This window comes from Ruegeria sp. CDSA079, assembly GCF_059612245.1.
In genome coordinates this window covers 56138-111256 of the sequence record NZ_JBXWQF010000012.1, presented here as the reverse complement: position 1 = coordinate 111256, position 55119 = coordinate 56138, and the positions used below count along the sequence as shown (strand labels likewise).

At 57.9% G+C, this 55119-nt stretch carries 61 protein-coding genes and 3 pseudogenes (2 of these 64 only partly in view); 38 read left to right on the top strand and 26 right to left on the bottom strand.

The features are described from left to right. Positions 1-312: the 3' portion of a redoxin domain-containing protein gene (locus AC2FJZ_RS14245; protein WP_496778367.1), read on the top strand. It extends 216 nt beyond the left edge of the window; the window shows 312 of its 528 coding nt (coding positions 217-528); its start codon lies off the left edge, out of view; the stop codon is at positions 310-312. Between the two features lie 3 nt (positions 313-315). Here AC2FJZ_RS14245 and AC2FJZ_RS14240 read toward each other — a convergent pair whose 3' ends face one another. Continuing rightward, the gene (locus AC2FJZ_RS14240) at positions 316-1209 is read right to left on the bottom strand and encodes a LysR family transcriptional regulator (protein WP_496778365.1); all 894 of its coding nucleotides are present in this window, start codon (positions 1207-1209) and stop codon (positions 316-318) included. 84 nt (positions 1210-1293) lie between these two features. On the opposite strand from AC2FJZ_RS14240, the gene AC2FJZ_RS14235 reads away from it, so the two are divergent. Continuing rightward, on the top strand, positions 1294-2202 hold the full coding sequence (locus AC2FJZ_RS14235) for a Rossmann-fold NAD(P)-binding domain-containing protein (protein ID WP_496778363.1): 909 nt from the start codon (positions 1294-1296) through the stop codon (positions 2200-2202). On the opposite strand, the gene AC2FJZ_RS14230 is transcribed toward AC2FJZ_RS14235, so the two are convergent. From AC2FJZ_RS14230 to AC2FJZ_RS14205, 6 genes are all read right to left on the bottom strand, one after another. Further along, positions 2194-3222, bottom strand: coding sequence for an endonuclease/exonuclease/phosphatase family protein (locus AC2FJZ_RS14230; protein WP_496778361.1), 1029 nt, complete (start codon positions 3220-3222; stop codon positions 2194-2196). The genes AC2FJZ_RS14235 and AC2FJZ_RS14230 overlap by 9 nt on opposite strands. Next, positions 3219-4049: a hypothetical protein gene (locus AC2FJZ_RS14225; RefSeq protein ID WP_496778359.1), complete on the bottom strand. Its 831-nt coding sequence runs from the start codon at positions 4047-4049 to the stop codon at positions 3219-3221. The genes AC2FJZ_RS14230 and AC2FJZ_RS14225 overlap by 4 nt, the downstream gene beginning before the upstream one ends. A gap of 333 nt (positions 4050-4382) precedes the next feature. Further along, positions 4383-4988, bottom strand: a complete 606-nt coding sequence (leuD, locus tag AC2FJZ_RS14220; protein WP_496778357.1) for a 3-isopropylmalate dehydratase small subunit — start codon at positions 4986-4988, stop codon at positions 4383-4385. A 42-nt stretch (positions 4989-5030) separates the two neighbouring features. Then, positions 5031-5576, bottom strand: coding sequence for an HdeD family acid-resistance protein (locus AC2FJZ_RS14215; protein WP_050605606.1), 546 nt, complete (start codon positions 5574-5576; stop codon positions 5031-5033). A gap of 37 nt (positions 5577-5613) precedes the next feature. Further along, the gene (leuC, locus tag AC2FJZ_RS14210; RefSeq protein WP_050605605.1) at positions 5614-7017 is read right to left on the bottom strand and encodes a 3-isopropylmalate dehydratase large subunit; all 1404 of its coding nucleotides are present in this window, start codon (positions 7015-7017) and stop codon (positions 5614-5616) included. A 43-nt stretch (positions 7018-7060) separates the two neighbouring features. Then, the gene (locus AC2FJZ_RS14205) at positions 7061-7168 is read right to left on the bottom strand and encodes an isopropylmalate isomerase (protein WP_157054256.1); all 108 of its coding nucleotides are present in this window, start codon (positions 7166-7168) and stop codon (positions 7061-7063) included. A 229-nt stretch (positions 7169-7397) separates the two neighbouring features. On the opposite strand from AC2FJZ_RS14205, the gene rsfS reads away from it, so the two are divergent. From rsfS to AC2FJZ_RS14190, 3 genes are read left to right on the top strand one after another with little or no spacing between them, the layout of a single operon-like run. Beyond that, positions 7398-7760: a ribosome silencing factor gene (gene rsfS, locus AC2FJZ_RS14200; protein ID WP_050605604.1), complete on the top strand. Its 363-nt coding sequence runs from the start codon at positions 7398-7400 to the stop codon at positions 7758-7760. A gap of 44 nt (positions 7761-7804) precedes the next feature. Continuing rightward, a complete protein-coding gene (gene rlmH, locus AC2FJZ_RS14195; RefSeq protein ID WP_496778354.1) occupies positions 7805-8275 on the top strand; it encodes a 23S rRNA (pseudouridine(1915)-N(3))-methyltransferase RlmH in 471 nt (156 codons plus the stop codon). A 1-nt stretch (position 8276) separates the two neighbouring features. Beyond that, a complete protein-coding gene (locus tag AC2FJZ_RS14190) occupies positions 8277-8762 on the top strand; it encodes a flavodoxin family protein (protein ID WP_496778352.1) in 486 nt (161 codons plus the stop codon). Between the two features lie 3 nt (positions 8763-8765). Here the strand turns inward: AC2FJZ_RS14190 and AC2FJZ_RS14185 are convergent, their stop codons facing one another. Then, positions 8766-9113 carry a hypothetical protein gene (locus tag AC2FJZ_RS14185; protein WP_496778385.1) on the bottom strand — a complete coding sequence of 116 codons (348 nt, stop codon included), beginning with the start codon at positions 9111-9113 and terminating at the stop codon, positions 8766-8768. Positions 9114-9148: 35 nt separating this feature from the next. After that, the gene (locus tag AC2FJZ_RS14180; RefSeq protein ID WP_496778350.1) at positions 9149-9859 is read right to left on the bottom strand and encodes a DUF599 domain-containing protein; all 711 of its coding nucleotides are present in this window, start codon (positions 9857-9859) and stop codon (positions 9149-9151) included. A gap of 81 nt (positions 9860-9940) precedes the next feature. On the opposite strand from AC2FJZ_RS14180, the gene AC2FJZ_RS14175 reads away from it, so the two are divergent. The 7 genes from AC2FJZ_RS14175 to AC2FJZ_RS14145 all read left to right on the top strand — a co-directional run bounded on the left by AC2FJZ_RS14175 (position 9941) and on the right by AC2FJZ_RS14145 (position 17297). After that, entirely contained in the window at positions 9941-11380 is a 1440-nt protein-coding gene (locus AC2FJZ_RS14175; protein ID WP_496778348.1) for an FAD-linked oxidase C-terminal domain-containing protein, read from the top strand. Positions 11381-11443: 63 nt separating this feature from the next. Then, positions 11444-12562, top strand: coding sequence for an FAD-binding protein (locus AC2FJZ_RS14170; RefSeq protein ID WP_496778346.1), 1119 nt, complete (start codon positions 11444-11446; stop codon positions 12560-12562). Positions 12563-12566: 4 nt separating this feature from the next. After that, positions 12567-13880, top strand: a complete 1314-nt coding sequence (glcF, locus tag AC2FJZ_RS14165) for a glycolate oxidase subunit GlcF (RefSeq protein ID WP_496778344.1) — start codon at positions 12567-12569, stop codon at positions 13878-13880. Between the two features lie 119 nt (positions 13881-13999). Next, positions 14000-14791, top strand: a complete 792-nt coding sequence (locus AC2FJZ_RS14160; RefSeq protein WP_496778342.1) for a trypsin-like serine peptidase — start codon at positions 14000-14002, stop codon at positions 14789-14791. After that, the gene (locus AC2FJZ_RS14155) at positions 14788-15603 is read left to right on the top strand and encodes a trypsin-like serine peptidase (protein ID WP_496778340.1); all 816 of its coding nucleotides are present in this window, start codon (positions 14788-14790) and stop codon (positions 15601-15603) included. Before AC2FJZ_RS14160 ends, AC2FJZ_RS14155 begins: the two co-directional genes overlap by 4 nt. A gap of 123 nt (positions 15604-15726) precedes the next feature. Beyond that, the gene (locus AC2FJZ_RS14150) at positions 15727-16194 is read left to right on the top strand and encodes an Hsp20 family protein (protein WP_496672377.1); all 468 of its coding nucleotides are present in this window, start codon (positions 15727-15729) and stop codon (positions 16192-16194) included. A 176-nt stretch (positions 16195-16370) separates the two neighbouring features. Beyond that, the gene (locus AC2FJZ_RS14145; RefSeq protein ID WP_496672380.1) at positions 16371-17297 is read left to right on the top strand and encodes a DMT family transporter; all 927 of its coding nucleotides are present in this window, start codon (positions 16371-16373) and stop codon (positions 17295-17297) included. Between the two features lie 80 nt (positions 17298-17377). On the opposite strand, the gene AC2FJZ_RS14140 is transcribed toward AC2FJZ_RS14145, so the two are convergent. Next, positions 17378-19561, bottom strand: a complete 2184-nt coding sequence (locus AC2FJZ_RS14140) for an esterase-like activity of phytase family protein (RefSeq protein ID WP_496778338.1) — start codon at positions 19559-19561, stop codon at positions 17378-17380. 128 nt (positions 19562-19689) lie between these two features. After that, complete coding sequence (locus tag AC2FJZ_RS14135; RefSeq protein WP_496778336.1) at positions 19690-21165, bottom strand: NAD-dependent succinate-semialdehyde dehydrogenase; 1476 nt, start codon at positions 21163-21165, stop codon at positions 19690-19692. Positions 21166-21402: 237 nt separating this feature from the next. Here AC2FJZ_RS14135 and AC2FJZ_RS14130 point away from each other — a divergent pair, with 237 nt between their 5' ends. From AC2FJZ_RS14130 to AC2FJZ_RS14100, 7 genes are all read left to right on the top strand, one after another. Next, positions 21403-22482: a hypothetical protein gene (locus tag AC2FJZ_RS14130; RefSeq protein WP_496778335.1), complete on the top strand. Its 1080-nt coding sequence runs from the start codon at positions 21403-21405 to the stop codon at positions 22480-22482. Positions 22483-22760: 278 nt separating this feature from the next. After that, positions 22761-23879, top strand: coding sequence for a hypothetical protein (locus AC2FJZ_RS14125; protein WP_496778333.1), 1119 nt, complete (start codon positions 22761-22763; stop codon positions 23877-23879). A gap of 57 nt (positions 23880-23936) precedes the next feature. Then, positions 23937-25868, top strand: a complete 1932-nt coding sequence (locus AC2FJZ_RS14120) for an AAA family ATPase (protein ID WP_496778331.1) — start codon at positions 23937-23939, stop codon at positions 25866-25868. Next, entirely contained in the window at positions 25865-26659 is a 795-nt protein-coding gene (locus AC2FJZ_RS14115; RefSeq protein WP_496778329.1) for a hypothetical protein, read from the top strand. The genes AC2FJZ_RS14120 and AC2FJZ_RS14115 overlap by 4 nt, the downstream gene beginning before the upstream one ends. Beyond that, positions 26656-27993, top strand: coding sequence for a DUF6638 family protein (locus AC2FJZ_RS14110; protein WP_496778328.1), 1338 nt, complete (start codon positions 26656-26658; stop codon positions 27991-27993). Before AC2FJZ_RS14115 ends, AC2FJZ_RS14110 begins: the two co-directional genes overlap by 4 nt. 1 nt (position 27994) lies before the next feature. Next, a complete protein-coding gene (locus AC2FJZ_RS14105; protein WP_050605588.1) occupies positions 27995-28261 on the top strand; it encodes a hypothetical protein in 267 nt (88 codons plus the stop codon). A 10-nt stretch (positions 28262-28271) separates the two neighbouring features. Then, positions 28272-28916, top strand: a complete 645-nt coding sequence (locus AC2FJZ_RS14100) for a DUF1523 family protein (RefSeq protein WP_496778326.1) — start codon at positions 28272-28274, stop codon at positions 28914-28916. Between the two features lie 48 nt (positions 28917-28964). Here the strand turns inward: AC2FJZ_RS14100 and AC2FJZ_RS14095 are convergent. The 8 genes and pseudogenes from AC2FJZ_RS14095 to AC2FJZ_RS14060 form a co-directional block, all read right to left on the bottom strand. Beyond that, positions 28965-30059 (bottom strand): annotated as a pseudogene (locus AC2FJZ_RS14095) (flagellar basal body P-ring protein FlgI). After that, on the bottom strand, positions 30056-30385 hold the full coding sequence (locus tag AC2FJZ_RS14090; protein WP_496778324.1) for a flagellin: 330 nt from the start codon (positions 30383-30385) through the stop codon (positions 30056-30058). Before AC2FJZ_RS14090 ends, AC2FJZ_RS14095 begins: the two are co-directional and overlap by 4 nt. Before the next feature lie 41 nt (positions 30386-30426). Then, a pseudogene (fliI, locus tag AC2FJZ_RS14085) lies at positions 30427-30897 on the bottom strand (flagellum-specific ATP synthase FliI); the annotation flags it as partial. Then, positions 30894-31433 (bottom strand): annotated as a pseudogene (locus tag AC2FJZ_RS14080) (FHIPEP family type III secretion protein); the annotation flags it as partial. The pseudogenes fliI and AC2FJZ_RS14080, both read right to left, overlap by 4 nt. Positions 31434-31442: 9 nt before the next feature. Continuing rightward, positions 31443-32141, bottom strand: a complete 699-nt coding sequence (locus AC2FJZ_RS14075) for a transglycosylase SLT domain-containing protein (protein ID WP_496778322.1) — start codon at positions 32139-32141, stop codon at positions 31443-31445. Between the two features lie 73 nt (positions 32142-32214). After that, positions 32215-32643 (bottom strand): Lrp/AsnC family transcriptional regulator, encoded by a 429-nt coding sequence (locus tag AC2FJZ_RS14070; RefSeq protein WP_050605585.1) that lies wholly within the window; start codon positions 32641-32643, stop codon positions 32215-32217. A 52-nt stretch (positions 32644-32695) separates the two neighbouring features. Further along, entirely contained in the window at positions 32696-34015 is a 1320-nt protein-coding gene (locus AC2FJZ_RS14065; protein WP_496672401.1) for an MFS transporter, read from the bottom strand. 3 nt (positions 34016-34018) lie between these two features. After that, a complete protein-coding gene (locus AC2FJZ_RS14060; RefSeq protein WP_496672402.1) occupies positions 34019-34276 on the bottom strand; it encodes a metal-sensing transcriptional repressor in 258 nt (85 codons plus the stop codon). Positions 34277-34409: 133 nt separating this feature from the next. Between AC2FJZ_RS14060 and AC2FJZ_RS14055 the strand changes: the two genes are divergently transcribed. The 7 genes from AC2FJZ_RS14055 (at position 34410) to AC2FJZ_RS14025 (ending at position 39186) form a co-directional block, all read left to right on the top strand. Continuing rightward, positions 34410-35024, top strand: coding sequence for a ribonuclease D (locus AC2FJZ_RS14055; protein ID WP_050605582.1), 615 nt, complete (start codon positions 34410-34412; stop codon positions 35022-35024). Then, positions 35021-35989 carry a KpsF/GutQ family sugar-phosphate isomerase gene (locus AC2FJZ_RS14050; RefSeq protein ID WP_496778320.1) on the top strand — a complete coding sequence of 323 codons (969 nt, stop codon included), beginning with the start codon at positions 35021-35023 and terminating at the stop codon, positions 35987-35989. Before AC2FJZ_RS14055 ends, AC2FJZ_RS14050 begins: the two co-directional genes overlap by 4 nt. A gap of 11 nt (positions 35990-36000) precedes the next feature. After that, positions 36001-36600: an LPS export ABC transporter periplasmic protein LptC gene (locus AC2FJZ_RS14045; protein ID WP_496778318.1), complete on the top strand. Its 600-nt coding sequence runs from the start codon at positions 36001-36003 to the stop codon at positions 36598-36600. A 3-nt stretch (positions 36601-36603) separates the two neighbouring features. Further along, positions 36604-37089, top strand: coding sequence for an LptA/OstA family protein (locus tag AC2FJZ_RS14040; protein ID WP_050605579.1), 486 nt, complete (start codon positions 36604-36606; stop codon positions 37087-37089). Then, positions 37089-37847 carry an LPS export ABC transporter ATP-binding protein gene (gene lptB / locus AC2FJZ_RS14035; protein ID WP_496672410.1) on the top strand — a complete coding sequence of 253 codons (759 nt, stop codon included), beginning with the start codon at positions 37089-37091 and terminating at the stop codon, positions 37845-37847. Before AC2FJZ_RS14040 ends, lptB begins: the two co-directional genes overlap by 1 nt. Before the next feature lie 252 nt (positions 37848-38099). Beyond that, the gene (hpf, locus tag AC2FJZ_RS14030) at positions 38100-38663 is read left to right on the top strand and encodes a ribosome hibernation-promoting factor, HPF/YfiA family (RefSeq protein WP_050605577.1); all 564 of its coding nucleotides are present in this window, start codon (positions 38100-38102) and stop codon (positions 38661-38663) included. 58 nt (positions 38664-38721) lie between these two features. Continuing rightward, positions 38722-39186 carry a PTS sugar transporter subunit IIA gene (locus tag AC2FJZ_RS14025; RefSeq protein WP_050605576.1) on the top strand — a complete coding sequence of 155 codons (465 nt, stop codon included), beginning with the start codon at positions 38722-38724 and terminating at the stop codon, positions 39184-39186. 57 nt (positions 39187-39243) lie between these two features. Here AC2FJZ_RS14025 and dalA read toward each other — a convergent pair whose 3' ends face one another. Continuing rightward, a complete protein-coding gene (dalA, locus tag AC2FJZ_RS14020) occupies positions 39244-39759 on the bottom strand; it encodes a divisome-associated lipoprotein DalA (protein WP_496672413.1) in 516 nt (171 codons plus the stop codon). A gap of 169 nt (positions 39760-39928) precedes the next feature. Here dalA and AC2FJZ_RS14015 point away from each other — a divergent pair, with 169 nt between their 5' ends. Together AC2FJZ_RS14015 and AC2FJZ_RS14010 are read left to right on the top strand one after the other, a co-directional pair. Next, complete coding sequence (locus tag AC2FJZ_RS14015; protein ID WP_050605575.1) at positions 39929-40528, top strand: L,D-transpeptidase; 600 nt, start codon at positions 39929-39931, stop codon at positions 40526-40528. Between the two features lie 139 nt (positions 40529-40667). Further along, on the top strand, positions 40668-40850 hold the full coding sequence (locus AC2FJZ_RS14010; RefSeq protein WP_010442520.1) for a hypothetical protein: 183 nt from the start codon (positions 40668-40670) through the stop codon (positions 40848-40850). A gap of 138 nt (positions 40851-40988) precedes the next feature. Here AC2FJZ_RS14010 and hemH read toward each other — a convergent pair whose 3' ends face one another. Further along, positions 40989-42038: a ferrochelatase gene (hemH, locus tag AC2FJZ_RS14005; protein ID WP_496778316.1), complete on the bottom strand. Its 1050-nt coding sequence runs from the start codon at positions 42036-42038 to the stop codon at positions 40989-40991. A gap of 57 nt (positions 42039-42095) precedes the next feature. Then, positions 42096-42926: a class I SAM-dependent methyltransferase gene (locus AC2FJZ_RS14000; protein WP_496672417.1), complete on the bottom strand. Its 831-nt coding sequence runs from the start codon at positions 42924-42926 to the stop codon at positions 42096-42098. Between AC2FJZ_RS14000 and AC2FJZ_RS13995 the strand changes: the two genes are divergently transcribed. The 4 genes from AC2FJZ_RS13995 to AC2FJZ_RS13980 are packed head-to-tail and all read left to right on the top strand — an operon-like array spanning position 42907 to position 45253. Continuing rightward, positions 42907-43671, top strand: coding sequence for a double zinc ribbon domain-containing protein (locus AC2FJZ_RS13995; RefSeq protein ID WP_496778314.1), 765 nt, complete (start codon positions 42907-42909; stop codon positions 43669-43671). The genes AC2FJZ_RS14000 and AC2FJZ_RS13995 overlap by 20 nt on opposite strands. Before the next feature lie 38 nt (positions 43672-43709). Next, entirely contained in the window at positions 43710-43967 is a 258-nt protein-coding gene (grxC, locus tag AC2FJZ_RS13990) for a glutaredoxin 3 (RefSeq protein ID WP_050605571.1), read from the top strand. Further along, positions 43967-44797, top strand: a complete 831-nt coding sequence (locus AC2FJZ_RS13985) for a carbon-nitrogen hydrolase family protein (protein ID WP_496778312.1) — start codon at positions 43967-43969, stop codon at positions 44795-44797. The genes grxC and AC2FJZ_RS13985 overlap by 1 nt, the downstream gene beginning before the upstream one ends. 15 nt (positions 44798-44812) lie before the next feature. After that, complete coding sequence (locus tag AC2FJZ_RS13980; protein WP_480783159.1) at positions 44813-45253, top strand: MarR family winged helix-turn-helix transcriptional regulator; 441 nt, start codon at positions 44813-44815, stop codon at positions 45251-45253. A gap of 60 nt (positions 45254-45313) precedes the next feature. Here the strand turns inward: AC2FJZ_RS13980 and AC2FJZ_RS13975 are convergent, their stop codons facing one another. After that, the gene (locus AC2FJZ_RS13975) at positions 45314-45631 is read right to left on the bottom strand and encodes a hypothetical protein (RefSeq protein ID WP_496778310.1); all 318 of its coding nucleotides are present in this window, start codon (positions 45629-45631) and stop codon (positions 45314-45316) included. Positions 45632-45955: 324 nt separating this feature from the next. Further along, on the bottom strand, positions 45956-46702 hold the full coding sequence (gene ubiG / locus AC2FJZ_RS13970; RefSeq protein WP_496778308.1) for a bifunctional 2-polyprenyl-6-hydroxyphenol methylase/3-demethylubiquinol 3-O-methyltransferase UbiG: 747 nt from the start codon (positions 46700-46702) through the stop codon (positions 45956-45958). Between the two features lie 48 nt (positions 46703-46750). Between ubiG and pip the strand changes: the two genes are divergently transcribed. From pip to infB, 6 genes are all read left to right on the top strand, one after another. Beyond that, a complete protein-coding gene (gene pip / locus AC2FJZ_RS13965) occupies positions 46751-47728 on the top strand; it encodes a prolyl aminopeptidase (protein ID WP_496778306.1) in 978 nt (325 codons plus the stop codon). Beyond that, positions 47725-48546: an ABC transporter substrate-binding protein gene (locus tag AC2FJZ_RS13960; protein ID WP_496778304.1), complete on the top strand. Its 822-nt coding sequence runs from the start codon at positions 47725-47727 to the stop codon at positions 48544-48546. The genes pip and AC2FJZ_RS13960 overlap by 4 nt, the downstream gene beginning before the upstream one ends. Positions 48547-48704: 158 nt before the next feature. Further along, positions 48705-49295, top strand: coding sequence for a ribosome maturation factor RimP (gene rimP, locus AC2FJZ_RS13955; protein WP_050605565.1), 591 nt, complete (start codon positions 48705-48707; stop codon positions 49293-49295). Next, positions 49295-50914, top strand: coding sequence for a transcription termination factor NusA (nusA, locus tag AC2FJZ_RS13950; RefSeq protein ID WP_496778302.1), 1620 nt, complete (start codon positions 49295-49297; stop codon positions 50912-50914). The genes rimP and nusA overlap by 1 nt, the downstream gene beginning before the upstream one ends. 27 nt (positions 50915-50941) lie before the next feature. Then, complete coding sequence (locus tag AC2FJZ_RS13945; RefSeq protein ID WP_496778300.1) at positions 50942-51565, top strand: RNA-binding protein; 624 nt, start codon at positions 50942-50944, stop codon at positions 51563-51565. A gap of 8 nt (positions 51566-51573) precedes the next feature. Beyond that, complete coding sequence (infB, locus tag AC2FJZ_RS13940; RefSeq protein WP_050605562.1) at positions 51574-54057, top strand: translation initiation factor IF-2; 2484 nt, start codon at positions 51574-51576, stop codon at positions 54055-54057. Between the two features lie 252 nt (positions 54058-54309). On the opposite strand, the gene AC2FJZ_RS13935 is transcribed toward infB, so the two are convergent. Together AC2FJZ_RS13935 and AC2FJZ_RS13930 are read right to left on the bottom strand one after the other, a co-directional pair. After that, the gene (locus AC2FJZ_RS13935; RefSeq protein ID WP_496778298.1) at positions 54310-54786 is read right to left on the bottom strand and encodes a nucleoside deaminase; all 477 of its coding nucleotides are present in this window, start codon (positions 54784-54786) and stop codon (positions 54310-54312) included. Positions 54787-55061: 275 nt separating this feature from the next. Beyond that, positions 55062-55119 carry the 3' portion of an alpha/beta hydrolase gene (locus AC2FJZ_RS13930; protein ID WP_496778296.1) on the bottom strand. The gene runs 770 nt beyond the window's last position, so the window shows 58 of its 828 coding nt (coding positions 771-828); its start codon lies beyond the right edge, outside the window; the stop codon is at positions 55062-55064.

The following is a 55119-nucleotide window of genomic DNA, read 5'->3' as shown; positions in this document are numbered from 1 at the left end:
ACCGCCGAACGTGCCGCCGAAACCGCTGAGAAAGCCGGGGCGACCCGACTTCGTGTGGGTCACAGCCTGCCGTTGGCAGAAGCGCGTGAGGATTGGGGGCTGAACATCTCGACCAAGCGTGAAGGCAGTGCAGAACCCGATCTTTTCGCAGAGCCCGGTCATTTCTATATCGCGCCCGACCAAACGCTTTATTACGCGTGGCAGCAGACCACGCCGTTTGGACGCCCGTCCATGTCGGATATTGCCGGTGGCCTGAAGTTCACGCTGGGCAACAACTACCCTGCGCGCGGGACCTATACAGGGCCGCTTTGAGTTTCAAAGACTGGCTTTGAGACCCTCAACCAGAAGATCCCAGACCCTGCGAATGCGCGGGGTCTGGCGCATGGCCTGTGGAGCGGCCAACCAGACCGGTAGAACCGGAATGTCCACATCAAGTGGCAGAATCTCAACCACCGGATCAGCCGCGGCCACCTGTATCTGGCTGAACCCGATGCCGCAACCAGCTCGGATCAGTTCCCAATAGGCGCTTTGCAGATCGCAGCGGGTGGTGAAACTGTCACGGCTGGCGGGCCATCCCTTTTCGCGCATGGCTTTGATGATGTCTTGGTTGGCATCAAAGCCAACCAGGTCATGTGCGAAGAGTTCCTCGGGGGTTTTGGGGCGTCCTTTTCGGTCCAGATAGGATTTGGCCGCACAAAAACACAGGGGCACCTCTCCCAGATGGCGGGAAATGATGTCCATCTGGGCCGGGCGATACATGCGCACCGCAATGTCCGCCTCGCGGTACAGAAGGTTCTCGGTTGTGTCGGTGGCGACCAACTCAAGCTGAATGGACGGTTCTTTCCTGCGGATGTCCGCAAGGATTGGGGGCAGCAGGTGATGCGACGCAAAGACGGATGCGGTGATCCGGACAGAGCCTTCCAATTGCTGGGATTGCCCGGCAGCGGCCAGGCTGAACGCAGTCATGGCGCTGTGCATTTGTTGCGCCATGGGCAAAAGCTGCGCGCCCGCCGCGCTGAGTTTCAGCCCGCGTGCGTGTCGATCGAACAGGGATACGCCCAACGCGTCTTCAAGGCTTTGGACCTGTCGTCCCAATGTGGGCTGGCTGCGATCCAGGTGTCGGGCCGCTGCAGACAGTGAACCTGTTTCGGCTACGGCCAGAAAGCTTTGGATCAGGGACCAGTCCGCGTGTGTCAGTGCTTTATCCATTCAGAAATGAATACATATTCTGCGCCCAGCGGCAATTCATTATGTAAAATGAATGGGTAGATTGCCTCTGAACAGGAGGTCGCCATGACACAAACAGCATTGATACTGGGTGCATCGGGCCGTTTCGGGCGCAATGCCAGGCTGGCTTTTCAGGCCGCAGGATGGGAGGTGCGGGTGTTCAGCCGTGGCTCTGACACACTTGCGCAAGCGGCACGTGGGGTGGACGTCATCGTGAACGGGTGGAATCCGGCCTATCCAAACTGGGCCAAAGATGTACCAAGCTTGACGCGACTCGTGATTGATGCCGCGACACGCGCGCGGGCAACCGTGCTGCTTCCGGGCAATGTCTATGTGTTCGGAAACGACACTCCAAGCCCGTGGTCAGGTGAAACGCCGCATCTGGCCACCAATCCGCTTGGGCGTATCCGGATTGAGATGGAAGAGGCGTATCGTGCCTCAAGTGTTCGCACCATCATCCTGCGTGCAGGGGATTTCATTGATACAAAGGCGTCAGGCAACTGGTTCGATCAGGTCATGATCAAACGCCTGGAGCGCAAACAGTTGACCTATCCCGGCAACCCTGAGGCACTGCATGCCTGGGCCTATTTGCCCGATCTGGCCCGCGCTGCCGTCGCGCTGGCCGAGATGCGCAGAGAGTTGCCCAGGTTTTGTGATGTTCCGTTTGAAGGATACACCCTGACCGGAACGCAGATCGCACAATCGCTGTCGCGCGTTATCGGGCGGCCTATTGCCGTGAAGCCGATGCAATGGTGGCCGTTGCAATTGGCCCGCCCGTTCTGGTCCATGGCCCCGCATCTGATCGAGATGCGATACCTGTGGCAGATGCCGCATCAATTGGATGGAGCCCATTTGGCAGACCTGCTTGGTCCGATGGTTCAGACCGATTTGGATGATGCCATGCGCACTGCGATCCCAACTGAAACTGTTGCATCTCTGTCTGCGATCGCAAATGCGGGCGATGCTTTAGGGTAACGTGATATCAACCCAGACCAGACGGTGTCTGCTGGCGCGCTGGGCGCTGTCAAACAGCGCACTGCTTTCGTCGGGCCACACAACCCCAGAGCCAACAACGCGCAGATCCCTGGACGGCAAGAGATAATCAACGCGCATCTCTCCTGTAGCTTTCCATTCGACGGTTGCGGAGGAACCTGACGGGTCTGTCGGGCGCGGATCCTGCACATTGGGATGAGAGAGCAGAGCGTGGATGGCCTGCTTGTGCCCCTCACCGCGCGAAGGGTCGAGATTGGCGTCCCCGGCGATAGCGAAAGGCCCTGCGGGCGCTGGCCCCAGATCACCGTTCAGAAGGACGGACCAGAACCGGATCTCATCCCGGTTGCGCAGACCATTGCGGTCCTCGGGCCCGTCGAAAACTGGCGGGGCGGCGTGAAAAGTCATCAGGTTGATCCGCCCCCATGGGGTTTTGACCGGCACCACCCAATGCGCGGTCGAGGACAAACGCTGAACTGATTGCGCATCCTTGGACGGAAAGGGTTGCCCATCTACCCGGGGCGGATCAGCCCCCGGAAGATCCTGCCAAAGCAGATCGGAAAAATTCTGAACTTCTTCGCTGACGATTTCATAGCGGGACAGAACCGCCAGCCCGCCTTGGCCCGTGAACTGGCCCCAACCCTGCGCGTCGCCGGGGCCTTGAGTTCGGCCATCTCCGTCCAAATCCAGCGATGTTTCGAGACCCGCATTGGGTTGCGCAGAGAAATGATAGCCATAATCCAAACCTGCGGCGAGCAGTTTGTTGGCCAGATCGTTGAGAGCCGCGCCCTCCATGTCCCAATCGATACCCTGTAGGGCGATAACGTCAGGATGGGCTGCCGCGATAACGTCGATGACGGCCAGAACCTGACTGTCATCGCGTTCAATGTCGCGCAACAACAATGCAGGGCCTTTTCGGCTGAGCTCGGTATTGTAGGTGGCGATGCGTAAGATGTCTGCCTGTGCTGCCAAGGGCAGCAGAAGCAGAACCAATGCGCGGATCATGCAGCCTGCGTCGTCTCGCTTGTTGAATAGGCGCGGCGTTTTTCCACAATCAGCCCGGCAATACGCAGAGTCGCCACGCCACGCATGATCATGCTGGCTGGCAGAAAGGCCCATGCGCACATGGTCCAGATAAGCGTCTGCGGGTTGCTGAGTGAGATCGGAGCAACCATGCTGCTGACGAGTTTGATAACGGCCGGAATAAGGAAGGGCAGCAGAATACCGATGCAGATGTTCAGGCGGCCATCCCGTTGCAGGCGTGTCACAACGTCTCCGCCTTTGGTGGGATCAAAGAGTGGCAGATTCGTCCAGACATTGAAGGCCCCGTTCCCGGTGGGCCATCCGCGGACCTTAACCGCATACGCAAAGCTGGCAACTGTTACCAGAGCAGCTACATAGGCCACGCTGGCCGTAATCCGCACCAGTTCGATCAGTGTGTGACCGGCATCCGCAGGCAACATCAACACAACCAAACGAACCGGAGAATAGGGGAAATCTGCCACATTTGCGACGGCCAGACCGACACCATATGCAAATGAGGTCAGATCGGTCGGCGTGTAGCCATTTTTACAGATCAAAGTCAGGAACGTGACCATCGACATCAGACCAACAAACCGAAGGCGATTCACCGGTGGTGCGTCGCGAAATTCGATAAAGCTGGGAAAGGCGGAATTGTATTCCGCAAACGTCAGAAGGAACGCGAGGATCGCGAGAAAGACCAGAATCTCGGTCCCGTTCGTCGATGATACAGGCAGGTACAACGCGGGAGTCAGCACCATCAGTGCTACAAGTACTCCGCGTATCGCCGCCCCTGTTGTGCGTGCAATCACAATCCGAACCCTTTTTCAAACCGAACCAGTCGATCTTTGCCGACCTGAATCCAACTTGTGCCCGTCTCCTCGCGTCTTTGTGACGGATGCCTCTTTAGCGCCAACATGGACGACAAGCGGCATTTCGCTCAAGACAGGGGGCAGAAAACACGTGATTTCGGGCAAAATGATGGCGCAACTGGTGCGAGATTGCATCAATTCGGACGCAAATCCGACGTGTATCTCAATGTGAGACCTACATGTTGTGGTTTTGCAAAAATCAACCCCAAGAACGAGAACGAGGTCGCCGCAGCGACCCCGTTAGGTTGAGTGTCCACAGATTCGCCCCCAGAATCACACCCAGGGACGGGCCTGACTGGCGTGATCTTCGAATTTGTCGATGTGATGATCTTTTTCCATCGTCAGGCCGATATCGTCCAAACCGTTCAGCAAGCAGTGCTTGCGGTGCGGATCGACGTCGAACTCGATGACAACGCCGTCCGAGGTGGTGATCTGCTGATCTTCCAGATGCACGGTTATACGGGCGTTTTCGCCTTTATGTGCGTCTTCCATCAGAACTGCATGATGTTCTTCCTCGACCACGATGGGCAGGATTCCGTTCTTGAAGCAGTTGTTGAAGAAGATGTCGGCAAAGCTGGTCGAGATCACCACCTTGATACCGAAATCCTTGATTGCCCAAGGCGCGTGCTCGCGCGATGAGCCACAGCCGAAATTGTCGCCAGCAACCAGAATCTCGGCCTCACGATAAGCAGGCTTGTTCAGGATGAACTCTTCGTTCTCCTGCCCGTCATCGTGATAGCGCATCTCATCAAACAGCACGACGCCAAGACCGGATCGCTTGATGGTTTTCAGGTGCACTTTTGGGATGATCATATCGGTGTCGATATTGATCAGCGGCATTGGGGCGGCCACCCCGTGGACTTTGTCAAACTTTTCCATGTTTACACTCCTGCGAGAGAGGGCCGCGCCCGTATCCCGCGTTTAAGCTTCTTTCGTTTCGCCTTTGGGTGCGTTCTTGACGAAGAGCGCCATGAAGACCAATCCGAACCCGTTGAACAACATCTCGATTCCCAGCAGGATTCCCAGCAAACTCAGCAGAGCTGTAGGTTCGCTGCTTGCATAAGACCAGATGATGCCTGCGAGGATGATCGACAAGATGCCCGAGATCATCGTAGGCCAGAAAAACTGCGTTCCTTTCATCTGGAACGACAGGATGACCCGTGCGATGCCGCCTGCCATAAACAGGATCAGCATCACGGTCGCCAAGGTCAGTGTGCCCTGCAGAGGGTGATCCAGAAAGGACCAGCCCAGAAACAGCATGACCGCACCCATGATGAGTGACAGAATCTTGTTGCCCGTGCCTTCGACGGTAAATCCGCCGACCACTTGCATCGCCCCTGCAACCAGCAACAACGCGCCGGTCACCACTGTCACGGCAATCGAAGCCGCAATGGCATTGCCCAGGGCAAAGATGCCGAACGCTATGGACAGAAGTCCCAGCAAAAGCCATTTGATCCAGTCACTCATTTCTTCAATCCCTCAAATATCTAGCTATGAGGGCACCTTACATCAATTCACGGACGTCTGTCAGCCGTCCTGTGATTGCCGCTGCGGCAGCCATCGCCGGGCTCAGCAAATGGGTCCGTCCGCCGCGGCCTTGACGGCCTTCGAAGTTGCGGTTCGAGGTCGCGGCACAGCGCTCGCCCGGCTGCAACTGGTCAGGGTTCATCGCCAGACACATTGAACAACCGGCCAGACGCCATTCAAAGCCTGCCTCTTTGAAGATTTCCGCCAGACCTTCTTCCTCAGCCTGTGCTCGGACCAGACCGGAACCCGGCACGACCATGGCGCGCATCCCATCCTTGATCTTCTTGCCTTTCAGAATCTCTGCGGCGGCGCGCAGGTCTTCGATGCGGCCATTAGTGCAGGAGCCAATGAATACAGTGTCGATTTCCACGTCGCTCAGCTTCTGGCCGGCTTCCAGACCCATGTATTCGATGGAACGTCGGGCCGCGTCGACCTTGCCGCCTTCGAAATCTTCCGGGTGGGGGATGGTCGCTGTGATCGGCAGAACATCCTCGGGGCTGGTGCCCCAGGTCACGACTGGCGCGATGTCTTCACCGCGCAGGGTGATGACTTTGTCGAAATGCGCTCCTTCATCGGTGAACAGGGTCTTCCACCAATCCATCGCAGCTTCCCACTGGGCACCTTTAGGGGCGTGCGGGCGGCCTTTGACATATTCAAAGGTGGTTTCATCCGGTGCGATCAGGCCAGCGCGGGCGCCGCCTTCGATGGCCATGTTGCAGACGGTCATCCGACCTTCCATCGACAGATCACGGATCGCTTCGCCGCAATATTCGATGACATAGCCGGTGCCGCCGGCGGTGCCGGTCTCGCCGATCACGGCCAGAGTGATATCCTTGGCAGTCACACCCGGCTGCAGCTTACCGGTGATTTCCACCTTCATATTCTTGGATTTCTTCTGGATCAGGGTCTGGGTGGCCAGAACATGTTCCACTTCAGACGTCCCGATGCCGTGGGCCAACGCTCCAAACGCGCCGTGAGTCGCCGTGTGGCTGTCGCCGCAGACCACGGTCATGCCGGGCAGGGTCCAGCCTTGCTCGGGGCCGACAATGTGCACGATGCCCTGCCGCACGTCATTCACCGGATAATAGTGAATGCCGAAATCCTTCGCGTTCTTGTCCAACGCTTCGACCTGAATGCGCGATTCCGGGTTCTCGATCCCATTCACGCGGTCTGGTGTGGTTGGAACGTTGTGGTCCGGCACGGCGATGGTCTTTTCCGGTGCGCGCACCTTGCGGCCCGCCATGCGCAGGCCTTCGAACGCCTGCGGGCTGGTGACTTCGTGTACCAGATGGCGGTCGATATACAGCAGGCAGGTGCCATCATCGGCTTCGTGCGCGACATGGGCATCCCAGATCTTGTCATAGAGTGTTTTGGGGGACATTGGTCCACTCCCGTATGTAATGAGAATTGGCTGGCGAGTTGGCTTAGGCCGCGGCTAGGCGGGCCAGAACCGTGCGGGCGGCCCCAAAGAACCGTTCGCGCAGGCGCGTGCGGTCTTGCAGGTCGATATTCGGGGCCGTATGAGGTCTCATAAGCGGTCAGATATAGATACTGGTCGAGTCTATCAAGGTCTTGCGTACCCCTGCAGATGCCGCCAAGGCACATTCCTGCGAGGGGTCGGGGGGCCTTCATTGAAATGTCGTGGGGTGCTTGTTACCTTATTAATACCCCGGCGCCGGGGTTTCACGGCGCGCAACAAAGGAGGACTATGTCCTGTCTCTACATACACAGGCGGGTTTACCCGCCGATGACGGGGCCAAAATGATGGCCCACTCTCAGTCAATCAGCGACAAGCTGCTTGAGCGTATCCTTTCCTCACTTTCCGATGACAAGGCCGAAGACGTCGTGCAGATCAATCTGCAGGGTAAGTCTTCTGTTGCGGATCACATGGTTATTGCCTCGGGTCGGTCGACCCGTCAGGTCTCGGCCATGGCGGAAAAGCTGACGGATCGCATCAAGCAGGAATTCGGTTTCACCTCGAAGGTCGAAGGCAAAGATGCCGGCGACTGGGTGCTGATCGATACGGGCGACGTGATCGTCCATATCTTCCGCCCCGAAGTGCGTGAATTCTATCAGCTGGAAAAGATGTGGCTGCCTCAGGGCGGTAGCGCCTCGGCAAACTGAGGCGCCATCCCGGCCTGTATTAAGGGGCCGGAGGCGAGAGAGATATGCGTATCAGCATAATTGCGGTCGGGCGATTGCGTGCCGGACCGGAGAGGTCCCTGCTTGACGACTACATGACCCGATTTGACCGGACCGGCCGTGCGTTGGGTCTTGGTCCCGCGCGTGTAGTCGAAGTCGAAGACAAGAAAAACGCTGGCATGGGGGCAGAGGCTGCCCTGCTGCGCAAGGCGGTGCCCAAAGGTGCTGTGATCTGCACCTTGGATGAGCGGGGGCGGGTCATGTCCTCACCCGAATTTGCCAAAAAGTTGGGTGGATGGCGCGATGCTGGGCGGCAAGATCTGGCGATGATCATCGGCGGAGCGGACGGAATAGACCCTAATCTAAGGGCTGAGGCCGATTTTTCCATTTCATTCGGGTCGATGGTCTGGCCCCATATGCTTGTCCGTGTGATGTTGGCCGAGCAACTTTATCGGGCCGCGACCATCCTGTCGGGCGGCCCTTATCACCGGGTCTGACATGGCGCAGCTTCTGATCGTTTACCATTCGCGCACCGGTGGAGCCCGGCAAATGGCCGAAGCAGCGGCGGAGGCCGGACGAGACGAGGCAGACGTTGTTCTAAAAACCGCTGATAAGGCCGGGCCTGATGATCTGCTAGAAGCCGACGGCTATCTTTTCTGCGCGCCCGAGAACCTGGCCGCGATTTCGGGTCTGATGAAGGAGTTTTTCGACCGCAGTTACTATCCGGTTCTGGGGAAAATCGAAGGTCGTCCATATGCGCAACTGGTCTGCGCGGGATCAGATGGCGCAAACGCCGCGCGCCAAACCGCCCGCATTGCAACCGGCTGGCGGTTGAAAGAGGTGCAACCACCGCTGATCCTCTGCACCCATGCACAAACGCCCGAGGCGATTCTGGCCGAAAAATCTATTCCCGAAGATCAGCTTGAGAAATGCCGCGAGATTGGAGCCGCGATGGCGGCGGGCTTGAGCCTTGGGGTGTTCTGACGTTCAGTTCAGGTCGACCACTGTTGTGTCTTCGCCCCAGCCACCGACATTGTCACGCGCCTGAATCTGCACCTGCGCTGTGCCTTCGGGTATCTCCACACCGCTCAGCGAGCGGGTGAACGGCTGCTCATCCACATGTGGGTGATGCAGGACACGCATCCCCAACTCGTTTCCATTCATGTCCAAAACACGCCAACCATCGGCGTAATCATCCCATCCGATGTCCGGGTGCCGAATCGTGACATCGAAGCGCCATGTATCGCCACTTCGACTGGCCGCGACTTTCTCGATAGTCGGCGAGTCGGCAACGGTGGGGCTGGCCAGGAAGGCGCTGAGAATCACATATCGCATAGCGCGAATGTACGGGGTATCGCGGTGCATCGGGATCACGTCTCTGTGTTGGGGTTTTGAGACATCAGGATTGTTCGGGACTGCGAGGCAAATTCGCGCCGATACAAGACCCCGAACGTGGTCACGGTGCCCAACATCAGAGCGATTGGCCCAAGGAACCATGCCAACGAGGCCAGCGCAAAATAGGTGGCGCGGAGACCGCGGTTAAAGCTGCGCGCTGCTGTGACGCAAATCTCGGCCGATTGAGCGGCGCGTGGGTACGCTTGCGGGTCTTCAGGGTCGTTTGGGACCGATGCCATCAACACGGCACAATACCCAAACAGGCGATGCGCCCAGACATATTTCAAGAATGCGTTGGCCAACAAGAGAACGACGACTAGTATCTTGATCTCCCACACCATGGCAGGCGCGCTTCCGATGGCGAGGTCACTGGCAACTCCTGCCAGTCGCTCGGTATTGCCCAACAGGGCCAGCCCACCGCCGATCGCAATCATTGTGGTGGACGCGAAGAACGTACTGCCCTGGCGCATTGCGGCCACAACCTGCGCGTCGAACATGCGCGGTTGGCGCGTCACCATCTCGCGCATCCAATCGCGGCGGTAGTTGTCCACCATCTGTGAGACAGAACGCTTCTGCGGCGACGGATGTTCGATCTTCCACCCGATCCACAGCCACGCGCCCAGCAGTACGGCGAGGGCGGTGTAGTCCAGAGGGGAAAACAATGCGGCACGTTCGATCCAGATCATAAGCGTGACACTAAGGCCGAATGGAAGAACTTGCCAGATTTTGAAATTGGTAATATTATTTTACCAAAAGGAGACGCCGCCATGGAAATGCCAAAGCCAAGCCCGCAGGTTCTGAGCCGAAAATCGGAGATTGTTGCGCGCCTGTCGCGTGTCCTGCACGAGAGTGCCATCATCGAGGACCCGGTTGAGACCCGAGCCTATGAGTGCGATGCGCTGACAGCGTATAAGTGCCCACCGATGCTGGCCGTGTTGCCGTCCAATACAAAAGAAGTCTCGGATGTTCTGCGCATCTGCCATGAAGAAGGAGTGCCGGTTGTCCCACGTGGCGCGGGCACCTCGCTGGCGGGCGGGGCCCTGCCCACTGCGGATTGCGTCATTCTGGGCGTGGCGCGGATGAATGAGGTGCTGGAGGTCGATTATGACAACCGCTTCATCAAGGTGCAGACCGGACGGACCAATCTGAGCGTTACGGGCGCCGTCGAGGAAGAGGACTTCTTTTATGCGCCCGATCCGTCCTCGCAATTGGCGTGCGCCATTGCCGGGAATATCGCGATGAATTCGGGTGGTGCGCATTGTCTGAAATACGGAGTGACCACGAACAACCTGCTGGGTGTGACCATGGTGATGATGGACGGCAGTGTTGTCGAAATCGGCGGTGCGCATCTGGATGCCCCCGGTCTGGACCTGCTGGGCGTCATTTGCGGGTCAGAAGGGCAGTTGGGTGTCGTGACCGAGGCCACGCTGCGTATTCTGCGCAAACCCGAAGGGGCGCGGCCGGTTCTGATGGGCTTCGATGACAATGAGGTCGCGGGCCAATGTGTCTCTGATATTATCAAATCTGGTATTTTACCGGTTGCGATCGAGTTCATGGACACCTTGTGCATCAAAGCCTGTGAGAATTTTGCGAAGGCCGGATATCCCGATTGCCATGCTCTGCTGATCGTCGAAGTTGAAGGATCGGAGGCCGAGATTGATCATCAGCTTTCGAAGATTGTCGAGATCGCCAAGCGTCACAATCCCGTTGAGCTGCGCGAAAGCCAGTCTGCCGAAGAAAGCGCAAAAATCTGGCTGGGCCGGAAATCGGCTTTTGGCGCAATGGGGCAGATGAACGACTATATGTGTCTGGATGGGACGATTCCGGTGTCCTCTTTGCCCGAAGTCTTGCGTCGCATCGGTGAGATGAGTGAAGAATTTGGACTGCCGGTGGGGAATGTGTTTCACGCCGGCGACGGCAACATGCATCCCTTGATATTGTTTGATGCCAACAAACCCGGCGATTTGGAGAAATGCGAGGCGTTTGGGGCCGAGATCCTGAAGCTGTGCGTGGATGTCGGCGGATGTCTGACGGGCGAACATGGCGTCGGCATCGAGAAGCGGGATCTGATGTCACATCAATATGCGCCAGCCGATCTTGAGGCGCAGATGGCGGTCAAGGATGTATTTGATCCCCAGTGGCTGTTGAACCCCGCAAAGGTGTTCCCTCTGGACGTATCCGAGGCGCGGCGCATTGCGGCGGAATAAAGGGGCTGTGCCCCAATCTCGCAGGCGCGATTTCCCCGGAGTATTTTTGAAAAGATGAAGCAAATGAGACCTGAGACGGAAGCCGAGTTGGCGGAACTGGTGGCCGGGTTGAAAGAGCCGGTGCGGATAGCTGGGGGCGGAACACGCGGTGTGACCGGGCCGGACACTGAACTGAATGTGTCGGGGCTGAGCGGTATCACCCTTTATGAGCCCGGAGCCCTGACACTTGTGGCCAAGGCAGGTACGCCACTTGCTGAGATCGAGGCCGCGCTGGATGCGGAAGGGCAACAACTGGCGTTTGAACCGATGGATCATCGCGCGTTGCTGGGAACTTCGGGTGAACCGACCATTGGCGGTGTTGTCGCTGCAAATGTTTCAGGGCCGCGCAGGATTCAGGCCGGAGCGTGCCGGGACTTTCTGTTGGGCGTGCGCTTTGTCGATGGGCGCGGTCAGGTGGTCAAGAACGGTGGGCGGGTGATGAAGAACGTCACCGGTTATGATCTGGTGAAATTGATGGCTGGGTCCTGGGGCACGTTGGGAGTATTGACCGAGGTTTCATTGAAAGTGCTGCCCAAACCAGAGGCCGTTGCGACGCTTGTTTGGGAAGATCGCGGGTGGACCGCGACGTCCAAGCTGTTTTGTGACGCATTGTGCTCGCCCTTCGAAGTCAATGGCGCGGCGCGGTTGCCCGAGTGTGGCGGCAAACCTTCTCGGACGGTGCTGCGGATCGAAGGGTTTGAGCAATCTGTCGAGTATCGCGTCGGCAAGTTGCTGGAACTTTTCGCGGAAATGAAGCCGGATCAGGTTGTCACCGATCCGGTTGAAAATGCTGCGATTTGGCGTGAAGTGCGCGACATCGAGCCTTTTGCCGACAAGACGGGCAATGTCTGGAAGACCTCGGTCAAGCCGACGGACATGGTCCGTGTGGCCAGCGACAATAATCCGAACAGGGTGGTCGATTGGGGTGGCGGTCTGATCTGGACTTTGGCGCCCGAAGGCGAGGATTTGCGAGCCGCTCTCAGTTATGTTCAGGGGCATTCAACGCTGGTGCGGGCGGCCCCGGAAGAAATGCAAGCGCTGGGGCGATTCCAGCCGGAAAACGCCGCTCTTTTGGCTCTAACACAGGGGATAAGGGCGAGGTTTGACCCTCGATCCGTATTCAATCCGGGACTGATGGGGTAGGGCGATGCAAACAAAATTCACAGAAAAACAGCTGCAAGACCCGGCATTCCAGCGCTCGAACGAGATTCTGCGCAGTTGTGTGCATTGCGGGTTCTGTACTGCGACATGCCCGACCTATCAGGTGTTGGGGGATGAGTTGGATAGCCCGCGCGGCCGTATCTACCTGATCAAGGACATGCTGGAAAACGAACGCGTACCGGATGAAAAGACGGTCAAGCATATCGATCGCTGCCTGTCCTGTCTGGCCTGCATGACCACCTGTCCATCGGGTGTGCATTACATGCACCTGGTCGATCACGCACGCGAATATATCGAGTCGAACTATAAACGCCCCTTGACGGACCGTGTACTACGTTGGGTTCTGGCGCAGATCCTGCCCTATCCGATGCGGTTTCGCTGGGCCCTGATCGGTGCCAAGCTGGGCCGTCCGTTTCGGTTTCTGATGCCTGATGCCCGGTTGCGGGCGATGTTGGATATGGCCCCAAAACACATCCCGCCGGTCAGCCGCAACGATGACCCGCAGAGTTTTTCGGCCAAGGGAGATCGGAAAAAGCGCGTGGCACTGATGACGGGCTGTGCGCAGAAAGCCCTGAACACGGACATCAATGACGCCACGATACGATTGCTGACCCGTCTTGGATGCGAAGTTGTGGTGGCCGAAGGCGCTGGGTGTTGCGGAGCTTTGACGCACCATATGGGTAAAAGTCGTGAAAGCCACGCGGCCGCCGCCGCCAATATCAAGGCGTGGACGCGCGAAATGGACGGCGATGGTCTGGATGCCATCGTCATCAATACGTCGGGCTGTGGTACGACAGTCAAAGACTATGGACATATGTTCCGGAACGATCCTCTGGCCAAAGATGCTGAGCGTGTCTCGGGTATTGCCATGGATATCAGTGAGTTGGTCATGCAGCTGGACTTACCTGATGGACGCGACAAAAACCTTACGGTTGCCTATCATGCGGCCTGTTCCCTGCAACACGGGCAGAAGATCAAGACCTATCCCAAGGACTTGCTGAAACGGGCCGGGTTCAACGTTGTCGAGCCTGCCGACAGCCATCTGTGCTGCGGCAGCGCCGGCACGTACAACCTGATGCAGCCCGAGATTTCTGGCCAGCTGAAGCAGCGCAAGGTCAAAACGCTGGAAGTGAAGAAGCCGGACCTCATTGCTGCAGGAAACATTGGATGCATGATGCAGATCGGGTCGGGCACGCAGATCCCGGTTTTGCATACAGTTGAATTGCTGGACTGGGCGACTGGTGGGCCAAAGCCGCCGTCGATGCAACAATCAAGGGACGCTGTACCGATCTTGAAGTAATTCGCGTTGGTGCCCACGCGCATCACTTGCCTTGGAATTTCTCGCAGCCGCTGATTGCCCTATTTTCGCCCAACGCAACCCGTAGGACAAATAGGCCAGAGTGAATCCCGGAGAACCGCGTGCGTAACTGGATCAAGGCGATTGTGCTCTGTGTCTTGCCGATGGCGGCCACAGCGCAGGATACCGGGCTGAAAAGTCTGGACACTTCGGATTCTGGTCGCGAATGGATGGCCGTGGGTCGGCTGGATATAGCGGGCAAAGGGTTTTGCACCGGAACGCTTGTGTCGCCAACATTGGTGCTCACAGCGGCACATTGCCTGTTCGACAAAGTTTCAGGGCAACGGATCAATCCGGGAGATATCGAGTTTCTGGCAGGTTGGCGTTTGGGGCGTGCCCTGGCCTATCGGACGGCGCGGCAGGCCGTGATCCATCCCGACTATCAATTCAGCGCTGCCTCAACAACCGACAGGGTAAGCGTGGATGTGGCCTTGATCGAGCTGTGGCAACCCATCAGAAACACCGCCGTCATTCCCTTCGAGTCAGGGGATCAACCCCGCAGGGGCGCGGAAGTTGGCGTAGTGTCTTATGCGCATGACCGGTCCGAGGCACCATCGCTGCAACAGGTCTGTTCCGTGATGAACCGGCAAAAAGGTGTCATGGTCATGTCGTGTGACGTTGATTTCGGCTCGTCCGGGGCGCCGGTTTTTTCCTTTGAGGGCCCGCGCCCTCAGATCGTGTCTGTTGTTGCGGCCAAGGCCAGTCAGGACGGCGAGAATGTAGCAATTGGCACTGCCGTTGAGCACTCTTTGCAATTGCTGCGTGATGAACTGGCTGCAGGGCGTGGATTCGGATTGTCATCGCCCAGCTCAGGGTCTGGGAAAAACGTCGGCGCGAGGTTCATTCGGCCGTGATCAGATCCTTCCTCAGTCTCATTTTAGGTTTAAGCGTTCTGGCCACCATGTCCCATGCGCAAGCCAACAAGCGCAAGCTGACGGACCGGGATGACCTTTATGGTTGGGAAGCGATCGGGCGGCTGGATATGGGGGGCGGGTCGTTTTGTACCGGTACGTTGATTTCGCAAGACATGGTTCTGACAGCGGCGCATTGCGCCGTGGATCAGCGCACCGGAACCGCATTTGCCCCCGAAGACGTTACTTTTCGCGCCGGGCTCAGCAACGGTAATGCCCTGGCCGAGCGTCAAGTTTCACAGATTGCAATTCACCCAAACTACGGCTCTAATCCGCCGCTTTCGCATGATAGTGTTCGGATAGACGTTGCCCTGTTGCGCCTTGGTGCGCCTATTCCCTATTCCATCGCAGACCCCTTTGCGCTGCACAGCGGGCGTGTTCTGGGAAGTGAGGTCAGCATCGCCTCTTATGGTCGTGGGCGGTCCGAGGCGATCACGCGGGAACGCTCGTGCCGAATTGTCGATCGTCAACTGGGGCTGATCCTGTTTGATTGCGATGTCACTTTCGGGTCGTCCGGGTCCGCCGTTCTGGCGAAGAACGGATCGCGCTGGCAGATCCTGTCCGTTGTTTCGGCGGTTGGTACAGATGGCAGCCGGAAAGTCGGCTTTGGCATGGAGCTTGACGGGATCGTCACCGAGCTCAAGGCCATCATGCGGCGTGACGCACCACAACCCAAGGCGTCGATCCGACGGTTGCAAGTCGGTTCCGGCAAGTCTGGATCAGGGGCGAAATTCATCAGCTCTGGCGGGGGTTGAACTCGATCAAATCGCTACCCATGTGATGTGTATCGGATCGCCACAACGGGGTCCGGTACCTGTAATCGCCCGTCCAGTCGGAGGGCACTTATCGTAAATCGCTCAAGGATGAGGATACGACACATGCGTACATTTGACTTTGCACCGCTGCACCGCGCAACTATCGGTTTTGACCAGATCGCTGACATGATGGATCGCGTTCTGACCAACGATGTGGCTCAGCCCAGCTATCCGCCATACAACATCGAAAAAACCGACGCCGACACCTACCGCATTTCGGTCGCTGTCGCCGGTTTTTCGGAAGATGACCTGTCCGTCGAAGTGAAGGAAAACTCGCTTGTCGTGGCCGGCAAAAAAGCCACCGACGACAAGGACCGCAGCTTTCTGCATCGTGGCATTGCCACCCGCGCGTTCGAGCGTCGTTTTGCGCTGGCAGACCACGTCCGCGTCACTGGCGCAAGCCATGAGAACGGTATGCTGAATATCGACTTGAAGCGCGAAGTTCCCGAGGCCCTGAAACCGCGCCGGATCGAGATTTCGTCGTCCAAAGCCATCGAGAAGGATGTGGTGGACGCCAAGGCTGTAAATTAACACGCCTGAGAATCCTGCGACAGTCTCCTCCTCCCAGACTGTCGCAACACACGTCCCGCGTTCCTCCAGACGCGGGGCGTTGTTTTTTGGATTGTGCCTGTCGGCAATAGGAACCCATAGTCTCCGCTTGCTGAATCTCTGCTTCATTTCTTCGGGACCCGTGCTAGCACTTGTGCATGGCAGCGACGTCGACACAGACCAAACCGGCTATTCCTTATGCACTTGCGGTCTTTGGTGTTCTATTTGCATCAATTTGCTTTGGGCTGGTTCCCTATTTTAGCAGGGGACTGACCGAGCAAGGCGTCGCACCCTATGCCGTTGCATTCTATCGCTACGTCGTATCGGCAGTCTTGCTGCTGCCTGTTCTTGTCATTCACCGCAAAGCGTGGCGCGAGATTTGTTGGGGTCTTGCGGTGGGCGTGGTGATGGGGCTTGGGTGGACAGGCTACGTGACCGCGTTGGAAACATTGCCCGCCTCGACGGTCGGCGTCCTATACATGACATATCCGGTTTTCACGTTGGTTATGGCCTGGGTTTTGTTCTCGGATACACCCACTCGGCGTGCATTGTTCGCCTCGGGCCTTATCGTGGTGGCCGCAATCATAGCTGGCTCGCCCGCATCTGTTCCGCTCGAGCACATTCCGACGCTTCTGATTTCGCTGGCAGCCCCACTTGGTTTCGGTTTCGGCATATCTGTTTTGGTGCACAGGCTGTCCCGCATCGCGCCACTTGCACGCATTGCCTCGGTTTCTTTGGGATCGGTACTTGGGCTTTTGCCTTTGATGTTGAGTGCGGACGTTTCCAGTTTGCTCCCGAAAGGGCAGTCCGATTGGATGTTGATCATCGGAATTGGGTTGATCACTGCGCTGGTGCCGCAGCTGATTTACACGATCTGTTCGCCGCTGATCGGTGCATCTCAAACCGCAGTCGTAGGAAGCATTGAATTGCCCACGATGTTTGCCGTCGGGTTCTTTGCGTTTGGAGAGGTTATTACAACATCCCAGGCCGTGGCCTGCGCTTTGGTTTTGGGGGCTATCGCGACCACCAGAAGTCGGACGACGCGCACCGTGACCACTGTAATCTCAGAAGAACCAAAGAAGTAAGCGTGCGCCTATTCGAAGCTGCAAAAGAAAAGACCCCGCGAAGTTTTCCCGCGGGGCCAATAATGCGCTGGGATTGACAATCAGTTCCCAGCCGTGACTGACCCGATCGACCAGAACATCGTCTCGCCCGAGGCATCATCGACGCCGTCATTGTCGGTCATCACAAACGCCTCGCCCGAGGGCAGAATGGCCAGACCTTCGATCTTGTCCAGAACGTAGCCACCGGTTGAGGTCAGGTCGGGCAGCAGGTCGCGAACCTCTTGTTTGCTGACCACAGGCAATTCGCCGCCAAGTGGGGCCGGGGTCATATCGGACAGCGGAATGCGGTAGATCTTTTTGGTCACGGCGCGGTGGTCGTGCTGATTGTCGCGTTCGATGACGTAGACATGGTCACCAAATGCCACGATTTCCGACAGACCAACCCAGCCTTTTTCCGGATCAGCTTTTGGATAGTGCACGGCACCCCATTCCCTGGTGTCCAGATTGTAGGCAACGAGTTTCACGTGGTTGTCCGGATCGTCCTTCCATTCGCGCTGAACTGCCATCCACAGGGTGTCGCCAACCCTGGTGATGCCCTCAAAGCCAAAGCGCTTCTCGACGGCCATCAGTTCCGGCGGCAGGCCGATCTCGCCCTTACGATCCTTGATCTTGCCTTCGGCCGAGACGTGGTAGATCGCGTGCGGGATCACTCGGTCGGTACGGCCTTCGGAAGCAACATAGAAACCACCCTCACCGTCCAGTGTGATGCCTTCCAGATCCAACTTCTGCGCCGGGTTGCCGTCCTGACGGTGAATGCGGATCACGTCCACGATGCGGGCCGGGGTCTGACCGGGATCGATCTTGAAGATCGAGGGCTGGAAACCGTAGAAGCTGTCATTGACCGCATAGATCATGCCGTCTTCATCCGCGACCAAGCCGGACAGAGCCCCCCATCCGATCAGCTCATCCGCGCCTGCGGACGTCAGATGCGGATAGTTGGCTGGGGCCTCCTGGTATTCAAAGACCAAAACGTGGGCACGCGGGCCACCGTCTTCGATCAGGTCCTTTTCGTTGGCCGACACCAGCAGGTTACGCTCTGGGATCGCAACATAGCCTTCCGGGCCAACGCCCGAAGGCAACAGTTGCTTTAGTACCGGGTTGGCCGGGTCGGTGGCATCATAGACACCCACGACCGAGGCGCGTTCGGCCCCGACAAAGATCATGGGCGTGCCGCCAAAGGTCGCTGCGGTCACGCTTTCGGGCTCGACCCCTTTGCTGTCCGAGCGTTTGTCGGGGTAGTGGCCGATCTGGATTATGGCTTTCTCGAACTCGGTGCCATTTTCGTACACAACGGTGCCGTCCTTGTGGAAGATCGTCCAACCGCGCGAACCACCCTCATAGTCGCCTTCGTTGGCGGTGGCGAAATGATTGTCGTCGATCCACTTCACGGCATCAGGCTCGCGCAGGCGGCCCGGCTGGCTTTCGGTAAAGATCAGCGCGCCGCGCTCGTCGGTGGCGTCGATACCTTCAAGATCAACTGCACCTGCCGAGAAATGGCTGACCACGTTGCCGTCTTTGTCGACCACCGCGATGTGGTTATTTTCCTGCAAGGTGATGACGGTCTCGCCAAGGGCGTTGATGTCAACAAACTCGGGCTCGGGGTCCGTCGGCGCAACCTCGGCCAAACCGGTCAGCGGGGCCATCTTCATGCCCGCGCACTCCAGCGCGCCGTCTTTTAGCGGTACCAACGCCAGGGACCCGGCCGGTAGCTGCGGGATGATGCCGTCGTTCAGGTCTTCGTCGCGCTCGTTTTCGATCGCCACGGCGACAAAGCTGCCGTCGGGGGCGATGGCGACGCTGTCGGGCTGACCGCCCAGATCACAGGCACCGGTTTCCGCTTTGCCCGCGATATCGACCGAGATCAGCTTGCCGGACGGAGCGGTATAGCTTTCCGACGTGTTGACGCCCACAAAAGCTGTCGCACCGACGATTCCAACCGAGGTTGGCTCGCCACCCACTTCTATTGCACCCAGCAGGGCCGGGTTTGCGGGGTCAGTGATGTCGATCAAGCCGATCACGCCCAGTGGGCTGTCGGTGTAGACCAGCGTCATCCCATCCGCAGTTGCCGCGATGATTTCGGGCGAGGTTTCACGTTCGGTGTCGGCCCCCTCGGCCATGTTCTTGACGACTGGAAAAGACGCAATTCGGTTGAAGTTCATCTCTGCCACGGCCTGACCGGTGGTCAGGGCAAGGGCAGATGTCAGGCAGGCAAAACGCAAAGACATCGTTGGGTATCCCCTCTCAATTGGATGAGAGGGGGATGAACGCCGGTCATTGCAGGGATGTGACGGTTTGTTTGCAGTTTTGTGACAAACCAAACGACCCCGACGCGATGCACCGGGGTCTTGTCAGATCAAACCGACAGGCAGACGTATTTCATTTCCAGATAGTCTTCCATGCCGTGGTGGCTGCCTTCGCGGCCCAGGCCGGATTGCTTGACACCGCCGAACGGGCCAAGCTCGGTCGAGATGATGCCGGTGTTCACGCCTACGATGCCATATTCCAGCGCCTCGGCCACTTTGTAGACGCGGCTCAGGTCCTTGGCATAAAAATAGGCGGCCAGGCCAAAGATTGTATCGTTGGCCATGGCGATCACATCATCCACATCCTCGAATTTGAACAGCGGGGCCAGCGGGCCAAAGGTTTCCTCCTGCGCGACTTTCATATCCTGCGTGACGCCGGTGACGATGGTCGGCTGGAAGAAAGTGCCGCCCAGATCGTGGGGCAAGCCTCCGGTCAGGACCTGACCACCCTTTGCAGTCGCGTCCGCAATGTGGTCCTGAACCTTGACAACCGCCTTGTCGTTGATCAACGGGCCGGTCGTGGTGCCGTCTGAAAGGCCATCGCCAACCGACAGCGCTTCAGTCGCGGCTTTCAGCTTTGCTGCGAAGGCGTCATACACACCAGCCTGAACGTAGATACGGTTTGCGCAGACGCAGGTCTGCCCGTTGTTGCGGAACTTGCACATCATCGCGCCTTCGACAGCGGCATCCAGATCGGCGTCGTCGAACACGATGAACGGAGCATTGCCGCCCAGCTCCATCGAGCATTTCATCACCTGATCCGCCGCCTGCCGCAGAAGGATGCGGCCCACCTGAGTCGAGCCGGTGAAGGTCAGCTTGCGAACTCCGGGATTTTCGCAGAATTCTTTGCCGATCTCACTGGCGTTCAGTGAGGGCACAACGTTGAATACCCCCGCTGGAATGCCTGCACGGTCGGCAAGTACAGCCAGCGCAAGTGCGGACAACGGCGTTTCTTCGGACGGGCGGGCCACAAACGCGCACCCGGCGGCCAGTGCAGGGGCCGCTTTTCGAGTGATCATCGCAGTTGGGAAGTTCCACGGGGTGATCGAGGCCGCCACGCCGATCGGCTGTTTCAGCACCATGATCCGTTTGTCGCGTTGATGGCCGGGAATGGTTTCACCGTAAACGCGTTTTGCTTCTTCGCCGAAGAATTCGATAAACGATGCGCCATAGCCGATTTCGCCAATCGCTTCGGCCAGCGGCTTGCCCTGCTCGGCCGTCAGAATCTTGCCCAGATCCTCGGCGTTTTCCATCATCAGATCGAACCAGCGCCGCAGGATCACGGCACGTTCCTTGCCGGTCAGCTTCGCCCATTCCTTTTGCGCGGCCTCAGCTTGCGCGATGGCTCCGGCGACCTGGGCCCGGCTGAGGTCTGCCACTTCGGTCAGAACATCGCCGCGCGCTGGGTTTGTGACTGGGAAACTGCCATTTTCGCCATCGACCCATTGGCCACCGATATAGGCTTTGGTCGCCAACAACGCAGGGTCTTTAAGCAGCGATTTCAGGTCGGTTGTGGTGTCCAGCATGGGTCAATCTCCGGCAGGAATGGGGTTGGGCGTACTCAATCAGGTGGGATTGTCCTTGTCTATGTCCACTATAGGCACGGGATCAATCCAGATTTGATCAAAAACAGGTGCTGATCCGATCTATCTTTTTTGCATCGAGTTTGCGAAAGTTCGGGTGATTTTCGAGCCCGAAGGGATGTAAACTGCCGTAACATTCCTTATCTTATTGGGTAATAGAAGAAAAAAGGGATAGAGCCGATGTCGAACCAGCAATTTGAGGCGCTGATCAAAGAAACGCAAACCAAGGTGCGCGAAAGCCAGTCGCAGATCGAAGGGCTGACTTCGCGAATTGAGGCCGCCCGCGCCAAGATCGGCACCGCCGAGGCAGACATCGACATCGAAAACGCCACGCTTGAGGATGTGCACGCTCATACCGAGGTGATGAACGCCAATATTGCCGAGCTGATCATGGGTCTGGATGATGTCACCAACGCGTTTTCCAAGGATTTCGACGAGATGCGCTCGAAAACCGGCTGGGAATCGTTCGTCGGCATCTTCTCACGCGGGAAATCGGAATCCATGCGGCAAGAGCGGATGCGCACTGCCAATATCGACGACAAGCTACAGGACCTGATCGCCAAATCCGACGTGATCGTGCAATTGCTGCAAGGGCAACTGTCGGTGCTGGAAGAGCAGCGGGTGAAGGTTGAAGATAACTTGACTGTCACGCTGGATGACCGTGAGGCGACCGTGGCCGAGCTGGAGGCATTGCGGACCGAGATTCAGGGCATGGACCCGACGATCATAACGCTGGAAAATAAGATCTCCGTCGAACAGGACGCCGCCGCACGCACCCAGCTGGAGACCGAACTGGCCGAGCTGAACAAGCAATACAACGCCAAGGTTCAGGAAGAGCAGGTCAAGCTGGCCAAGTCCCAGACGCTTGAGCGCTATATCGAAAAGGGCAAGACCTGGGTCGACTCCCTACAGAACCAGGCGGCGACGCAGATGGTGCTGATCAACAAGCTGCAGACAGACACGCAACAGCGCGTGGTGCTGTATGACGCCCTGACCAAATCGCTGAAAACCGCGCAGCAGCAGGACGTGGCCCACCGCATCAACGAGATCGGCGTGCAGACCGACCAAGAGGCGCAAACCGCCATGGCCGCCATCGGCACCGCGACCAACCAGAAGATGGCCGACATGCTTGAGGCGCATGAGGATCACATGGTCTTTGCCCGCGACGTGCTGGAGAAGAAGGCCAAGGCGGATGAGCGCTTTGCCCGCCGGTTTGCCTCGATTGTCGAGAAGCATGATAAGAATTTGTATGGGGGTTAAACCCTGATGGTTCGACCGAGTAGGGTTAGCTCGATAGTTAAACTCTTGGCTTCGTTCTTGGGGCTTGGTGCCATCGGAGTGGTGCTCTGTGTGGGATCATGCGTGATCGCAATAAGAGCTTTTGGTTCGGACGCGTTGATTACCGAAATCGTCATAATCTCGGCCAGCTTGGCGTTCATCGCCTATGGTTTTTGGCTGTTCATTTGGTTCCACAGAAAGGGAAACGAGCTAGATCGTGAATACCGCCCTTGGGCCTACAACAAGTTTGGTCACCCGAAATGACTAACCCCACCCAAGACCATGTCGGCCTGACCGACACCTTCGCCTCGCGCCGGTATTTCCGCAAGTTCGAGGTGATCACTGTCCACCTTCTGCGCGTGGCCGCGACGATGGAGGCTGAGGGCGCGATCTCGAAGCAAGAGGTGCGGATCGTGTCGCGTTACCTCTCGGGGCTGCTCTACACTTTCCGCGCGCTGTCTATGAAATATCTGCTGGTCGGGCGCGATACGGGGCGGTTTTTTGGCAGCCTCGCCATGGACAAGCGCGACAGTGGCTTTCCGGTGGCGACTGAGCTGCTGACCATGGCCAATGACGCGCAACAGGCGCAGGTGCATCTGACGAATATGCCGTCCGAGGACGACCTGAAAACCGATATGGTGCGCACCATCATTGGCGACCGGGAAATCCCCACCAAGCTGCAATTCGCGCTGTCCCAAAGGCTCTATTACGAGGAATTGTTGAAAGGTCAGCTGTTCTGGGCCCGCAACGATCCCGAATGTCATTGGATCGGGAATGAGGGCGAGCGACGCAGGTTCATGATCCATTGGGCGGTCTATGACAGCCAGATCAACCTGCCGGTCATCTACCTGATGCAGTTGGAAGACAGCGGAAAAACTGCCCTGCCCAAGGACCAGCGTCGCTGGCCCGAGGTGCAGGCGCATCTGATGGCGCAGTCCTTGGGCGGATTAAAGCTGGTGACCATCGCCAAAGGCTTCGATCAGGATTTCGACGACCTGCACCCCAAACATATGCGCCGCATTCATGTGGGGCCGATGTATTCTTCGGCCTTTACCGAGCAATCAGGACCTTTGCGGCAGGTGTTGGAGGACGCGCAATCTCCGCAAGGTCAGGATTGGGCGCTGGCCTGGACGACCGAAGAACTGCAAAGCGAAGAGGTGATTGAAGAACGCGCAGGGTGGTTTTCCACCGTCGAGCGCGAGGTTTTCGCACTGGACCCGTTCGGCGGGCAGGGGGCCGAGACCGGGGCCACGCGCACCCAGCGGTCGATCATCCTGCCGCAACGTCCGTTCCAGGTGCTGGCCGAACGCAACCCGCCGGGCTTTGCCGATGTGCGCAAGTTCGTCGTCAGCAAGGCCGGGCAAGTGTTGAGATATTGAGTTTCACGCATCCGGCGGGAGTATTTTTAAAAAGATGAAGCAAGAGCGGTTTATGAAATGAGTTTGACGTCAGATCAGATGGAATTGCGCGAAGACGATATTCGCAAGCATTATCCGGCAGCGACTGCCCTGCTGAACGGGTTCGAGCATGCGCCACGGATTGCCAAGGCTGTTGAAGCCACCGTTGAACGCTCTCCGGGCGTATCAACCGGGCGACGGTTTCGGTCGACAACGCCGGGTCTGGTGACACGTCGAGCCGTACGCGCCGATGGGGTGCATCTGGTCGAACGGATCGAGGCTTCGGATGATGGCGATGCGCTGGTTTCGCCGCCGCAGGCCACCACGCAGCAGGCCATTCGCCGGGCTATCGCTATCGCCTTGGCGGTTGCTGAAACCTACGCGGAGCAGACTTCGTTGGCTGATCTCAAGCGCGCGAATTTGGCCGGGGACCTGCCTGCGGCGCGCAAGACTGAATTCTCGGAACTTCTGACAGCTGAGGCTCTGATCACCTCGCACACATTCGGCAATGCGCTGGCCTATCTGATGTCTTCGCATCTGGGCGAAACCACTGTTGATGCTGGCGAAATCGAAGAGGTTCTGACCGACAATGGCCAACTCGCCCTGCACGGCGCTTTGTGGGAGCTGGACCAGACGCTGGCCAAACACGCGCCCGACGACGCGCACCTGATCGCGGCCACCAGTGCCTATGCTGAACAGCTGATGGACAAGGCCACACTGCGCGCCCAATCTGCAGGGCATCTGGCCCCGTTCCAGAACGCCGCCTGGCATATCGAGGCGGATGATCTGACGATCCGGGGGTTCGAACCGGCCTCCAAAGCCAAATCCACCACCCTGACCATGACGTTCAAGAAACCGAACGAGGTGGTCGGCAACCATATTGCCAAGTATCAGGCGATGAAGCTGGCCAAGATGGTGATGGCTTATGACTTCGACCGCCGCCTGAACCCGTTTGCGGAACTCGGCGGGTTCATCTTTACCTTCATGGGGGACGGCAAACCGGGCACCGGCAAGACCACCCTGATCCAGATGATGGCCGGGCTGATCAACGACTATTGCCAGAACGCGGGCTATCCGTTCCGCTATCAGAACCTGAGTACCGACAATATCGACAGCTATCAGGGCAAATCCGGTCAGAACGCCAAGGCCTTTATCAATACGATCATCGACCCCTCGGTCATCGGCTTTGGCACCATCGACGATATCGACCAGCTGGCAGGCAAGCGTGGCGACCGCCAGTCGTCAGCCGGGCAACTGGAAATCACCGCCGTGCTGATGGAGAGCTTTGCAGGCGCCAACACCGTCGTGCGCGGCAACTGCACCTTTGGCATGTTCTCGAACTACCCCGAGAATGTGGACGACGCCCTGCGCCAGCGGGCGGGTGCACGGTTCCTGGTGGACGGGCCGCAGACGCGCGAGGACTACATCGACATCCTGCACCTGCTGATGGGCCACAACCACGATATCCCGCTGGGCGAGCACGAAGCCTATGCCGCGCAGGAGATCAAAAAGGCCGTCGCCGCCAGTTTCGAAAGCCATTCCCGCCCGCATGAGGACGCTCTGCTGCAGGTCTATGACCGGGTGTCCGGCGATATCGGTCAGTTGGATACGATTGCCAAGATGGGCAGCTACCTCAAGGCAATCCAGCAGGCGGATGAGCGCTTTACCGGCCGCGCGATCAAGAACATCACCGACGCGGTTAAGGTCCGTGCGATGGATTTCGAACTGCCCGACGAGTGGATGGAAAACCCCGACCTGTTCCTGTTCCGCGACTACGACACCAAGAAGGCCATGATCGAGGAGCTGCGCCAGCCGATCACGGTGGAAATGGTGATGCAAGAGATCAACCGCTATGCCGACAGCGAGTTCCGCTATGCCGACAAGAGCGACGAGGTCGCCATCGAAAACGCCGTCCGAGAGATGGGCCGGATGGAAGAGGCCAAGCGGCGGTATCTGGAGGGGAAGGGGTGACGGGCGGAAACTACTCTGCGGTACACTTTGAGGAATTGCCTCTAAATGTGGAGGATCTAAGTCATGTTCCGAAAGATAGTTTGGCTTTCTTTGCAGTTAGTAGCTTTGCAATTACAGAGTTGAATGTCATCGCGCGAGTAGTCCTATCAACTTTCCAAACTTCCAAAAAAGACGAACCAATTAATATTGCTGCTTTTATTCAGCAATGCTGCATCTTGAGGATATGGACTTTAAAACTGTTCGAATTTCATGACTGCATCAAGAAATTGGCTAGCGGAAAGGATTCTGCTGGAAGCGAGGTTAGACGGGTTGCCAAAGACTGCCTGCATAAGTTCAACGACGAACTGCGATTGGATGAGACTTTTTCACTTGCGAGAGATGTAAGAAACGAGGCTGCGGGTCACTATTCGTTCAATGCAGCAAAAAAGAACCTGAACCACGTCAATAACGAGGGCTTCGCCAGCATGTTCGTAAACAAGCAAGCGGGAAATTCGTTTTATCCTTTCGGGGAGGAGGTAATGTTTGCTGGCCGGTTGAACCGACACGGTGCTTCCCCAGCTAGTGCAGCAGCCCGGGATAAACTTATTGGCGAACTGTTCAATTGGAACTTGAAGGCAAACAGCTGGGTGAGAACCTGCCATTTGCAGGTTTTTACACAATTGGTTGCACCGGAACTATCTGGTAAATCTAACAAAAAGAGCGTGTTCTGGATTGAAGCAGAAAAGGTTGGGGACATTAGCGATTTTCGCGTTCCACTGTTCGCATCACGAGACTTGGGGAAGGAAGTATGATCCGCCTCATCGAAAAAGGCCTGATGTTCGGCAATCTCGTCCACATCTCCAGCCCGGCGCTGGTCGAGCGGTATAACCGCGCGCTGCAGCATCTGGCGGGCAAGACCACGGCGCTCACGGATTTCCATGTCGATATCTCGGGTTATTCGCCCGAGGTGGGGATTGAGCTGGAGGATGAGCTTTACCTCAACCCCAACGGCGTGAACCGGCAGTTCATCCTGCTGACGACCGAACAGAAACGCGCGCCGCTGCTGAACGTCAAATTCTCAACCTCGCGCGACATTCTGCGCGAATTCATCGAGATGAACGAGGCGCAGCTATTCGCCCTGACCGCCACTGATGCGGTGGCCGGAGAGCTGGTGAACTCGGTCATCAAACTCAGCACGCCGCGCGACCTGCTGAACCTGCGCAAGATCGAGATCGAGGCCGACACCGCAGGCGGCACCCTGCGCAAGGCACAGCAACTGGCTGGCATGGTTGAACGGTTCAAAACCGAAGAAGACGCGTGGTTCGACGATGTGCTGATCGCCAGGATGATCGAGACGGCCAAGGAAACCGGCGACGTCACCCGCAACCCGGTGCGCCTGCGACATACGGATTTTGAGCAGCGCAATTTCTGGACGGCGCATTTCGGCGGGCTCTATCTGTTCCCGGACATAGATCACCCGGCGGCGATCTGTATGGGCGACAAGCCTGACGACTTGCCGATCAAATACACCTTTGACCCGTTACAGCGGAACCAGATTGCCAAGTTTCTGGGCTATAACGACCTGGTCGAACCCATCGTCAAAGCGCGCGGCGTGGATGCTGCAGCGATCCTGCAGCAGAAGATGGATTTCCTGACCGTCGATGCGGCTGCGGATGCAGATGTCGATCTGACAGGGTTGGATCGCAGTGACATGCGGCGCTTGGCGCGGAATCACTCGGATCGCCTGCCCGAGGCCTATCATGGGCTCGCGCAACTGTTGCGCTGGGCGAGCGACGGGGGGCCGTGGCCGCGTATCACCTCGGACCATCCAGCCTATTTCTATACATTACGCGCCGCCGATACGCCGAACCGCGATCTGGTGAACATGTTGTTGTCTGAATTGGCCCCGCTAGACCCGCGCCAGATGTTTATCTGCCATAAAGAGCTATTCTATCGCACATATTCTGGCTGGCCCGAAAGCAAGAAGGCTTATGTTGCCGACTTCCTTGCACGCGAGTATCAGGTGGACAAGCAAGGAGCCCGCGCCGCGCTGTTCGGGCATGAGCCGGATATGAGCGGCGATGACCGGGTCAGCGATGACCTAATCGCTCGGGTCGGTCCATGGGGTTCGGTGAGGAAAGGCTGATATGTTCGGATTGTTGCGCCTGTTGCTAATCATGCTGGTGATCCAGACGATTGCCTATGCGGCGCTTTCCTTCTACTCGCGCGGCATTCGGCGGCGCAAACTGGAGGACTGGTGGGACGAAAAGGGCAAAACGGGCAACAAGGAAGCCTTTGTCGAACGCGGATTGCATGTGTATGACAATTCGTTCCGGCGCAAACTGATCCTGGGTGTCTATATTGTGCCGTGGGTGGCGATTGGCGCGCTGATCTACATTGTGAATTACATGTGAGGATTAAGGCATGGCCTATGTGAAATGGGCGTTCATTATCATTTTCTGGGGCACGATTGCAGCGGTCCTGCAATACTCATTGCCGCAGCATGACATTGTCCGCATCGTCAACACGTATGAAGAACGGCAGGATCTGAACGATTGGACTCGGATTTTCTGGTCCGAGTCTCAGGACCAATCCGCAGGCCTGGCCAACCGGGACGTGCAGTTCATTCAAGCCGTTCGCGACAACGGTAAGCCTATCGTTTATCGAAACGAGGATACCGGCTGGGGCTGGCCGCCCTATTTCAAATTCGATACAGCGAACCTGTATACCGAAGCCAATGATGCCAAGTCGACCAAGGAGAATCCGAAATGGGTGGTCGTCACCCATTACGGCTGGCGCAACGAGTTTCTGTCGATTTTTCCAAACGCCATCTTCATCAAACATGTGGATGGGCCGGATGCGCGAGTTATCCCTTGGTTCAACATCATCTTCCTGACGATATTCGCAGCGGTGGTCTGGGCGATATGGGTGCGTTGGCGCAGGTTCCGGCAAGCTCGGATCGATCCGATGATCGAAAACGTGGAAGACGGGTTGTATGCGGCGGGCGACGCAATTGAAGAACGCCGCAACAGGTTTAGGCGCTGGCTGGACAGCTGGAAGTCGAAATAAAGTGCAGGGGGCGTGCAATCAGCACGCCCTTATAGCTTGAACTGCTTGTCACCTGACTATGAACTCTGCGTGCAACGCGCCCGCTGCCTTTATGGTTTTCAAAATATCGATCATGTCCTGAGGCGACACGCCCAGCGCATTCAAACCTGCAACCACTTCGGACAGTGTTGTGGCCTCGGGGATTTCGGCAAGACCGGTGCCTTCTTCCTCTTCGATTCCAGCGATGGTGCGGGGCACAACCACTGTTTCACCCCTGGCAAACGGGTTGGGTTGCACGGCAATCGGAGCCTCTTGCACTGTCAAAGTCAGATTGCCCTGAGAGACTGCCACACGCGAAATTCGAACCTCTTGCCCCATGACAATTGTGCCGGACCGCTGATCGACGACCACACGCGCTTTTGATTCAGGTTCGACCAGTATGTTTTCAATGCGCCCTAAGGCATGGGCCGTTGAAACCGCCTGTGTTGCGGCGACGTTAAGCTCAACCGTTCCCGAATCCCGCATGATGGCCACTGCCCTGTTGAACTCGGTGTTGATTGCGGTTTCGATCCGTGCAGCTGTGGTGAAATCGGGTTCTCTCAGCGCGAGACGCATTTGGGTCAGGGTCGACAGGTCAAAGTCAATTTCACGCTCGACTCGTGCACCAGAGGGGATGACGCCCGACGTCGGCACGCCTCGCACCACCGAAGCGGCTGCGCCCTCGGCAGAAACGCCACCTGCCAGGATTGTGCCTTGCGCAACTGCATAGATTTGACCGTCGGCTGCGTTCAGAGGGGTCATGATCAACGTTCCCCCCAATAGGCTGCTGGAATCGCCGATGGCCGAGACTGTCACATCGATCTGACCGCCCACTCTTGCAAAAGGCGGGAGGCTGGCAGTGACCAAAACCGCGGCCACGTTTTTTGGTCGAAAATCTTCGCCGTTCACGTTGACACCCAGGCGCTCCAGAATGTTGGACATGATTTCTTCGGTGAAGGGCGCATTACGCAAACCGTCACCCGTTCCATTCAAACCCACGACTAGGCCCTAACCTACCAGATCGTTGCCTCGTACACCGTCAAAATCCACGAGGTCCTTAAGGCGGATTGCTCCTGCCCAAGCCATGCTGGGAAGGAAGACCAAGAGAAGTATCAGCGCCCTCATCTCAGAAAGTTCACGAGTGAAAGGTTCGCGTTGCGAACGGTTACGGAATACAGGCTTTCCAATTGGAACTGCACTGTATGAAGCTTGGCCGCTGTTTCATAAGGATCAGCGGCGATCAGTTCGTTTCGGCTGAATTCAAGGCTGGTGCGCGCAGCCGAATTACGTGTCGCGGCTTCTTCTATGCGGGCCTCGGCTGTGCCGACTTCGGCCCGAAGTTGGACAGTGGCGTCCTGCGCGTTGGCCAAGTCGACACCCAGTTGCGTGAACATGGCGGTGCGTTGATCGGGGGAAAGTGCCAATGCGCTGTCTGTTGCCAGTGCGGCCACTGCAACATCCCTGAGAGCAGCCTTGAAAGCCGTGTCCGTTGCAGTGATCGGCAAAGTGACGCTTTCGTTTTCCGATACCCCCGCAGAGACGGCGATTCCCCCATGGCGACGGCAATCTCCCGATGTGCTTCTGCAAACCGAGTCACAGAATCGGCCAGAAACAGAACGTTCAGCCCCTGATCGCGCAGGTATTCCGCTGTCGACATGGCCGACCATGCGCAACGTCTGCGCGCCGATGCTGACTGATCAGAGGTAGCGGCCACTACGATGGTCCGATTCATGGCCTCAGGGCCGATGGCATGGGCGACAAACTCATTCACTTCGCGCCCCCGTTCACCAACCAGAGCGACAACAACCACATCGGCCTGCATGGAGCGCGCCAACGTTGACAGCAACGTGGACTTGCCAACGCCCGATCCGGCAAACAACCCGACCCTTTGACCGCGCACAATCGGCAGCATCGTATTGAGAATGGACAACCCCGTGGCCATTCGCTCTCCCAAGGGTTTTCGCTTTCACGTCGTTCCTTGGCTTGCTGGTGGTCGATGGCCCCGGCGGACATGTCGCTGTGGATGGCAAGCTGTTTGCCCGGCATCCCGTCCAGCGCGAAACGCGCGCCGACCTCAGCCATCCGGGCCGCGCCCTTGGTGATGACCATGAAGTTTACAATCAACAGAACACCAAACACCACAAGGCCCAGAAAAATACTGCCGCCCATGACGAAATTGGCGAACCCTTCAATCACATCGCCTGCTGCGTTTGGGCCGGTATGCCCTTGTCCGATGATCAGTTTTGTCGAGGACACGTTCAGCGACAGCCGCAACATAAGAGATGCCAGCAGGATCGTCGGGAAGGACGAGAAATCCAGTGGGCGTTCGATGAACAGGGTTAGTGTGAAAATCAAGATGGCCAGAGCAAAGGAGGTGGCCAGGCCCACGTCCGACACCCAGGCGGGCATGGGCAGGATCATCATGACGATGACTGTCATCAGCGCCAGAGCCAGCAGGACAGTTGGCGAAAACAGGGACCGGATGTCGATCTTGGGCACCTAAAGCTCCTAGTTGAAGGCGATGAACGCGGTTGCAGCGCCCGTGGTTGGTACCAAAGACCCCAATGCGCCGGTGTGGGGCGAGTTCGTCTGTATTGGGATCAAAGGGGTTCCGGCCCCGGTGAAGGGATCGCGGGGCATGGCCGCAAGCCGGGGCTGGGCGGAGTCTTCAAGCTGTGCCAGTACCGTTTGAAACCGCCTTTTGTAAGCTTCGGCCAAGGACGTGGTGCGGGAATGATAAGCCCCGGCGGCGGCAGGCCACGAGCCAAGCTCGGCATGCAGGTCTTTCAGGAACTGGGCGGCGTAGGTTGCGTTTTCATCCGGATCGAACATCGCGTCGATCGAGCGGAATGCCTTGCCATGCCAGCGATAGTTGATCTGAAAGCAGCCCACATCAAAGCTGCGCGTCCCCGCTTTGAAGATTTTGAACACGTAGGCCTTGGCCGCATCTTCGGACTTGAACCAGTATCCCTGACCTTCGACATTGATGGTCCAGGGCCAGGGCAGAAATTGACCCTTTAGTGTGCGGCCCGTCTCAACGCGCGAAATGGCGCGCAGAACGTCCAGGGGTACCCCTTGGGACAAAGCTGCACGTCGCGCAGCCTGATCGCACAAATCTCCTATGCGGGCATTGGGCGCGGCAAACACTGCCTGAGCCAACGTCACAAGCAGGAACACGAGAACGAGCGGGATCTTTTGATTTGGCATTCTGCCGGTCCGGGATTCTGAACTGTCCCGGCTAAGCTAGCCATTGATCGGTTTACAGACCGTTATCGCCGCTTCAGTTTCGGTCGATTTTGCGCCCGAAAACAATACTGGTATTTGTACGCAAGACACCGGGGATCTTGGCCAGTTCGTCGACCAGAACATCCAGATCTTCCAGCCGGGGTGCTTCGGCCGAAAGCATCAGGTCGAATTCACCGTTGATAGACAGGCACAGTTTGACCTCGGGGTAGGCCTCAAGCCGCTTGATGATCCGGGTCGTTTCTTTCTGCTGCACTTCGAGCATGACGATCACCTGCACTTTGGGTGTATCTTCCGTTGACCCAAGGCGCACGGTGTAACCCGTGATGACGCCGCGCTGCTCCATTCGGTTGATCCGTTCATGTACCGTTGTGCGGGCCACACCCAGCGCGGCTGCGATCTGAGTGGTCGAGGCGCGCGCGTTGGCTTGCAGGGCGGCGATGATACGACGGTCAAGCTGGTCCATTGGGGCTCCGGTTTGTGGCAAGTCCGGGTTTAGATCAGATTGAAGCCCTTGCTCAAGGCTCACTCGGGATGCGCGGGTGCAGATCGTCGATGATGATCGGATGAGCGTGGATGCCCGATCCGGCCAGGTGCGGGTGATTGGGTGGCAGATCGGGATGTTCGTGGACGACGGGGTCCTGATCGACACGTGGCCACAAGCTGATCGCGCCAATCACACCCACCACGGACAATGTCGCCATGCTGCTGAGCGCGACAGTCGGTCCAAACACCGTCATCAGCCACCCTGCAAGTGGGTAAAGCACCAGCCAGCACCCATGCGACAGGGTAAACTGCGCGGCGAAAACGGCAGGGCGGTCTTCGGGATGGGCTGATCGGGTCAAAAGACGTCCCGAGGGTGTGAGCGTGGTGGAGTACCCGAAACCGGTAAACGCCCAAAACACGGTCAGAAGGCCCAGCGACAGAGGAACGGTTGTGGTCAATATTGCGGCTAAGGCCATGGAACCGGTGGCAAAAACGGCCCCTGCGACCATAACCCGACGGTCTTCGATCCGATCCAGAAGGCGGGGTAAGGTAAACGCCGCCAGCATCGATCCACCTCCGAACCCGGCCAAGGCAATGGCCACGGCGCTTTCCGACAGGCCCAGATTCGCGCGCACGATAACCACTGTGTTGACGATCACCATTGCGCTCAGCGCGGCCGCACTCCAGTTGAGCGCAAGCAACCCGCGCAGCCGGGGTGTTTTCAGATAGATGCGGATACCACGGGTGGTGCGGTCATATATGCCACGGGGTTTGCTTGGCTTGGGTGAAGGTAGTACGACCGAAACCACCAAAAGTGCAGAAGCAACGAATCCCAGTGCCGTGCCCATAAACAGGTTGTTGAAGCTGACCAGCAGCAACAATGCGGCGGCGAACATCGGGCTCAACAGGCTTTCCATGTCGTAAGCCAGACGTGAAAGTGACAAAGCGCGCGTGTATTCGCCCTCATCAGGTAATACATCTGGGATTGTTGCCTGAAACGCGGGTGTGAACCCGGCCGAGGCCGATTGCAGCACGAAGATCAGCACGTAAACCTGCCAGACTTCGGTCACGAAAGGCAGGCACAGGGCCACCACAGCGCGGATCATGTCCAGCACGATCAGCATTTTTCGGCGGTCCAGCCGCTCGGCAAAAGCGGCAGCGAGCGGGGCAACGGTGACGTAAGCCACCATCTTGATCGTCAGTGCTGTGCCCAGAACCAGACCCGCGGCATCCCCGGCCAGATCAAAGGCAAGCAGCCCCAGCGCAACCGTGGCCAGCCCGGTTCCGGTCAGGGCGACGATCTGGGCGGCGAACAGGTGGCGGTAGGTTCGGTTTTTCAGAATGCTCAGCATGGCTCAGAGATACTTTGTAATCGCTTTGAAATCTTCAATTCCGCTGCCATCACCGTCGGCGGACAGGCAATGGTCGATGTGATCGTGAATCAGAGCGCGTTTGGCATTCGTGACGGCTTTTTCAACAGCAAACAGCTGTTGGGCAACGTCCGAACAGGGGGCCTGTCCCTCCAGCATGGCAATGACCTTGGCCAGATGCCCATGGGCACGTTTCAGCCGGGCCGTGATCTGTGGATGTGACTCGTGGAGTTGATTTGACATAGCCTATCCTTATCCCCCCCATAGGGATACGGTCAAGTGCCCGGCGCTGATTTGCCCGCGACTTTCGGACGGCGTTGAGTTTAGGGACTAAACCGCCTATCTCGGGGGCGATATCGCACAAAGGAATAGTCGCGTGGCGAACCATTTGTATAAAAACGACCTGCCGGACGGGCTGAATCTGGGCCCCGTCGTGGCCATTGACTGTGAAACCATGGGGCTGAACCCACATCGCGACCGTCTGTGCTTGATCCAGATGTCGGGCGGCGACGGCGACAGCCACATCGTTCAGGTGGAAAAGGGTCAGACCGAGGCACCGAACCTGTGTGCCATGCTGGAAAACCCTGACGTCCTTAAGTTGTTCCATTTTGGACGTTTTGACATCGCCGCGATGTACCACACGTTCGGTGCGCTGGCTGCGCCAGTCTATTGCACCAAAATCACCAGCCGGTTGGTGCGCACCTACACCGATCGTCATGGCTTGAAAAACCTGTGTCAGGAACTGATTGGCGTCGATATCTCGAAACAGCAGCAGATGAGCGATTGGGGTGCTGAAGCCCTGACGGAGGCTCAGCTGGACTATGCGGCCTCGGACGTTCTGTACCTGCACCGCCTGCGGGACGAACTGAACAAGCGGCTGGCCCGCGAGGATCGGACTGAGATGGCGCAGGCTTGTTTTGACTTCCTGCCGATGCGTGCGAAGCTGGACCTCGCCGGTTGGCCCGAAACGGATATCTTTGCGCACTCATGACCGATACCGAAGCCTTTCTGAGAACCGCCCGTCAGGTCATCACAGACGAAGCCCGTGCGCTGGACGTGCTGGCCGATAGCCTGGATGAACACTTTGCCGAGGCCGTGCAACTGATCCTGCAAGCAACGGGTCGCATCATCGTCAGCGGGATCGGCAAGTCCGGCCATATCGGTCACAAGATTGCGGCTACGCTGGCGAGTACTGGGACGCCTGCGTATTTCGTACATCCGGCCGAAGCCAGCCATGGCGACCTGGGTATGGTGTCCAAGGGCGACGTGGTCTTGGCGATCTCAAACTCGGGCGAGGCACCGGAACTGGCCAACCTGTTGGCCTTTACACGCCGCTTTGGCATCCCGCTGATTGGTCTGTCCAGCAAGCCCGAGAGCACGCTGATGAAACAGGCGGATGTGCATCTGCTGATCCCGTCGATGGGTGAGGCATGTGGCTTTGGCATGGTACCGTCGATCTCGACCACGCTGACTCTGGCGATGGGCGATGCGCTGGCGATTGCGCTGATGAAATATCGCGACTTCCGCCCCGAGGACTTCCGCGCCTTCCATCCCGGTGGCAAACTGGGTGCGCTGTTGAGTACAGTGCAGGACCTCATGCATTCCGGCGCGGCGTTACCTCTGGTGGCGGCCGATACGCCCATGGGGGATACGCTGATCGTCATCAGCCAGAAAGGCTTCGGTGTGGCCGGTGTTACCGACGCCTCGGGCGCGTTGGCCGGGATCATCACTGACGGCGACCTGCGGCGGCATCTGGACGGTCTTATGGGCAAGTCAGCCGCACAGGTGATGACCTCGAACCCGACAACCATTGCCCCCGGTGCGTTGGCTCAAGAGGCCGTCGCCATCATGAATGATCGCAAGATCACGTCGTTGTTCGTGGTCGATCCCGAAGGCGCCGGGCAAGCGCTGGGCTTGCTGCACATTCACGACTGCCTGCGCGTCGGTCTGGGTTGAGGGAGGGCGACGTGGACAGATATTCCCGCATGGTGCAGTTCCTGAAGGTGCTGTTGCCGCTTGCGGCCATCGTGATGCTGTCCACTGTTTTCCTGCTGTCTCGCAGTATCGAAACAAACGTGTCCGTGCCATTTGCGGAAAAAGACATTGATGAACGGTTGGCGCAGCAGGTGGTAACGCAGCCCAATTATCAGGGGACGACCCGCAAGGGTGAAAATGTGCATATCGAGGCTATACAAGCCGCCCAGGGCAGCGAGGACACGACCCCGACGGCGTCCGAGTTCCGAGGCCGGTTCGGTCTGCTGAGCGGTGGAACGATCACGCTGGATTCAAGCTCCGGTTTGATCCGTCCTGACGAAGGCACGGCAACTTTTGTCGGCGACGTGGTGATCACCACTGCTGACGGGCTTCAGGTTACAACGGATCTGCTCAACACGTCTCTGGACGAAATCCGGGGCGACACTCCGGGGCAGGTGAATGGAACCGGGCCTATCGGTGACTTTTCCGCCGGTCGCATGACGTTTGGGACTGAAAAAAAGGATGGTCCGGTCCATATTGTTTTTACAGACGGTGTGAAGCTGGTATACGAGCCTGAAAAAGCAGAAAGATAACGTGTGTTCGATTTTCGTTTTGTTCCTTTGTGCCTCGCTTTGATCGCGGGTGCCGCGACGGCTCAGGAGGCGCAAGTGGCCTTTGGCTCTGCGAATGCCGATCCCAGCCTTCCGGTCGAAGTGACTTCGGAAACGCTGAACGTCAATCAGGACGACGGGTCTGCCGAATTCCTCGGAAATGTCATTGTCGTGCAGGGCGAAATGCGACTGACGGCTGAACGGGTGCTGGTGATTTACAATCAGGAACGCTCGGCCATCGAACGGATGGAAGCGACCGAAAACGTGGTTCTGGTCAGCCCGCCGGATGCGGCTGAAGGTGATTGGGCGGAATACACAATCGATTCCGGCGTGATCGTGATGAAGGGCAATGTCCTTCTGACGCAGGGCCCCAGTATCATCAGCGGCGATCAGATGAACGCAAACCTGACGACGGGCACTGCGACGATGACCGGGCGTGTCAAAACGATCCTGCAGCAGGGCAACAACTGATGGCGCGCCCCAGCCTGACTTTGGCCGAAGGCAGTTCAGGTCTTCGCATCGAGAAGCTGCGTAAATCCTACCGGAAGAAAACGGTCATTCGCGACGTGTCGATGACATTGGACCGGTCCGAGGTCGTGGCGCTGTTGGGGCCGAACGGGTCAGGTAAAACCACAACTTTCTATTCCGTGGCCGGCCTTGTGTTCCCCGAGGCGGGCAAGGTGACAATCGACGGGCAAAACGTCACGACTTTGCCGATGTATCGGCGCGCTCGAATGGGGATTGGGTATCTGCCGCAGGAAATGTCGATTTTCCGCGGTATGAGCGTCGAAGACAACATCGCCGCTGTTCTGGATATCACGGTCGCACATGCCCATAGGCGCAAAGAGCGGTTGGAAGAACTCTTGTCGGATTTCTCCATCGAGCATCTGCGCCGTGCCCCGGCCTTGGCGCTTTCGGGCGGTGAACGCCGCCGTGTCGAGATCGCGCGCTGTTTGGCTGCAGATCCGAAATACCTGTTGCTGGACGAACCCTTTGCAGGCGTCGACCCAATCAGTGTCGGGGACATCCGGCATCTGGTGGCCGACCTCAAAAAACGAGGAATCGGTGTGCTGATCACGGATCACAACGTCCGGGAAACGCTGGAAATTGTGGATCGCGCTTATATCCTGCATGACGGTCAGGTTCTGATGTCCGGCACACCCGATGAGGTTGTCGAAAACGAGAACGTGCGTCGGGTATATTTGGGCGAAAACTTCCGTATTTCATAGGTTTGCGCCGGTTTGCGTCGGGTGCATGGCGGAAATCGCGTATATACACGCCTGTTTTGATTGACTCTTCCTTCGTCTCTTGCCTCAATTGGTCCATGGCATTTACTCGGTTCCAGTCTGGATCTCGATGTCCCTTCATTGAAGGGCAGGAATTGAGGCAACCGCAGAAAATGTCGCGACCCCCCACCCGATAAAAACAAGTTCGTCGCGGCCTGCGACGTCAGAATGGGTGTGAATTGTGAAGGAGATCACATGCGTTACCAAATCAGCGGAAAACAGATCGACATCGGCGCGGCCCTGCAGACACATGTGCAGACCGAGCTGGGCGAGGTTGTGGGCAAGTATGCTCAGCGGCCAACAGATGCCAACGTCGTCTTTTCCCGTTCAGCGCATGAATATGTATGCGAAACAACTGTGCACCTGTCCACGGGCCTCACGGCACAGGCCAAGGCGCACGCGACCGAGATCTACGCAGCGTTTGAGGCATGCTGCGATAAGATGGAAACCCAACTGCGCCGCTATAAGCGCCGCCTGAAGGACCACCACAAGGACCGGGCAGAGCCGGTTGAACTCTTTGGTGCGTCCTCTTATATCCTCGCTTCTGACGAATCGGATACGGCGGATGAGCCCGAATCGCTGCAGCCCATGATTGTGGCTGAGATGGAGACGAAGATTCCATCGCTGAGCGTTGGGGAAGCCGTGATGCAAATGGAACTTGCCGGTGCTCCGGTACTGGTGTTCCGGAACGAGAACAAGGATGGATTGAACGTTGTTTACCGTCGTGATGACGGTAACATCGGCTGGATTGATCCATAACAGGCAAGAAAACGGGACCGCACCCGCATAGGCGGGTGCCGTACCATGGAGCGTGATCATGGAGCTTTCGAGCATACTGAAGCCCGAGGCAGTGCGTGTACTTTCTGCTGCTTCCAGCAAGAAGCGGTTGTTTCAGGAAATCGGCGACGTGGCCGCCGCAACCCGGGGCCTTGATGCCCAGGCCGTGGTCGATTCCCTGCTTGAGCGCGAAAGCCTAGGACCAACAGGCGTTGGGCATGGTGTGGCGCTGCCGCACGCGCGCCTGTCCGAACTCGAGTCGGTTTCGGGTGTATTCGTCATGCTGGAAAAACCCATCGATTTCGGATCGGTTGATCGCCAGCCCGTGGACATTGCCTTTGCGTTGTTTGCGCCGGAAGAGGCGGGTGTGGATCACCTAAAAGCGCTGGCTCTGGTGTCGCGTACGTTGCGGGATACCTCGGTCTGTACCAAGCTTCGGGCAAATCCCGACCCGGTCAAACTTTATGCGATCCTGACCGAAGCCCAATCCGTGCAAGCTGCATGATGGAATAAAAAAAGCCCCCGAAATCCGGGGGCTTTTTTGTGTAAACCGTGATCGGGATCAGCCGCCTGTTCCCATTTCCAGCGTCCACCAGATTTTCCCGCCGCCTTCCTGATGCCAGGCGAATCCCATCTGAGTTGCCTTTGGATCCAAGATGACCGCCCGCGGTCCGGGTTCTTGCATCCAGGCGGCCAGGGTTTCGGTCTCGGTCTCGTAGGTTTCAGAAATGGTCTCGCCCAGGAATGTGCCGAAGTAACCCACCCGTGCGGCCCGATCGATCGGGGATGACCCATCTGATCCAAAGTGCCAGGGACGGTTCTGCCGGGCCATATCTTTAGAATGAGTAGCTGCGGCAGCGTTCAGCTGAGAGTTCAGTTGCACAGACTGGAGGCCCTGAGCCTGACGCAGCGCATTGACCGAATCAAGCATTCGGAATTGCAGCTTTTCCGGGTTGCCCCGGATTTTGTAGACCGACGGCAGGGGGCGGCCATCTGCGCCAAGGGCTGTCGTGCGGGTGTCAGTACATGCCGCAAGCGCGACAAAGCAAATCAACAGTAAAGAAACGATACGCGTCATGATCGACCTGATAATTGTGTTGTCACCCGGCATAGCGTGCCTGACGGCGCTGAGCAAACGTACAATCGTCTATACTTGCGTGATTCTGCCGGTTTGGTTTGCGACTGAAGCATTCTCGCAATAGAATAGGTCAGATTTTAAAGCTCTCTAGAACACAGGACCCATTGTCATGGTCAAAAAGCGTTTTCTGTCGCCCACACGCCGGGGGTTCCTGGCCGGGGCCACCGCATCGATGGCGTCACCGGCGTTGGCGCAATACACTCCCGGTGATCCGCTGCGCCCCGCGCCCGAACCCGAGCCGTCTGTGCGTCGCAACGTGTCCGGGTTCCGGGCTTTGGACTGGCAGCCGTATTTTTCAAACACCAGAAACGGCGCCATTCTGGTCGACACCGTGTCACGCGCGCTGCATTATTGGTCAGATGATCAAGCAATATACAAACTCTACCCATCCTCGGTGCCTTTGACCGAAGAAATGACCCGCCGCGGACGCACAAGCGTGATCCGCAAAGTTGAAGGTCCCAGCTGGTCGCCGACACCGTCGATGAAGAAAAGAAACCCGGAATGGCCCGACCATATTCCACCGGGTCCGGATAACCCGCTGGGAACACATGCTTTATATCTGGGTTGGAAGTATTATCGCATTCACGGCACACACGATACACGCAAAATCGGGCGACGCTCGTCAAATGGCTGTATCGGGCTCTTCAATGACGATATCGCCGAGCTCTTTTCTATGACGAAGGTCGGCACGCAAGTGTTGCTAATATGACGACATTTTCCTGCGCGAACCCGCTTAACGCTCAAGTTGCAATTGCATTCCCGCGCCAATGCTGATTAGAAAAAACCACGAGGTAAGTCTTAGATGTGCGGTTCCGGGCATTGGAACTGTGCAAATTCTGGAGGTTAATATGAAGAAACTCGTTCTCGCTGCTGCACTGACTGCTGCTGCTTCGACCGCTTATGCTGGTAACCTGGAAGAGCCGGTTGTTGAAGCACCTGTTGTTGTAGAAGAAACTCAGGGTTCGTCGCAGGGCATCATCCTGCCGCTGATCCTGTTGGTCGTAGTTGCTGCTGCTGTTGCTGCAAGCTAAGCCGACACGGAATTCGTGAAAAAGGCGGTGGAGCAATCCACCGCCTTTTTTTTGTTTTGAGTATCTGTTCCGACGCCCGGCGTTTCTTTGCTGAACGAATCACCTGTGCAAAGTGTTGCGGCGATTTCCCGAACTGAACTATTCCAGCCAGCCGCGCAGGTTATCCTCAACGACCTTCCCAAGGGCCGCAATATGTGCGTCGTCGTCGTTCAGGCAAGGAATATAGGTGAAGGTCTCACCACCGGCCTCTTCGAAACTTTCCTTGATTTCTTCGTTGATCTCTTCCAGCGTTTCGATGCAATCGGCCGAGAATGCAGGAGCAATGACGGCAATGTTTTTCTTGCCCTGTTTTGCCAAGTCCGCCACGTGATCAACGGTGTAAGGCTTCAACCATTCTTCGGGGCCGAATCGAGATTGGAAGGTCGACACCAGTTGATCATCCGACCAGCCCAACCGCTCTTTCAGCAGACGTGATGTCTTGGCGCACTGGCAGTGATAGGGATCCCCTTGCTGTAAATAGCGTTCGGGCATTCCGTGGTAGGAACAGACCAGAATGTCCGGTTTGACCTCCAGTGCCGCATAGGCGTGTTCAACCGATTGCGCCAACGCGTCGATATAGCTGGGCTCGTCGAAATAGGCGGGCACGGTGCGGGTTGCCGGTTGCCAGGTTTCCTCCATCAAGGCGCGGAAGAACTGGTCATTGGCGGTGGCCGTCGTTGCGCCTGCGTATTGCGGATAGAGCGGGAAAAATAGAATGCGGTTGCACCCTGCGGCCACCATCTCGCGCACCTTGGATTTGGTTGAAGGGTTGCCATAACGCATACAGAAATCGACCATTACTTGGTCACCATATCGATCATGCATCGCCGCCTGCAGCTTGGCGGTCTGATTCTTGGTGATCGTCATCAACGGGCTTTCGCCTTTGTCGTGATTCCAGATCGATTTATAAGCTTCTCCCGAGCTGAAAGGTCGTTTGCTCAGGATTATGGCCTGCAGAATCGGCTGCCATTTCCATTTCGGATAGTCGATGACGCGCTGGTCCGACAGAAACTCGTTCAGATAACGGCGCATCGGCCAATAGGTGTAGTCGTCCGGTGTACCCAGATTAGCCAGCAGAATGCCGACGCGACCCATCCTGATCTTGGGATGATCCGTAGGAGCGTGTGCGGGGCGGGTAGCGTCGAACATATGGGACTTCCTGAATTTCTTGTGGTCCGGCCTGAGATAAGGGGATTTATCCGCACGTCAATCAGGCAGTTTGCCCTCGGAGGTGCGCAAGGCGTCTGCCAGACGGGCTTGGGCCGATCCCGGGCGCAGCGGTTTGGGTTGGCTATCGTGCGGCGACCATCCGGTCAGGCAGATTAGCTCGAACGTCGTGGTCAGGCGGCCTGAATCGGTTAAAAAGTGATCCGCATAGATACGCTGTGCGGCCTCGAACACAGCCCGCCCGGTCGGGCGCTTCAGCCGGGCAGACAACGCGTTGGTTTCGCCCATATGGCGCAGATCGCGCATCAGATGCCAAATGTCGCGATATTCTGCGGTGAGAGGTACGGAGTCCGCCACGGGCAAGGACAGACCTGCCCGCTGTAGCAATCCGCCCAGATCGCGTAGCTCAGCCATTGGTGCGATGCGTGGGCTCAGCCCGCCGGTGATTTCGACTTCGGCCTGACCCAAAGCCGCACGCAGTTCATGCAGCGTTTCTCCGCCCAAACACACGACCAGCAATAGCCCGTCGGGCTGTAACGCCCTGTGGCATTGGATCAGCTGCCCAACAGGGTCATTGGCGCTATGCAAGGCCATTGCGTGGATGATCAGATCATGGGCGCCGGGCTGAAGTGCCAGCACGTCATCATCCTGGGCCAGGGCCGCACCTGGCAAAATTCCGTCCCAAAACTTTGGAAACGGGCTCACGATCGCAGGTGCCGTAAAGGCTTTGTTAACCATAGAGAGCCGATCCTGCACTTCGTCCATTGCGGCCCGATGCAGGAACAGGGCGTCATCCTGCACACGGGCGCGGTGGCGCAGGATGGTTTTGCGATCAAACAGAGAGGGTGCGTTGGGCTCGGGCAGTTTCATAGCTCGCAAGTATCGCATAGCGCAGCGGATTCAAACCGCACTTGCACTGATTTACCCGCCCCGCTGCATGGGATGCGGCGCGCTTACCGAGTCCGACTTTGGCCTGTGCGGGGCCTGCTGGTGTGAAACGCCCTTTATCGGTGGCACCGTATGCGAAAGCTGCGGGGTGCCGCTGATGGGCGCACAGGATGGATTCCGGATCGAGTGTGATGACTGTCTGAAAGCCCCGCCGCCCTGGAAGTCGGGCCGATCGGCGCTGTTGTATGATGGCAAGGCGCGTGCCTTGATCCTGGCCTTGAAACATGGCGACCGGCCCGAACTGGCCCGCCTGGCAGCCCGTTGGATGGCGCAGTCGGGGCGTGAGCTGCTGCAGCCGGAGGTGATGATTGCCCCGGTACCATTGCATTGGTCTCGCCTGCTCAAACGACGTTACAATCAGTCTGCACTGCTGGCACAGCATCTGGGGCAGGACACCGGGCTGGACTGTGTGCCCGACCTGTTGGTGCGCAATAGGCGGACACCGGTTCTGGATGGCAAAACCGCGCAAGAACGGGCCAAGATCCTGAATGATGCGATTCGCGTCCACCCGCGCAGAGTACATCATCTCAAAGGCCGGGACGTATTGCTGGTGGATGATGTGATGACCTCTGGCGCGACATTGGCAGCCTGTACCCGTGTATGCCAGGCCGCAGGAGCAAATCATATTTTCGTGTTGGCACTGGCGCGCGTTGCCAAGGATGCCTAATTCGCCCAAGATTGCGTGAATTCCAAAGGGAACGGAAAATGAAGCCGGTAGAAATCTACACCTCGCCGCTATGCGGTTTTTGCCATGCGGCCAAACGTCTGCTGAAGCAAAAAGGCGTTGAATTCAAAGAAGTCGACGTACTGATGCACCCCAAACGCAAACCCGAGATGATCCAGCGGGCAGGTGGCAAGCGCACCGTGCCGCAGATCTTTATCGGCACGCAGCATGTGGGTGGCTGTGACGATCTGTACGAACTGGAACGTCAGGGCAAGCTCGACCGGCTACTGGCGGCCTGATGAAGACTGCGCTGCTGCAGATCACCTCGTCGGATGATCCGGCAGAGAATCTGGATATGGTGCGCGTCATGATGGCCGAGGCGGCCGCACAAGGCGCGCGGTTCATCCTGACCCCCGAGGTCACGAACTGCGTTTCGACCAGCACCACACGGCAGCACGAAGTTCTGCAGCATGAAGAAGACGACATCACTCTGGCGGGCTTGCGCGAAGAGGCCGCCAAACTGGGTGTGTGGCTTCTGATCGGTTCGCTGGGGATCAAAACCCATGATGCGGATGGCCGTTTTGCAAATCGGTGCTTCATGATCGACCCGCAGGGACAAGTCGTGGCACGATACGACAAGATTCATATGTTCGACGTTGCGGTTTCCGAATCCGAGACCTTCCGCGAATCGAAGAACTACCGCCCGGGCGAGAAAGCCGTGATTGCCGAGACCGATTTCGGCAAGGTCGGCCTGACCATCTGCTATGACATCCGGTTCCCCCATCTGCACGCTGCGTTGGCGCAGTCCGGGGCGCGCATCCTGACGGTTCCCGCGGCGTTTTCGCCCGTGACCGGTGCCGCGCATTGGGAATCGCTGCTGCGCGCCCGCGCCATCGAAACCGGGTGTTGGGTGCTGGCTCCGACCCAGACCGGAGAACACCCGAAGACGGGCGGAAAAACACGATATACTCATGGTCACAGCATGGTTATCGCCCCGTGGGGAGAGGTGCTGATCGACGCAGGTACCGATCCGGGCATTCACATTTTCGATTTGGATGATAGTTCTGTGACAGAGGCACGCCGTCGCGTGCCCTCATTGACGCATGTGCGGCCCTTTGACGGGCCCTGATCCAGAACCGGACTTATGACGGACGAAAAGAATGCCTTGGCGGTCACGCTGTTCAGCGAGATTCTGACTGCAGACCAGTTATTGCGCAACCGGCTGAGCCGGGTGCTGCCCAAGGGCATGGAAATCTCGCATTTCTCGGTGCTGAACCATTTGGTGTTCGTTGGCGACGAGCGCAGCCCGGCGCAGCTGGCCAACACGTTTCACGTGACCCGAGGTGCGATGACCAACACTTTGGCCAAGCTGGAATGGGCCGGATACATCCACATCCGCCCTGATTGGGATGATGCCCGCCGCAAGATGGTCGCGATCAGCCCCGCCGGTCGCCGTGCCCGCGATCAGGCGATTGCGTCGATTGCGCCCTTGATCAACCGCGTGGTGGGAGAGCTTGGGCTGGAGCGGGTTCGCAGCACGCTGCCCGTGCTGCGGGATTTGCGGTTGCAGTTGGAGGGGGAGTAGCGGCAAGAGTCTTGGGCGGCGTTCACCGCCAAAGCTTTTCCTATCAGCCTTTTCTATTGATCACTGAAGGCAAGTGTTTGGGGTGCCCTTCGCAACAACTTCGGCCCAATTTGCTCCTAATGTAGTTCTCGCATCGATTGCGTTCTTGGCTTCAGGATCTTGTTGTTTGAACATCATAGCCACAATAGCCGCATCTTGCGTGCCACCGTAGATCGGCGTCGCAGTCGTGTATCCTGTGTAACTGCCAGTATTTCCATAAGTGTTCAACGTCCCGGTTGTATTATAGTTCGCGCCGACAACGCGAACATTATTCTCGGCATCCATCGCAGCAATTAAGTACTTGTCGTAGCCCAAACGGATTGTCTCAACTGCAGCCATTCTGGAGACAAGTTTTCGTGCACCGGATGAGCCTCAAGCGGGAGCCGTGCTTACGTCGATTCGGACAATGTTCTGAGCAAGTCGTGTCGTGGTTGAAGAAGCGCATGCGCCCAAAAGCGCAATTGCTGACAAGACAACAATTAGTCGGGGTAGTTTCATCGGTTTCCTCGTGAGTGCACTTCAGTGCAATAAATCAATGCGAGACTTCATTTGGGTAATGATTTGGGTCAAATCTTGATTAGATTCTGTCGGACTCAGGGCTAAGGTCACTCAATTGATGATAAGAGTTCGAGCACCCGCCCTAAGCTTATTTGATACTCTAGCTCACCCCGGTTTCACACTCGCCGTCACATAATTCACGCTCAAATCCCGTTCCGAGATCGACCAGCTCCAGAGGATCGGGTTGAACACGAACCCCTTACGGTCCACCGGGTCCATCCCAGCCTGACGCAGCAGGTCGAACAATTCATCCGGCGTGATGAACTTGTTCCACTCATGCGTGCCGCGTGGCAGCCAGCGCATGACGACCTCGGCCCCGAAAATCGCCATCGCATAGGATTTCGGGTTGCGGTTGATAGTCGAGCAGAGCAACAACCCGCCGGGTTTCAGCAGCAGCTGCGACGCTGTCAGGAAGCCTAAAGGATCGGCTACATGCTCGACGACCTCCATGTTCAGCACCACGTCGAATTGCTCGCCTGCGGCAGTCATGTCCTCGGCCGTGGTGTGGCGGTAGTCGATCTCAAGCCCGGATTGCTCCGCATGGATACGCGCCACAGGTAGATTGCCTTCAGCAGCGTCAGCACCCACGACCTCGGCCCCTGAACGGGCCATCGGTTCGCTCAGCAAGCCGCCGCCGCAGCCGATATCCAGCAGGCGCAGGCCCTCGAACGGGTTCGGCGCCTTCAGATCGCGATCAAATTCTCCGGCAATCTGCTGTGTGATATAATCCAGACGGCACGGATTCAGCATGTGCAGGGGTTTGAATTTCCCATGGGGATCCCACCATTCTGCCGCCATCGCCTCGAATTTTGCGATCTCGGATGGGTCCACCGTGTTCGGATGCGCTTGCATTCCTGTCTCCGTGTGCTCTTTTACGCTTAAGGACTATATAGGGCCATAATGGACAAGTACCCGGACCAAAAGCGCGCAGTTCAATATCTGTACCCGCCGATCGATCCTTTCGATCAGCGGGTGGTCGATATGGGCGATGGACACCGTATTTATGTGGAACAATGCGGCAATCCCGATGGGATACCGATTGTCATCCTGCATGGGGGCCCGGGTGGCGGCTGCAGCCCTGCGATGCGGCGTTATTTCGATCCGCGCACTTTCAGGGTGATTCTGTTTGATCAGCGCGGATGTGGTCGGTCCAGACCCACGGCGTCGGTCGAAAACAATACGACGTGGCATCTTGTCGCCGATATCGAGCGTCTGCGCGACTTGTTCGAAATTGATGAGTGGATCGTGTTTGGCGGCAGCTGGGGGGCGACACTGGCGCTGATCTATGCACAGACGCATCCTGACCGGGTCAGTCGTTTGGTGCTGCGCGGTGTGTTTCTGGCCACGCAGGCCGAGCTGGATTGGTTCTATGGCGGCGGAGCTGGCCGGTTCTGGCCCGAGCTCTGGCAGAAATTCACCGCTCTGCTACCCGATGGAGAGCTGGACGATACCATCGCCGCATACAACAAGCGTCTGTTTTCGGGCGATCGGGCGACCGAAATTCTGTATGCGCGGGCATGGTCGCATTGGGAAAATGCGCTGGCCTCGATCCATACCAACGGGGCGGTTGGTGAAAGCCCGGGCGAATACGCCCGAACTTTTGCGCGGCTCGAGAATCACTATTTCATCAACAGAGCCTTCCTGGAAACGGATGGGCAAATTCTGGAACAGATGGACCGGATCGCGCACATTCCCGGCAACATCGTACAGGGGCGGTACGACATGATCTGCCCGCCTCAGGCCGCCTGGAACCTGGCCGAACGCTGGCCAAATGCCGAGTTGAAGATGGTCCGGCAGGCGGGCCATGCGTTGTCTGAACCCGGCATCAGCGCCGAGCTTGTGCGCATCATGGATCGCGTGGCGGAGGGTGTGGCATGACCCGGATTGACCGCCGTGCTCTGTTTGCCTCTGGTGCTGCTGCGGCGCTGTTGGCGGCGACGGGCGCGTCCTTGGCGGATACGCCCAAAAAGGGCGGGACTTTGCGTCTGGCCGTTCCCCGCGACGACAGTCTGGAACAGGTGGCGCGCGGGGCTGTCTTCGATAACTTGACCGAGATCGCGCCCGACGGAACGCTGCGGGGCGAGCTTGCAACGGGGTGGCAGACCGATGCCGAAGCACGGGTCTGGTCATTTGATCTGCGCGATGATGCGGTCTTCCACGACGGAGAACCGTTGGAGGTTACGGACATTCTGGCGGTTTTGGCGGACGTTGGTCGCGCCGAGGTTCTGGCCCCCAATCGCCTGCGATTGGAGCTGGCTCAGGCCAATCCGGGCCTGCCCTTCATGTTGGCAGACAGTCGGTTTGTCATCACGCGCATAGGTCAAACTGTTTCGCCGTTGCACGCCGCCAATGGCACCGGGTGTTACCGCGTCGAACGGGCCGAGGACGGGCGACACTTCCTCGGACGTCGAGTGGCAGGACATTACAAGGATGGTCAGGCCGGGTGGGTCGATGCGATTGAAGTTATCGTAATTCCGGATGCCAGGGTGCGGGCCGAAGCACTGCGCGACGGCTATGTCGACGTTGCGGCGTTGCCGGACAGGGCCGAAATGCAGGACGTGCGCGGTCTGCGGTTCCATCCGTCTGAGGCGGACATGGCCCTTGCCGTGGCTGGCGCTGTCGGGATGCCACGTCAGATCGCAGGGCCCTCGGCTTTGGACGACGGCCGTATCGCCGAACGGTGGTGGATGGCGTAAATCCGATTGTGAACCCGCCAGGGGTTGCAGACTCGGACCATCCTGCGTATATGCAGTTTCAACAGCGGCGCGTTGGACTTCTGGTTCAAGGCTCCACCGGAAAATTCGACGGGCCGCGCGCCCGTTTTTTTGTGCCCGATTGAAGGGTAGAGCACCAGATGACAAACGACCTGATAGCCAAGGCTGCCATTGACCGGCGACTGGCCGAGATCATAACCCCCGTGATCGAGGATCTGGGGTACGAGCTCGTCCGTATCCGCCTGATGAGCGGCAAGCAGACCACCATGCAGATCATGGCTGACAAGCCCGACGGCGGTATCGAAGTTGATGACTGCGCGGAAATCTCGAACGCGGTCAGCGCCACGCTGGACGTCGAGGACCCGATCCTCGACGCCTATACGCTTGAGGTGTCCAGCCCTGGTATCGACCGTCCTTTGACTCGTCTGAAGGACTTCGAGGCGTTCGAAGGCTATGAGGCCAAGGTTGAGACCGCCGAAATGATCGACGGCCGCCGCCGGTTCAAGGGTGAATTGGCTGGGATCGAAGGGGACGAGGTTCTGATCAACATCCCCGAGGGAGATGAAACGATCACCATCGGTCTGCAATTTGACTGGCTCAGCGATGCCAAGCTGGTCCTGACCGATGATCTGATCAAGGAAATGCTGCGCCAGCGCAAAGACGCGGGCGCCCTGAACGAAAACGCTTTCGACGAGATTGAGACCGAAGGGTCCGAAGAGGAGACGAACTGATGGCAATCACCTCAGCCAACCAGCTGGAGCTGCTGCAGACCGCCGAGGCCGTGGCCCGCGAAAAGATGATCGACCCCGGTCTGGTCGTCGAAGCGATGGAGGAATCGCTCGCCCGTGCCGCCAAGAGCCGTTACGGCGCGGAAATGGACATCCGTGTCAGCATCGACCGCAAAACCGGAAAGGCGACCTTCACCCGCGTCCGCACCGTGGTTGAGGATGAAGAGCTGGAAAACTATCAGGCCGAGATGACCGTCGAGCAGGCGCGTCAGTACATGGAAGCGCCCGAAGTCGGAAACGTCTATGTTGAAGAAGTTCCCCCGGTCGAAATGGGCCGAATCGCCGCTCAGTCCGCCAAGCAGGTTATCCTGCAGAAGGTCCGCGAAGCCGAGCGGGATCGCCAGTACGAAGAATTCAAGGATCGCGCAGGTACCATCATCAACGGTGCCGTCAAGCGCGAGGAATTTGGCAACGTCATAGTCGATCTGGGCGGGGCCGAAGCCGTTCTGCGCCGCAACGACAAGATCGGTCGCGAAAGCTATCGCCCGAATGACCGTGTGCGTGCGTATATCAAGGAAGTCCGCCGCGAGGTTCGTGGCCACCAGATCTTCCTGTCGCGCACCGCGCCCGAATTTATGGCCGAGCTGTTCAAGATGGAAGTGCCGGAAATCTATGATGGCATCATCGAGGTCAAAGCAGTGGCCCGTGACCCCGGTTCACGCGCCAAAATCGCTGTGATTTCCTATGACGGATCGATCGACCCTGTCGGGGCCTGTGTTGGTATGCGCGGTAGCCGCGTGCAGGCCGTTGTGAACGAGCTGCAGGGCGAGAAAATCGATATCATCCCGTGGAACGAAGATCAGCCGACCTTCCTGGTGAACGCGCTACAGCCCGCTGAGGTCTCCAAGGTGGTTCTGGACGAAGAAGCCGGCAAAATCGAAGTTGTTGTCCCCGAAGAGCAGCTGTCGCTGGCAATTGGTCGCCGCGGTCAGAACGTGCGTCTGGCCAGCCAGCTGACCAATCTGGACATCGACATCATGACCGAAGCCGAAGAATCGGCGCGTCGTCAGAAGGAATTCGAGGCCCGCACCAAGCTGTTCATGGACAGCCTGGACCTGGACGAATTCTTTGCACAGCTGCTGGTTTCCGAAGGGTTCACCAACCTCGAAGAAGTTGCCTATGTCGAAATCGATGAACTGTTGGTCATCGACGGTGTTGACGAAGGTACCGCGCAGGAGCTTCAGACACGCGCGCGTGAATTCCTGGAAGCACAGGCCAAGGCAGCTTTGGATGCTGCACGTGCATTGGGTGCCGAGGACAGTCTTATTGAATTTGAAGGTCTGACGCCCCAGATGGTAGAGGCGTTGGCCAAGGACGATGTGAAGACCTTGGAAGACTTCGCAACCTGCGCGGACTGGGAACTGGCTGGTGGCTGGACGACAGTCGATGGCGAACGCATCAAGGATGACGGTGTGCTGGAGCCTTTTAGCATGACGCTGGAAGAGGCACAGGATCTGGTCATGACCGCGCGCATCATGTTGGGCTGGGTTGATCCGGCCGAGCTGGAGCAGGCGGAAGAGGATGTTGACGGCGACGTAGAAGACGAGGAGGTCGGGGCCTGATTTCGGGCCTCGGGTGGGGTGGCGCGTATGGGTCGCGGTGGCGTCCATAAGGATCGGTCTGAAGGACCTGAACGCAAGTGCATCGCCACGGGCGAGGTCCAGCCCAAATATGGGTTGATCCGCTTTGTGATGGGGCCGGATGGTCAGGTCTTTCCCGATGTCGCGGCGAAATTGCCGGGACGCGGGGTCTATGTGGCGGCAGATCGCGCCGCGTTGGACAAGGCCATTGGCAAGAAGTTGTTCGCGCGCGGGTTCAAGGCGCAGGTGAGTGTGCCACAGGACCTGACCGAAGAGGTCGAAAAGCAGATCGCGCGCCGTGTGGTTGAGTTGCTCAGCCTGGCGCGCAAGTCCGGCGATGCAGTTGCCGGGTATGAAAAGGTTAAGACGTGGCTGGACCGGGAAGAGGCGCAAGTGCTGCTTCAGGCCATTGATGGATCGGGGCGCGGCAAGTCCAAACTCAGCACGCCGCACTTCGGAAAATACATCGGTTGGCTGACGGCAGACGAATTAGGGCAGGCATTTGGGCGCCAAACGGTGATTCATGCGGCCTTGGCCTCTGGCGGACTCGCCAAACGTGTTGTAGAGGAAGCGCAGCGCCTGCGTGGCTTGCGCGAAACGGATGACGGCGGCAAGGGCCGCACGGAAGGGTAAGAAGCTTTATGAGCGATAGTGACGGCAAAAAGACATTGGGTCTTCGTGGCGGGGCACGCCCCGGAAATGTGAAACAGAGTTTCAGCCACGGACGCACCAAGAATGTCGTGGTGGAAACCAAACGCAAGCGCGTGGTGGTCCCCAAGCCGGGCGCGGCAAAGCCGGGTGGCGGTGCTGCACCTTCGGGTGATCCGTCGCGTCGCCCTGCGGGTATTTCCGACGCGGAAATGGCGCGCCGCATGAAAGCGCTGCAAGCAGCCAAGGCGCGCGAGGCTGAAGAGGCCGCCGCCCGCGAAGCCGCTGAAAAAGCGCGCGAAGAAGAGCGCGCCCGCCGCCGTGCGGAACAGGAAGCCAAGGAACGCGAACAGCGTGAAGCCGAAGAACGTGCCCGCGCCAAGGCCGAAGAAGAAGAACGCAAGCGCAAAGAGGCTGAAATTGCTGCCCAACGCGCTGCTGCGCCTGCTGCCCCGGCAGAGCCCAAGGCCGCTGCACCCCGCAGCCCGGCCAACAAGCCTGCACCGGCTGCAACGCCTCGGAAAAACGATCGCGAGCGTGAGCAACGCGGCAATCGTGGTAAAGGCCGTGATGACAACCGTCGGTCCGGCAAGCTGACACTGGGTCAGGCCACCGGTGGCGAAGGCAACCGCCAACGCTCAATGGCTGCGATGAAGCGCAAGCAAGAGCGTGCGCGCCAGAAAGCCATGGGCGGCGCGGTTGAGCGGGAAAAGGTTATTCGTGACGTTCAGTTGCCCGAGGCCATTACGGTCTCCGAGTTGGCGAACCGTATGGCCGAGCGCGTGGCCGATGTTGTCAAATCGCTGATGAACATGGGCATGATGGTAACGCAGAACCAAACCATCGATGCCGACACGGCTGAGTTGATCATCGAAGAATTTGGCCACAAGGTGACCCGTGTCTCTGATTCGGATGTCGAGGACGTCATCAAAGAAGTCGAAGACGACGATGCTGATCTGAAGCCGCGTCCTCCGGTCATCACCATCATGGGTCACGTCGACCACGGTAAGACCTCGCTTCTGGATGCAATCCGCGACGCACGTGTCGTGGCGGGCGAAGCTGGCGGCATTACTCAGCATATCGGCGCCTATCAGGTGAAAACCGATGGTGGCACAACGCTGACCTTCCTGGATACACCGGGCCACGCGGCCTTTACCTCGATGCGTTCGCGCGGGGCTCAGGTGACGGATATCGTGGTTTTAGTTGTCGCTGCCGACGACGCGGTGATGCCGCAGACGATCGAGGCGATCAATCACGCCAAAGCGGCTGAAGTGCCGATGATCGTGGCGATCAACAAGGTCGACAAGCCTGGTGCGAACCCGGACAAGGTGCGCACCGATCTGCTACAACACGAAGTGATAGTTGAGAAAATGTCGGGTGAGGTTCAGGACGTTGAAGTGTCCGCCATCACCGGTCAGGGTCTGGACGAACTGCTGGAAGCCATCGCGCTGCAATCAGAGATTCTGGAGCTGAAAGCCAACCCGAATCGCGCCGCCCAAGGGGCCGTGATTGAGGCGCAGCTGGATGTGGGCCGTGGCCCCGTGGCCACCGTTCTGGTTCAGAACGGCACGCTGCGCCAGGGCGATATCTTCGTCGTGGGTGAGCAATACGGTAAGGTCCGCGCGCTGATCAATGACAAGGGTGACCGCGTCAAGGAAGCTGGCCCATCGGTCCCGGTCGAGGTTCTGGGTCTGAACGGCACGCCAGAGGCTGGTGACGTTCTGAACGTGACCGAGACCGAAGCACAAGCTCGTGAGATCGCCGAGTACCGCGAGCAAGCCGCCAAGGACAAACGCGCCGCCGCCGGTGCCGCGACCACCCTTGAGCAACTGATGCAGAAGGCCAAGGAAGACGAGAATGTCGACGAACTGCCAATTCTGATGAAAGCAGACGTTCAAGGCTCGGCTGAGGCCATCGTTCAGGCGATGGAGAAGATCGGCAACGACGAAGTGCGCGTGCGCGTGCTGCACTCGGGCGTAGGTGCAATTACCGAAACCGATGTCGGCCTGGCCGAAGCATCCGGTGCGCCGATCCTTGGCTTCAACGTGCGTGCCAATGCGTCGGCGCGGAACACCGCGAACCAGAAGGGTGTCGAGATTCGTTATTACTCGGTGATCTATGACCTTGTGGATGACGTGAAAGCCGCTGCATCCGGTCTGCTGAGCGCCGAAATCCGCGAGAAGTTCATCGGGTATGCCGAGATTCGCGAAGTCTTCAAGGTTACCGGTGTTGGCAAGGTTGCCGGCTGTCTGGTCACCGAAGGCGTTGCCCGCCGTTCCGCAGGCGTCCGCCTGCTGCGCGACAACGTGGTGATCCACGAAGGCACGCTGAAGACACTCAAGCGCTTCAAGGACGAAGTGGCCGAGGTTCAGTCGGGTCAGGAATGCGGTATGGCGTTCGAGAACTACGACGATATCCGCCAGGGCGACGTGATCGAAATCTTCGAACGCGAAGAGGTCACCCGGACGCTGGACTGATGTGGTTCGGGATTAGTGATTGAAAACAGCGGCTCGATTGGGTCGCTGTTTTTTATTTTGAAGGTTGCGAAAACTCGATCGTAAGCCTGCGTATTTCTGGGCTTCGTCAGTACCAAGCACCTTACAATCCTGGCTTAAACGCCCAGTCGTCTAACCTAGTGTCCGCTCTGAGGGACACAGCGGCCATCGTAAAGGGTCGATCCGTTTTTCGAATCCCCGCCAATCCCTCTCTTTCGGTCCAGACTGCCGACTCTATTGCCAAAAACCTCGGTGACCCTTGGCGACTTCGTCCTCAATTTCGCTGTAGGGACCACGGGTTTCGACGGTACGTTGGCCTGCGCTGAAGACGGTCTCGCAGGACAGATTCAGCGTTAAGTTTTCCGGATTGTCGCCCGTCAATACCGCCAGGCGCTTTTCGGTCATGCCGTAGACGACCGTGCCGATTCCGGCCCAGTAACAGGCTCCCGCGCACATGCAGCAAGGTTCTACAGAGGTGTATAGCGTGCATTTTTCGAGGAATTCAGGATCATAGAGACGACTCGCCTGCCGGGCGACATTCAATTCAGCATGGCCGACACCCTTGTCCTTTCGATAGCTATTGCCGGTACGGATAAGAATCTCTCCGTTTGGACCGACCAGAGTCGAACCAAAGGGATGATTGCCAGCCTCACGGCTTTCCCGCGCTATCCTGATGGTTTCGCGTAAATGCTTGAGGTCTCTTTCTTTCATGTCAGATTCCCGTGTGTTGAGGAGCACCAGCGTAGATTTCCGCTCGTGTTGGCAACATTGAACCCAACGCGATTGCGAGTGGGTCTAAATGGTCAGCCCGATGGAGTGTTCATCGACTGAAAACCTCTTCACCAGAATGATAGCACGGTCTGAAGAGAGCGTCTGCTACGGGCTCGAACCGGACCATCTTGTTTCAGCCACAATTTTCCGATTCGTGGTGGTTGCTTCCGATTTAGAAGCAAAGGTCAGATTTGACAGACGTCCAACACGTGTGACTAGCGAGATGTGGGCAGAAACGTTTCTGAATGCATGATGATATCAAAATGCTGCATC

Bases quoted from the DNA above. Each gene is read 5' to 3' on its own strand.
- AC2FJZ_RS14175 (WP_496778348.1), top strand. From the start codon at position 9,941: ATGGAAATGCCAAAGCCAAGCCCGCAGGTTCTGAGCCGAAAATCGGAG.
- AC2FJZ_RS14120 (WP_496778331.1), top strand. From the start codon at position 23,937: ATGAGTTTGACGTCAGATCAGATGGAATTGCGCGAAGACGATATTCGC.
- leuC (WP_050605605.1), bottom strand. From the start codon at position 7,017: ATGTCCCCCAAAACACTCTATGACAAGATCTGGGATGCCCATGTCGCG.
- AC2FJZ_RS14130 (WP_496778335.1), top strand. From the start codon at position 21,403: ATGTCGAACCAGCAATTTGAGGCGCTGATCAAAGAAACGCAAACCAAG.
- AC2FJZ_RS14060 (WP_496672402.1), bottom strand. From the start codon at position 34,276: ATGTCAAATCAACTCCACGAGTCACATCCACAGATCACGGCCCGGCTG.
- AC2FJZ_RS14015 (WP_050605575.1), top strand. From the start codon at position 39,929: ATGGTCAAAAAGCGTTTTCTGTCGCCCACACGCCGGGGGTTCCTGGCC.
- AC2FJZ_RS14010 (WP_010442520.1), top strand. From the start codon at position 40,668: ATGAAGAAACTCGTTCTCGCTGCTGCACTGACTGCTGCTGCTTCGACC.
- dalA (WP_496672413.1), bottom strand. From the start codon at position 39,759: ATGACGCGTATCGTTTCTTTACTGTTGATTTGCTTTGTCGCGCTTGCG.
- grxC (WP_050605571.1), top strand. From the start codon at position 43,710: ATGAAGCCGGTAGAAATCTACACCTCGCCGCTATGCGGTTTTTGCCAT.
- pip (WP_496778306.1), top strand. From the start codon at position 46,751: ATGGACAAGTACCCGGACCAAAAGCGCGCAGTTCAATATCTGTACCCG.
- AC2FJZ_RS14065 (WP_496672401.1), bottom strand. From the start codon at position 34,015: ATGCTGAGCATTCTGAAAAACCGAACCTACCGCCACCTGTTCGCCGCC.
- AC2FJZ_RS14235 (WP_496778363.1), top strand. From the start codon at position 1,294: ATGACACAAACAGCATTGATACTGGGTGCATCGGGCCGTTTCGGGCGC.
- AC2FJZ_RS14075 (WP_496778322.1), bottom strand. From the start codon at position 32,141: ATGCCAAATCAAAAGATCCCGCTCGTTCTCGTGTTCCTGCTTGTGACG.
- AC2FJZ_RS14135 (WP_496778336.1), bottom strand. From the start codon at position 21,165: ATGCTGGACACCACAACCGACCTGAAATCGCTGCTTAAAGACCCTGCG.
- AC2FJZ_RS14150 (WP_496672377.1), top strand. From the start codon at position 15,727: ATGCGTACATTTGACTTTGCACCGCTGCACCGCGCAACTATCGGTTTT.
- rimP (WP_050605565.1), top strand. From the start codon at position 48,705: ATGACAAACGACCTGATAGCCAAGGCTGCCATTGACCGGCGACTGGCC.
- AC2FJZ_RS14140 (WP_496778338.1), bottom strand. From the start codon at position 19,561: ATGTCTTTGCGTTTTGCCTGCCTGACATCTGCCCTTGCCCTGACCACC.
- AC2FJZ_RS14100 (WP_496778326.1), top strand. From the start codon at position 28,272: ATGGCCTATGTGAAATGGGCGTTCATTATCATTTTCTGGGGCACGATT.
- AC2FJZ_RS13960 (WP_496778304.1), top strand. From the start codon at position 47,725: ATGACCCGGATTGACCGCCGTGCTCTGTTTGCCTCTGGTGCTGCTGCG.
- lptB (WP_496672410.1), top strand. From the start codon at position 37,089: ATGGCGCGCCCCAGCCTGACTTTGGCCGAAGGCAGTTCAGGTCTTCGC.
- AC2FJZ_RS14145 (WP_496672380.1), top strand. From the start codon at position 16,371: ATGGCAGCGACGTCGACACAGACCAAACCGGCTATTCCTTATGCACTT.
- AC2FJZ_RS14180 (WP_496778350.1), bottom strand. From the start codon at position 9,859: ATGATCTGGATCGAACGTGCCGCATTGTTTTCCCCTCTGGACTACACC.
- AC2FJZ_RS14190 (WP_496778352.1), top strand. From the start codon at position 8,277: ATGGCGCAGCTTCTGATCGTTTACCATTCGCGCACCGGTGGAGCCCGG.
- glcF (WP_496778344.1), top strand. From the start codon at position 12,567: ATGCAAACAAAATTCACAGAAAAACAGCTGCAAGACCCGGCATTCCAG.
- AC2FJZ_RS13935 (WP_496778298.1), bottom strand. From the start codon at position 54,786: ATGAAAGAAAGAGACCTCAAGCATTTACGCGAAACCATCAGGATAGCG.
- rsfS (WP_050605604.1), top strand. From the start codon at position 7,398: ATGATGGCCCACTCTCAGTCAATCAGCGACAAGCTGCTTGAGCGTATC.
- AC2FJZ_RS14230 (WP_496778361.1), bottom strand. From the start codon at position 3,222: ATGATCCGCGCATTGGTTCTGCTTCTGCTGCCCTTGGCAGCACAGGCA.
- AC2FJZ_RS14000 (WP_496672417.1), bottom strand. From the start codon at position 42,926: ATGAAACTGCCCGAGCCCAACGCACCCTCTCTGTTTGATCGCAAAACC.
- AC2FJZ_RS13945 (WP_496778300.1), top strand. From the start codon at position 50,942: ATGGGTCGCGGTGGCGTCCATAAGGATCGGTCTGAAGGACCTGAACGC.
- hpf (WP_050605577.1), top strand. From the start codon at position 38,100: ATGCGTTACCAAATCAGCGGAAAACAGATCGACATCGGCGCGGCCCTG.
- AC2FJZ_RS14125 (WP_496778333.1), top strand. From the start codon at position 22,761: ATGACTAACCCCACCCAAGACCATGTCGGCCTGACCGACACCTTCGCC.
- AC2FJZ_RS14110 (WP_496778328.1), top strand. From the start codon at position 26,656: ATGATCCGCCTCATCGAAAAAGGCCTGATGTTCGGCAATCTCGTCCAC.
- infB (WP_050605562.1), top strand. From the start codon at position 51,574: ATGAGCGATAGTGACGGCAAAAAGACATTGGGTCTTCGTGGCGGGGCA.
- AC2FJZ_RS14170 (WP_496778346.1), top strand. From the start codon at position 11,444: ATGAGACCTGAGACGGAAGCCGAGTTGGCGGAACTGGTGGCCGGGTTG.
- AC2FJZ_RS14185 (WP_496778385.1), bottom strand. From the start codon at position 9,113: ATGCGATATGTGATTCTCAGCGCCTTCCTGGCCAGCCCCACCGTTGCC.
- AC2FJZ_RS14070 (WP_050605585.1), bottom strand. From the start codon at position 32,643: ATGGACCAGCTTGACCGTCGTATCATCGCCGCCCTGCAAGCCAACGCG.
- rlmH (WP_496778354.1), top strand. From the start codon at position 7,805: ATGCGTATCAGCATAATTGCGGTCGGGCGATTGCGTGCCGGACCGGAG.
- hemH (WP_496778316.1), bottom strand. From the start codon at position 42,038: ATGTTCGACGCTACCCGCCCCGCACACGCTCCTACGGATCATCCCAAG.
- AC2FJZ_RS14025 (WP_050605576.1), top strand. From the start codon at position 38,722: ATGGAGCTTTCGAGCATACTGAAGCCCGAGGCAGTGCGTGTACTTTCT.
- AC2FJZ_RS13980 (WP_480783159.1), top strand. From the start codon at position 44,813: ATGACGGACGAAAAGAATGCCTTGGCGGTCACGCTGTTCAGCGAGATT.
- nusA (WP_496778302.1), top strand. From the start codon at position 49,295: ATGGCAATCACCTCAGCCAACCAGCTGGAGCTGCTGCAGACCGCCGAG.
- AC2FJZ_RS14050 (WP_496778320.1), top strand. From the start codon at position 35,021: ATGACCGATACCGAAGCCTTTCTGAGAACCGCCCGTCAGGTCATCACA.
- leuD (WP_496778357.1), bottom strand. From the start codon at position 4,988: ATGGAAAAGTTTGACAAAGTCCACGGGGTGGCCGCCCCAATGCCGCTG.
- AC2FJZ_RS14205 (WP_157054256.1), bottom strand. From the start codon at position 7,168: ATGAGACCTCATACGGCCCCGAATATCGACCTGCAAGACCGCACGCGC.
- AC2FJZ_RS13975 (WP_496778310.1), bottom strand. From the start codon at position 45,631: ATGGCTGCAGTTGAGACAATCCGTTTGGGCTACGACAAGTACTTAATT.
- AC2FJZ_RS14105 (WP_050605588.1), top strand. From the start codon at position 27,995: ATGTTCGGATTGTTGCGCCTGTTGCTAATCATGCTGGTGATCCAGACG.
- ubiG (WP_496778308.1), bottom strand. From the start codon at position 46,702: ATGCAAGCGCATCCGAACACGGTGGACCCATCCGAGATCGCAAAATTC.
- AC2FJZ_RS13985 (WP_496778312.1), top strand. From the start codon at position 43,967: ATGAAGACTGCGCTGCTGCAGATCACCTCGTCGGATGATCCGGCAGAG.
- AC2FJZ_RS14215 (WP_050605606.1), bottom strand. From the start codon at position 5,576: ATGAGTGACTGGATCAAATGGCTTTTGCTGGGACTTCTGTCCATAGCG.
- AC2FJZ_RS14240 (WP_496778365.1), bottom strand. From the start codon at position 1,209: ATGGATAAAGCACTGACACACGCGGACTGGTCCCTGATCCAAAGCTTT.